The 57671-nt window shown below is 39.1% G+C and carries 58 protein-coding genes and 2 riboswitches (2 of these 60 cut by a window edge); of the genes, 47 read left to right on the forward strand and 11 right to left on the reverse strand.

Annotated features, from left to right (window positions below):
* A protein-coding gene (locus HDF25_RS18375) for an AraC family transcriptional regulator (protein WP_184627445.1) crosses the window boundary here: on the reverse strand, window positions 1-728 show its 5' portion. Its footprint begins 160 nt before the window's first position; the window shows 728 of its 888 coding nt (coding positions 1-728); it begins with the start codon at window positions 726-728; its stop codon lies beyond the left edge, outside the window.
* Between the two features lie 221 nt (window positions 729-949).
* On the opposite strand from HDF25_RS18375, the gene HDF25_RS18380 reads away from it, so the two are divergent.
* The 8 genes from HDF25_RS18380 to HDF25_RS18415 all read left to right on the forward strand — a co-directional run bounded on the left by HDF25_RS18380 (window position 950) and on the right by HDF25_RS18415 (window position 8968).
* Window positions 950-1282, forward strand: a complete 333-nt coding sequence (locus tag HDF25_RS18380; RefSeq protein ID WP_184627447.1) for an L-rhamnose mutarotase — start codon at window positions 950-952, stop codon at window positions 1280-1282.
* Between the two features lies 1 nt (window position 1283).
* Window positions 1284-2948, forward strand: a complete 1665-nt coding sequence (locus tag HDF25_RS18385) for a UxaA family hydrolase (RefSeq protein WP_184627449.1) — start codon at window positions 1284-1286, stop codon at window positions 2946-2948.
* An 8-nt stretch (window positions 2949-2956) separates the two neighbouring features.
* Window positions 2957-3721 carry an SDR family NAD(P)-dependent oxidoreductase gene (locus tag HDF25_RS18390; RefSeq protein WP_184627451.1) on the forward strand — a complete coding sequence of 255 codons (765 nt, stop codon included), beginning with the start codon at window positions 2957-2959 and terminating at the stop codon, window positions 3719-3721.
* Between the two features lie 111 nt (window positions 3722-3832).
* Window positions 3833-4690, forward strand: a complete 858-nt coding sequence (locus tag HDF25_RS18395) for a fumarylacetoacetate hydrolase family protein (RefSeq protein WP_184627453.1) — start codon at window positions 3833-3835, stop codon at window positions 4688-4690.
* An 18-nt stretch (window positions 4691-4708) separates the two neighbouring features.
* On the forward strand, window positions 4709-5494 hold the full coding sequence (locus HDF25_RS18400; protein ID WP_184627455.1) for an SDR family oxidoreductase: 786 nt from the start codon (window positions 4709-4711) through the stop codon (window positions 5492-5494).
* 27 nt (window positions 5495-5521) lie between these two features.
* Complete coding sequence (locus HDF25_RS18405) at window positions 5522-5887, forward strand: hypothetical protein (protein WP_184627457.1); 366 nt, start codon at window positions 5522-5524, stop codon at window positions 5885-5887.
* Window positions 5888-5986: 99 nt separating this feature from the next.
* Complete coding sequence (locus HDF25_RS18410; protein ID WP_184627459.1) at window positions 5987-8293, forward strand: TonB-dependent receptor; 2307 nt, start codon at window positions 5987-5989, stop codon at window positions 8291-8293.
* Between the two features lie 90 nt (window positions 8294-8383).
* The gene (locus HDF25_RS18415) at window positions 8384-8968 is read left to right on the forward strand and encodes a DUF4136 domain-containing protein (RefSeq protein WP_184627461.1); all 585 of its coding nucleotides are present in this window, start codon (window positions 8384-8386) and stop codon (window positions 8966-8968) included.
* Between the two features lie 16 nt (window positions 8969-8984).
* Here HDF25_RS18415 and HDF25_RS18420 read toward each other — a convergent pair whose 3' ends face one another.
* Window positions 8985-9356 carry a VOC family protein gene (locus HDF25_RS18420; RefSeq protein ID WP_184627463.1) on the reverse strand — a complete coding sequence of 124 codons (372 nt, stop codon included), beginning with the start codon at window positions 9354-9356 and terminating at the stop codon, window positions 8985-8987.
* Between the two features lie 369 nt (window positions 9357-9725).
* Between HDF25_RS18420 and HDF25_RS18425 the strand changes: the two genes are divergently transcribed.
* Window positions 9726-10919, forward strand: a complete 1194-nt coding sequence (locus tag HDF25_RS18425; RefSeq protein WP_184627466.1) for an inositol-3-phosphate synthase — start codon at window positions 9726-9728, stop codon at window positions 10917-10919.
* A gap of 66 nt (window positions 10920-10985) precedes the next feature.
* On the opposite strand, the gene HDF25_RS18430 is transcribed toward HDF25_RS18425, so the two are convergent.
* The 3 genes from HDF25_RS18430 to HDF25_RS18440 all read right to left on the reverse strand — a co-directional run bounded on the left by HDF25_RS18430 (window position 10986) and on the right by HDF25_RS18440 (window position 14356).
* The gene (locus HDF25_RS18430) at window positions 10986-12215 is read right to left on the reverse strand and encodes a peroxiredoxin family protein (protein ID WP_184627468.1); all 1230 of its coding nucleotides are present in this window, start codon (window positions 12213-12215) and stop codon (window positions 10986-10988) included.
* 97 nt (window positions 12216-12312) lie between these two features.
* A complete protein-coding gene (locus HDF25_RS18435) occupies window positions 12313-12831 on the reverse strand; it encodes a GNAT family N-acetyltransferase (protein ID WP_184627469.1) in 519 nt (172 codons plus the stop codon).
* Between the two features lie 34 nt (window positions 12832-12865).
* On the reverse strand, window positions 12866-14356 hold the full coding sequence (locus HDF25_RS18440; protein WP_260409406.1) for a glycoside hydrolase: 1491 nt from the start codon (window positions 14354-14356) through the stop codon (window positions 12866-12868).
* A 231-nt stretch (window positions 14357-14587) separates the two neighbouring features.
* Between HDF25_RS18440 and HDF25_RS18445 the strand changes: the two genes are divergently transcribed.
* From HDF25_RS18445 to HDF25_RS18490, 10 genes are all read left to right on the forward strand, one after another.
* Complete coding sequence (locus tag HDF25_RS18445) at window positions 14588-15019, forward strand: transcriptional regulator (protein WP_184627471.1); 432 nt, start codon at window positions 14588-14590, stop codon at window positions 15017-15019.
* A gap of 6 nt (window positions 15020-15025) precedes the next feature.
* Window positions 15026-15868: a VOC family protein gene (locus tag HDF25_RS18450; RefSeq protein WP_184627473.1), complete on the forward strand. Its 843-nt coding sequence runs from the start codon at window positions 15026-15028 to the stop codon at window positions 15866-15868.
* A gap of 45 nt (window positions 15869-15913) precedes the next feature.
* On the forward strand, window positions 15914-17392 hold the full coding sequence (locus HDF25_RS18455; protein ID WP_221450951.1) for a cobyric acid synthase: 1479 nt from the start codon (window positions 15914-15916) through the stop codon (window positions 17390-17392).
* A gap of 8 nt (window positions 17393-17400) precedes the next feature.
* Window positions 17401-18414 (forward strand): pyridoxal phosphate-dependent aminotransferase, encoded by a 1014-nt coding sequence (locus HDF25_RS18460; RefSeq protein WP_184627475.1) that lies wholly within the window; start codon window positions 17401-17403, stop codon window positions 18412-18414.
* The gene (gene cbiB, locus HDF25_RS18465) at window positions 18399-19334 is read left to right on the forward strand and encodes an adenosylcobinamide-phosphate synthase CbiB (RefSeq protein ID WP_184627477.1); all 936 of its coding nucleotides are present in this window, start codon (window positions 18399-18401) and stop codon (window positions 19332-19334) included. Before HDF25_RS18460 ends, cbiB begins: the two co-directional genes overlap by 16 nt.
* A gap of 9 nt (window positions 19335-19343) precedes the next feature.
* Window positions 19344-19883, forward strand: a complete 540-nt coding sequence (locus HDF25_RS18470) for an AAA family ATPase (RefSeq protein WP_184627479.1) — start codon at window positions 19344-19346, stop codon at window positions 19881-19883.
* A gap of 32 nt (window positions 19884-19915) precedes the next feature.
* Window positions 19916-20053, forward strand: a riboswitch (cobalamin riboswitch).
* A 26-nt stretch (window positions 20054-20079) separates the two neighbouring features.
* Window positions 20080-21249: an ABC transporter substrate-binding protein gene (locus HDF25_RS18475; RefSeq protein ID WP_221450952.1), complete on the forward strand. Its 1170-nt coding sequence runs from the start codon at window positions 20080-20082 to the stop codon at window positions 21247-21249.
* An 11-nt stretch (window positions 21250-21260) separates the two neighbouring features.
* Window positions 21261-22289: an iron ABC transporter permease gene (locus tag HDF25_RS18480; protein WP_260409407.1), complete on the forward strand. Its 1029-nt coding sequence runs from the start codon at window positions 21261-21263 to the stop codon at window positions 22287-22289.
* A complete protein-coding gene (locus HDF25_RS18485; protein WP_184627481.1) occupies window positions 22289-23296 on the forward strand; it encodes an ABC transporter ATP-binding protein in 1008 nt (335 codons plus the stop codon). Before HDF25_RS18480 ends, HDF25_RS18485 begins: the two co-directional genes overlap by 1 nt.
* 18 nt (window positions 23297-23314) lie before the next feature.
* Window positions 23315-25510, forward strand: coding sequence for a TonB-dependent receptor (locus tag HDF25_RS18490; protein WP_184627483.1), 2196 nt, complete (start codon window positions 23315-23317; stop codon window positions 25508-25510).
* Window positions 25511-25584: 74 nt separating this feature from the next.
* On the opposite strand, the gene HDF25_RS18495 is transcribed toward HDF25_RS18490, so the two are convergent.
* Entirely contained in the window at window positions 25585-28725 is a 3141-nt protein-coding gene (locus HDF25_RS18495) for a TIM-barrel domain-containing protein (RefSeq protein WP_184627485.1), read from the reverse strand.
* 220 nt (window positions 28726-28945) lie between these two features.
* On the opposite strand from HDF25_RS18495, the gene HDF25_RS18500 reads away from it, so the two are divergent.
* Genes HDF25_RS18500 through cobC form a run of 5 tightly spaced genes read left to right on the forward strand, consistent with a single transcriptional unit; the run spans window position 28946 to window position 32369 of the window.
* Window positions 28946-29539: a cob(I)yrinic acid a,c-diamide adenosyltransferase gene (locus tag HDF25_RS18500; protein WP_184627487.1), complete on the forward strand. Its 594-nt coding sequence runs from the start codon at window positions 28946-28948 to the stop codon at window positions 29537-29539.
* A gap of 3 nt (window positions 29540-29542) precedes the next feature.
* Window positions 29543-30046 carry a bifunctional adenosylcobinamide kinase/adenosylcobinamide-phosphate guanylyltransferase gene (locus HDF25_RS18505; RefSeq protein ID WP_184627489.1) on the forward strand — a complete coding sequence of 168 codons (504 nt, stop codon included), beginning with the start codon at window positions 29543-29545 and terminating at the stop codon, window positions 30044-30046.
* A gap of 6 nt (window positions 30047-30052) precedes the next feature.
* A complete protein-coding gene (cobT, locus tag HDF25_RS18510) occupies window positions 30053-31057 on the forward strand; it encodes a nicotinate-nucleotide--dimethylbenzimidazole phosphoribosyltransferase (RefSeq protein WP_184627491.1) in 1005 nt (334 codons plus the stop codon).
* Window positions 31057-31854 carry an adenosylcobinamide-GDP ribazoletransferase gene (locus tag HDF25_RS18515; protein ID WP_184627494.1) on the forward strand — a complete coding sequence of 266 codons (798 nt, stop codon included), beginning with the start codon at window positions 31057-31059 and terminating at the stop codon, window positions 31852-31854. The genes cobT and HDF25_RS18515 overlap by 1 nt, the downstream gene beginning before the upstream one ends.
* Window positions 31839-32369 carry an alpha-ribazole phosphatase gene (cobC, locus tag HDF25_RS18520; protein WP_184627496.1) on the forward strand — a complete coding sequence of 177 codons (531 nt, stop codon included), beginning with the start codon at window positions 31839-31841 and terminating at the stop codon, window positions 32367-32369. The genes HDF25_RS18515 and cobC overlap by 16 nt, the downstream gene beginning before the upstream one ends.
* Here cobC and HDF25_RS18525 read toward each other — a convergent pair.
* Entirely contained in the window at window positions 32344-33165 is an 822-nt protein-coding gene (locus HDF25_RS18525; protein WP_184627498.1) for an MOSC domain-containing protein, read from the reverse strand. The genes cobC and HDF25_RS18525 overlap by 26 nt on opposite strands.
* Window positions 33166-33957: 792 nt before the next feature.
* On the opposite strand from HDF25_RS18525, the gene HDF25_RS18530 reads away from it, so the two are divergent.
* Together HDF25_RS18530 and HDF25_RS18535 are read left to right on the forward strand one after the other, a co-directional pair.
* Window positions 33958-34218 carry a hypothetical protein gene (locus HDF25_RS18530; protein WP_184627500.1) on the forward strand — a complete coding sequence of 87 codons (261 nt, stop codon included), beginning with the start codon at window positions 33958-33960 and terminating at the stop codon, window positions 34216-34218.
* A gap of 167 nt (window positions 34219-34385) precedes the next feature.
* Entirely contained in the window at window positions 34386-35201 is an 816-nt protein-coding gene (locus HDF25_RS18535) for a hypothetical protein (RefSeq protein WP_184627502.1), read from the forward strand.
* On the opposite strand, the gene HDF25_RS18540 is transcribed toward HDF25_RS18535, so the two are convergent.
* Window positions 35188-36408 carry a dicarboxylate/amino acid:cation symporter gene (locus HDF25_RS18540; RefSeq protein WP_184627504.1) on the reverse strand — a complete coding sequence of 407 codons (1221 nt, stop codon included), beginning with the start codon at window positions 36406-36408 and terminating at the stop codon, window positions 35188-35190. The genes HDF25_RS18535 and HDF25_RS18540 overlap by 14 nt on opposite strands.
* 144 nt (window positions 36409-36552) lie before the next feature.
* On the opposite strand from HDF25_RS18540, the gene HDF25_RS18545 reads away from it, so the two are divergent.
* Both HDF25_RS18545 and HDF25_RS18550 read left to right on the forward strand, forming a co-directional pair.
* Window positions 36553-37974, forward strand: a complete 1422-nt coding sequence (locus HDF25_RS18545) for a glycoside hydrolase family 125 protein (protein ID WP_184627506.1) — start codon at window positions 36553-36555, stop codon at window positions 37972-37974.
* Between the two features lie 132 nt (window positions 37975-38106).
* On the forward strand, window positions 38107-38256 hold the full coding sequence (locus HDF25_RS18550) for a hypothetical protein (protein ID WP_184627508.1): 150 nt from the start codon (window positions 38107-38109) through the stop codon (window positions 38254-38256).
* A 62-nt stretch (window positions 38257-38318) separates the two neighbouring features.
* On the opposite strand, the gene HDF25_RS18555 is transcribed toward HDF25_RS18550, so the two are convergent.
* Entirely contained in the window at window positions 38319-39035 is a 717-nt protein-coding gene (locus tag HDF25_RS18555) for a DUF4397 domain-containing protein (protein WP_184627510.1), read from the reverse strand.
* Window positions 39036-39393: 358 nt separating this feature from the next.
* Here HDF25_RS18555 and HDF25_RS18560 point away from each other — a divergent pair, with 358 nt between their 5' ends.
* The 16 genes from HDF25_RS18560 to HDF25_RS18635 all read left to right on the forward strand — a co-directional run bounded on the left by HDF25_RS18560 (window position 39394) and on the right by HDF25_RS18635 (window position 54413).
* Entirely contained in the window at window positions 39394-39942 is a 549-nt protein-coding gene (locus HDF25_RS18560) for an RNA polymerase sigma factor (RefSeq protein WP_184627512.1), read from the forward strand.
* Window positions 39942-41237 carry a hypothetical protein gene (locus HDF25_RS18565; RefSeq protein ID WP_184627514.1) on the forward strand — a complete coding sequence of 432 codons (1296 nt, stop codon included), beginning with the start codon at window positions 39942-39944 and terminating at the stop codon, window positions 41235-41237. The genes HDF25_RS18560 and HDF25_RS18565 overlap by 1 nt, the downstream gene beginning before the upstream one ends.
* 287 nt (window positions 41238-41524) lie before the next feature.
* Window positions 41525-41863 carry a helix-turn-helix domain-containing protein gene (locus HDF25_RS18570; protein WP_184627516.1) on the forward strand — a complete coding sequence of 113 codons (339 nt, stop codon included), beginning with the start codon at window positions 41525-41527 and terminating at the stop codon, window positions 41861-41863.
* Between the two features lie 162 nt (window positions 41864-42025).
* Complete coding sequence (locus HDF25_RS18575) at window positions 42026-42637, forward strand: TetR/AcrR family transcriptional regulator (protein ID WP_184627518.1); 612 nt, start codon at window positions 42026-42028, stop codon at window positions 42635-42637.
* 274 nt (window positions 42638-42911) lie between these two features.
* A complete protein-coding gene (spt, locus tag HDF25_RS18580) occupies window positions 42912-44117 on the forward strand; it encodes a serine palmitoyltransferase (RefSeq protein ID WP_184627520.1) in 1206 nt (401 codons plus the stop codon).
* A complete protein-coding gene (locus HDF25_RS18585) occupies window positions 44114-44536 on the forward strand; it encodes a hypothetical protein (RefSeq protein WP_184627522.1) in 423 nt (140 codons plus the stop codon). Before spt ends, HDF25_RS18585 begins: the two co-directional genes overlap by 4 nt.
* Window positions 44533-45522, forward strand: coding sequence for an NAD-dependent epimerase/dehydratase family protein (locus HDF25_RS18590; protein WP_184627524.1), 990 nt, complete (start codon window positions 44533-44535; stop codon window positions 45520-45522). Before HDF25_RS18585 ends, HDF25_RS18590 begins: the two co-directional genes overlap by 4 nt.
* 28 nt (window positions 45523-45550) lie before the next feature.
* The gene (locus HDF25_RS18595) at window positions 45551-46003 is read left to right on the forward strand and encodes a phosphatidylglycerophosphatase A (protein WP_184627526.1); all 453 of its coding nucleotides are present in this window, start codon (window positions 45551-45553) and stop codon (window positions 46001-46003) included.
* Between the two features lies 1 nt (window position 46004).
* Complete coding sequence (locus HDF25_RS18600; RefSeq protein WP_184627529.1) at window positions 46005-46376, forward strand: GtrA family protein; 372 nt, start codon at window positions 46005-46007, stop codon at window positions 46374-46376.
* A 6-nt stretch (window positions 46377-46382) separates the two neighbouring features.
* Window positions 46383-48941, forward strand: a complete 2559-nt coding sequence (locus HDF25_RS18605) for a DUF5686 and carboxypeptidase-like regulatory domain-containing protein (protein WP_184627532.1) — start codon at window positions 46383-46385, stop codon at window positions 48939-48941.
* A gap of 20 nt (window positions 48942-48961) precedes the next feature.
* Window positions 48962-50287 (forward strand): DUF4833 domain-containing protein, encoded by a 1326-nt coding sequence (locus HDF25_RS18610; protein WP_184627535.1) that lies wholly within the window; start codon window positions 48962-48964, stop codon window positions 50285-50287.
* 12 nt (window positions 50288-50299) lie between these two features.
* Window positions 50300-50947: a sterol desaturase family protein gene (locus tag HDF25_RS18615; RefSeq protein ID WP_184627537.1), complete on the forward strand. Its 648-nt coding sequence runs from the start codon at window positions 50300-50302 to the stop codon at window positions 50945-50947.
* A complete protein-coding gene (locus tag HDF25_RS18620) occupies window positions 50922-51860 on the forward strand; it encodes a phosphatase PAP2 family protein (RefSeq protein ID WP_184627539.1) in 939 nt (312 codons plus the stop codon). The genes HDF25_RS18615 and HDF25_RS18620 overlap by 26 nt, the downstream gene beginning before the upstream one ends.
* Before the next feature lie 44 nt (window positions 51861-51904).
* Window positions 51905-53278: an exodeoxyribonuclease VII large subunit gene (gene xseA / locus HDF25_RS18625; RefSeq protein ID WP_184627542.1), complete on the forward strand. Its 1374-nt coding sequence runs from the start codon at window positions 51905-51907 to the stop codon at window positions 53276-53278.
* A complete protein-coding gene (gene xseB, locus HDF25_RS18630; RefSeq protein WP_184627544.1) occupies window positions 53256-53462 on the forward strand; it encodes an exodeoxyribonuclease VII small subunit in 207 nt (68 codons plus the stop codon). The genes xseA and xseB overlap by 23 nt, the downstream gene beginning before the upstream one ends.
* 36 nt (window positions 53463-53498) lie before the next feature.
* Entirely contained in the window at window positions 53499-54413 is a 915-nt protein-coding gene (locus HDF25_RS18635) for a tetratricopeptide repeat protein (protein ID WP_184627546.1), read from the forward strand.
* 3 nt (window positions 54414-54416) lie between these two features.
* On the opposite strand, the gene HDF25_RS18640 is transcribed toward HDF25_RS18635, so the two are convergent.
* Window positions 54417-54779: a response regulator transcription factor gene (locus tag HDF25_RS18640; protein ID WP_184627548.1), complete on the reverse strand. Its 363-nt coding sequence runs from the start codon at window positions 54777-54779 to the stop codon at window positions 54417-54419.
* 212 nt (window positions 54780-54991) lie between these two features.
* Here HDF25_RS18640 and HDF25_RS18645 point away from each other — a divergent pair, with 212 nt between their 5' ends.
* From HDF25_RS18645 to HDF25_RS18655, 3 genes are all read left to right on the forward strand, one after another.
* Window positions 54992-55171: a histone H1 gene (locus tag HDF25_RS18645; RefSeq protein WP_184627550.1), complete on the forward strand. Its 180-nt coding sequence runs from the start codon at window positions 54992-54994 to the stop codon at window positions 55169-55171.
* A gap of 56 nt (window positions 55172-55227) precedes the next feature.
* Window positions 55228-56232, forward strand: a complete 1005-nt coding sequence (gene mgrA, locus HDF25_RS18650; RefSeq protein WP_184627552.1) for an L-glyceraldehyde 3-phosphate reductase — start codon at window positions 55228-55230, stop codon at window positions 56230-56232.
* Window positions 56233-56296: 64 nt separating this feature from the next.
* A riboswitch (cobalamin riboswitch) is annotated at window positions 56297-56483 on the forward strand.
* A gap of 265 nt (window positions 56484-56748) precedes the next feature.
* On the forward strand, window positions 56749-57135 hold the full coding sequence (locus HDF25_RS18655) for an acyl-CoA thioesterase (protein ID WP_184627554.1): 387 nt from the start codon (window positions 56749-56751) through the stop codon (window positions 57133-57135).
* A gap of 59 nt (window positions 57136-57194) precedes the next feature.
* Here HDF25_RS18655 and HDF25_RS18660 read toward each other — a convergent pair whose 3' ends face one another.
* Window positions 57195-57671: the final stretch of a Gfo/Idh/MocA family oxidoreductase gene (locus HDF25_RS18660; protein ID WP_184627556.1), read on the reverse strand. It continues 537 nt past the right edge of the window; 477 of the gene's 1014 nt are visible here — the last part of the coding sequence; its start codon lies off the right edge, out of view; it ends in the stop codon at window positions 57195-57197.

Here is a 57671-nt window from a genome sequence, read left to right on the forward strand (position 1 = left end):
TTGCAGGCATGACCTATTCTTATTTCATTAATGAACTGAGAATAGGTCTTTCTTGTTCTTGATTTAAAATATCTGCAAAAATAATTGACGCTGACATGTGCGATGTCGGCTACTTCCTGTGTCTGTATCTTTCTTTTAAAGTTAGCCAGGGAGAATTCGTAAATTGCATGTATCCTGTCATTTTCAGACTCTTCGAAATTGTGTTTAAAACCAATAGAAGACAATAATCTTGTGTTATTACAATTTCCAATAGTGGTCAGTGCTTCCATAAGCAGGATTATCTTTTTTGAACCCTCTGTCTGTAGGAGCTGCTCGAGTATTTCGCCGATCTGGATTTTGATTTGTCCGCCAATCTGAAGTCCTCTGCGGGCTTTTTCCAATGTGTTTTTAATTAGTTTGTTTTCGGGTAAATTGAGAAATACATCTCCCCAGAAATTTTCATTGAAGTGAATAACCCGTACATCTGCACTGGTATGGACCTGTTCATCAAAATATATATCGTCAAACCTCCAGTAATGGGGTAGATTTGCTCCAATTAAAATAACATCTCCCGAGCGGAACCGCTTAATGCTGTCGCCAATAAACTGTGTACCATTGCCTTTTTTAAAATGAATCAGTTCTACTTCAGTATGATAATGCCATCTGTTATTGATATAAGGTACATTATCCTGTCTGGCATTAAAAGAATTGATTGGATTTGGGGAGGCTTTTAAAAGTTGTGGTTTCATCTGTTTATGTTTATTGTTTTTTCATTTGTCAGATGGATCCTTTAATGATTGTTTTAATCCTATCGGATTCATTTTTTTGTTACAAATGATGGCTGATAAAAGGTAAATATGCCAAAATCATTTAATCTTTCGTTCAAATGGTAAAATAAATAAAATCAAAAATACCTTCCTTTGGTTATACAATTTATAAGGTTGTGACTTTTACCCCGATGATAGAAAAAATGAAGAGATACTGTCTGACACTTGATTTAATCAATGACCCTGAGTTAATCAGGGAATATGAGCGTTTTCATAAAAAAATATGGCCGGAAATTTATGAAAGCATCAAAACTGCCGGCATTGAAGAAATGCAGATTTATCGCTTTTCCAACCGGCTGATGATGATTATGGAAGTTAATGAAACTTTCAGTTTTGAGCAGAAGGCTAAAATGGATGCTACTAATGAAAGGGTTCAGGAATGGGAAAAACTGATGTGGAAGTATCAGCAGGCGCTTCCGGGAGCTAAACCCGGCGAAAAATGGATGTTAATGACTCAAATCTTTGATCTTGAATAATATGGAGTCTACAGAAACAACTTACTTTATACAAATCCATCCGCTGGATAACGTATTGGTTGCCCTGGTAGACTTACCTGCAGGATTTACGGTAAGGTTTAACACAATGACTTTTAAAACTATCACCCCGATAGCCGCCAAGCACAAATTTACCATACATGATCTGTCTGAAGGGAACAGTATATTCATGTATGGTGTGCTGGTCGGTAAAGCCAGCGAGGCTATTCCCGCTGGGCATGTGATCACTGTTGATAATGTAAAACACGCAGCTCAGGGATATCAGTTAGGAGAAAGAAAGACTAATTGGTCAAGACCTGATGTCAGTGCTTTTAAAGACAGAACGTTTATGGGCTTTCACAGACAGGACGGCTCGGTAGGAACGGCCAATTACTGGATTGTCATCCCGCTTGTGTTTTGTGAGAACCGTAATGTCGAAGTTTTAAAAGAAGCACTTACAGATAAACTGGGTTTTAAAAAACCAGGGAGTTATGAAAACGAAGTAGATAGCTTAATCGCTTTATATCAGACTGGTAAAACAGTAGAAGAAATATTGCAGGCAGATTTACAGCATACAACTCTGGTACCACCATCTAACAGGTTGTTCCCAAATATAGACGGGATAAAGTTTCTGAACCATGATATGGGATGTGGAGGAACGAGAATGGATTCGGATGCACTTTGTGGTTTACTGGCAGGCTATATCACCCATCCGAATGTGGCAGGTGCGACAGTCCTTAGTTTAGGTTGTCAGCACGCACAAATCAGTATACTGGAAGCTGAAATTAAAAAGCGTGATGCCGGGTTTAGCAAACCTCTGGTTATTCTTGAACAGCAGAAATTAGGAACCGAAAGCAGGTTATTACAGGAAGCATTAAAGCAAACTTTTGCCGGTCTGATGGTTGCAAATCAACAGGAAAGAGCACCGGCACCTTTAGCTAAACTGTGTGTTGGTCTTGAATGTGGGGGCTCAGATGGATTCTCAGGAATCTCAGCAAACCCGGCTTTAGGTCACCTTTCAGATTTACTGGTCACGCTGGGTGGTAGTGTTGTTCTTGCCGAGTTCCCTGAATTATGTGGAGTTGAACAGGAATTAAGTGACCGTTGTATAGATGTAGATACGGCAAACCGTTTTATGGGATTGATGAGTACTTATAATGCGCTGGCAGAAGCTACAGGCTCAGGATTTTATGCTAATCCTTCACCTGGGAATATCAAAGACGGTTTGATTACTGATGCTATAAAATCTGCCGGTGCTGCAAAAAAAGGAGGGAACTCTCCCGTAACCGCCGTACTGGATTATCCTGAAAAGGTGTCAAAACCGGGGCTGAATTTGTTATGCACACCAGGTAGTGACGTGGAAAGTACAACAGCCGAGGTTGGTTCAGGAGCAAATATCGTGTTATTTACAACGGGCCTGGGAACACCAACGGGAAACCCGGTTGCACCTGTAATTAAACTGTCTACCAATACAGCTTTATTTAATAAAATGCCTGATATTATTGATATTAACTGCGGTACTATCATAGAAGGTACAGAGAGCATTGAGCAGGCAGGGGCCCGGATCCTGAATTATGTAATTGATGTAGCCAGCGGAATTATTAAACCAAAGGCAGTTGAGTCGGGGCATGATGATTTTATTCCCTGGAAAAGAGGCGTTTCATTATAATTTGATATATGTTTAGTTTAAAAGGAAAAACGGCCATTATTACCGGAGGCGGAAGTGGGATAGGAAAAGCTATCTCAGTTTTGTTTGCCAGACAAGGTGCAAAGGTCCATATTATAGAGCTCAATGAAGCAGCGGCTTTAGAAACAATCCACGAGATTGAGCAAAATCAAGGCCTGGCTTATCACCATAGTTGTGACGTCAGTAAACAAACTGAGGTACTAAATATATTTGATCAGATCGGATGTGCTGATATCCTGGTTAATAATGCTGGTATTGCACATATAGGAAAGGCTGATACAACCAGTGAAGAGGATTTTGACAGGGTTTTTGATGTCAATGTTAAAGGAGCATACAATATGCTATTCGCTGCTATTCCATTTTTGAAAAAGAGTAAAAGTCCTGTTATCCTGAATATGGCTTCAATTGCAGCAGTGGTTGGTATAACAGACAGGTTTGCCTATTCCATGAGTAAAGGAGCGATTTATGCGATGACGATGTCAGTAGCCCGGGATTACCTGACCGATGGTATCCGTTGTAACAGTATTTCTCCGGCAAGAGTTCATACTCCTTTTGTAGATGGGTTTATTTCAAAAAATTACGCTGGCCAGGAAGATGAAGTTTTTGATAAACTCTCTAAAAGTCAGCCTGTCGGACGGATGGGGAAACCCGAAGAAGTAGCTGCACTGGCTTTATATCTTTGTGCAGAGGAGTCCGGTTTTATTACTGGAAATGATTACCCTATTGATGGGGGATTTATAAAACTTAATAACTAAAATTAACTATGAATCCGACATGATTAAAATAATGATTAAGCACGTAGGGCAATGATTATTTTAATCATCAAAGGATCCATCTGACAAATAAAAAACAATAAACATAAACAGATGAAATTAATAAGATGGGGCGAAACCGGCCGGGAAAAGACAGGTGTAATTATCAATGATATTAAATATGATACTTCCGCTTTCGGCAGAGACTATAATGAAGATTTTTTTGAAAAAAACGGATTGGCAAGATTAGCAGAATTTGTGAAAGCAAATGCTGGTAAACTGGAGCGTATTCCTGATTCAGCACGTTTAGGGTCACCAATTGCACGACCATCTAAAATTATCTGTATAGGATTAAATTATGCAGATCATGCGAAAGAAACCAATGCACCGCTGCCTGTTGAACCTATCATTTTTATGAAATCGACTTCAGCACTGGCAGGCCCTAATGATACCATTATAACCCCGAAAAATTCTGTTAAAACTGATTGGGAAGTAGAACTTGCAGTAGTTATCGGTAAAAAAGCTTCTTATGTAGAGGAAGCCGAGGCATTGGACTATGTAGCTGGTTATGCTTTGCATAATGATGTTTCAGAGCGCGAATTCCAGATTGAAAGAAATGGTACCTGGGATAAAGGGAAAGGTTGTGATACTTTTGCTCCGATAGGTCCGTTTTTAGCTACTCCCGATGAATTGACTGATCTCAATAATTTACGTCTCTGGTTGAAAGTGAATGGTAAAACCATGCAGGATGGTAATACTTCTAACTTTATTTTCAGCGTTCCTTTTGTGATTTCCTATGTGAGCCAGTTTATGACTTTACTTCCGGGGGATGTGATTTCGACAGGTACCCCTGCTGGTGTCGGGCTGGGTTTCAACCCACCTGTATATCTTAAAGAAGGTGATGTTGTAGAATTGGGAATTGATGGACTTGGAACTTCCAGACAGGAAGTTAGGGCATATGGAAAAAAGTAATTTTTAAGAATATCAAAAATGGATCTGCAATTAAAAGATAAAGTTATCATTGTTACCGGTGGGGCAAAGGGGATAGGTGAAGGTATTGTCCGCCAACTGGCAAATGAGGGGGCTGTCCCCGTCATTGTAGGTAGAAAAGAAGCTGATAATCTAAAGCTGGTTAATGAAATCACTGGAAAAGGTCAGCAGGCATTTCAGGTGGTAGCTGAACTCACACAACCAGAAAGTGCTGAAGAGACTATCAGTGCCATTGTAAGTACTTTTGGCAGGATTGATGGTCTGGTCAATAATGCCGGAGTAAATGATGGTGTAGGTTTGGAAAATGGTAGTTATGAGGCTTTTGTAGAGAGTCTTCATAAAAATGTAATCCATTATTATCTGATGGCACAGCATGCGCTGCCTTATTTAAAGAAGACTAAAGGAGTTATTCTCAATATTGGTTCAAAAGTGGCAGACACAGGGCAGGGGGGGACATCTGCCTATGCAGCATCTAACGGAGCAAGAAATGCGCTGACAAGAGAATGGGCAGTAGAGTTGTTACCTTACGGTATCAGGGTGAATGCAGTAATCGTAGCTGAATGTTATACTCCACTGTATCAGACCTGGATCAATTCATTACCGGATTCTGAAAAGAAACTGGAAGCTATCACCGCAAAAATTCCATTGGAGCAACGTATGACAACAGCTGAAGAAATTGCAAATGCTGCTGTTTTCTTATTGTCACCCAGGTCAAGCCATACCACAGGACAACTGATCTATATTGATGGCGGGTATGTACATCTGGACAGGGCTATAAATTCTTAGACCGGCCGAAATTTATATATTTGCAGAATGTTCAGAAGCATTCTTGTACATATTCTTATACTAACTGCACTTACTGCTAATTTCAGCCAGTTTTTTGTATACGCAGGGTTTGAGCTGAACGAAAACTATATCGTTTCTAAACTCTGCGTTAACCGCGATAAACCGCAAATGCATTGTAATGGTAAATGTTACCTGATGCGTAAATTAAAACAGGCAGAACAAAAGGAGAAAAACAGGGAGCAAAACCAGCGGATGATCTATCAGCTGGGAGTTGTTACTGAAAAACTTTCCTTTAATCCATTTGTGGCTTGTTTAGTCAGGGAATACAAGCCAGAATTACCTTTCCGTTTGCCTGTTTATGCAGCTGATATCTTTCAGCCGCCCCAGGTATAATCCATACCAGATAACCGGTATTAGTCAATAACCGGAAAATACATCCGAATGATTTTTCTTTCGGGCAATATTTCTATGGATTAAATTTTACGTTTTATAATGAAGCTTTTCAGACTTATTCTGCTATTGGCTGGCTTTGCTTTTTTTGAGCAACAGGTTCAGGCACAAACTCAACCCTTAACGGGTATTATATATGATTCTCAAACCAAACAGGCACTGGCTGGTGTGAGTATCAAATCTTCAGCTAACAAATTACTGACCGTATCGGATAAAAACGGGCAGTTCAGAATTGAAAATACAAATGACGATCATTTTCTGAGGTTTATCCTGATTGGTTTTAAACCCCAGCTTGTCGATTACAGTAAAAAAGAAGGGATACTGAATATACAACTGGATGCAGACGAATCTAATTTGAATGAGGTTCGTGTTACAGGTTTTGCCGGTAACAGAACTAATAAGGAAACTGCAGGGGCTGTCGGGTTAATTACTAATAATGATATTAACCGCGGAAGCGGACTTTCTTTTGCTTCAGCCTTAAATTCAATTCCTGGTGTAAGAATGGATCAGAGTACATTGTCTGAAGCCAGGATTGCTATCCGCGGAAATGGTGTCAGATCTTCTTACGGATTAAGGAATATTAAGGTGTACCTGAATGATATTCCGGTTACTGAAGCTGACGGAACTACCCGGATTGAGGCTTTAGATGTAAATAGTATTGGAAGGGCAGAGGTTATTAAAGGGCCAGCTTCCAGTATTTACGGGGCCGGAACTGGTGGGGTAATCAATTTCCAGCTACAGCGTTCTCCTTATCAGGAACAAAGCCTGGAAGCTTCAGGATTGGCTGGAAGTTATGGTTTGCACCGGCTGGCTGCTACCTACAGAAACGGAGGTGATAAAATTAACAGTTACGTTTCTTATGGCTGGCAGGAATATAATGGCTACAGAGAACATAGTAAAGATATGAGACGGTTTCTTTCCGGAAATTTTCAACTCTTTCCGAGTAATAAACGTATCATCACGTTATTACTGAACAGGACGACGCAATATTCGCAGATTCCCGGATCACTGACTGCCGGTCAGGTAGCTGCTAATCCGTTACAGGCAAATGCCAGTAACCTGGATAAACAGGCTGGACGTTATCAAACCTGGACGAGAGTGGGGTTAGGGCAGCGGTACCAGATCAATGACCAATTGTCAAATAGCACCAGTGTGTTTACTTATTCTTATGATTTAAACCATCCTTTACCTTATGCTTATCTCCGGAATTACTATCAGAGTTATGGCGGAAGAACGAACTTTACCTATACCCCGGATTTCTCTGTACTTCCAACCAAATTTATTGTGGGTGCTGAGTTTAATGAAGGTTTGACTAAAGGTACACAGTATGTCAATAATAAAGGTACGGAGGGGGCACTCAATGGGAATATTGATTATCGTAATACACTATATTCTTTATTTTATCAATCGGAAACCCAGTTGGGATTGCAAACTTTGCTAACCCTTGGCGTGAGTTATAACAGTTTGAAGTATAATGTTTCCAATTATCTGCAGCCAACGCAAAGTGGGATAAAGGATTTCAAACCACAGGCTACGCCGCGTATTGCTATCAGTCATAATTTTTCTGAAGCCTTAAGTTTGCATGCCAGTTTGAGTACAGGCTTCTCTCCGCCCTCAAGCTCAGAAGTGAAAAATGTAGATGGTTCTATTAATCCGACCTTACAGGCGGAAAAGGCAATTAATTATGAAATTAATGCAAAGGGGAACTTGCTGAATTCGAGATTGAACTATGATTTAGCCTTGTTTAAAATGGATATGAAAGGAGAGTTGATCGGTCAGTCAGTTCAACAGGGAATTACTATTTATAATAATGCTGGCAGAACAACACATAATGGTGCTGAACTGGCTTTATCATGGCAGATCCTCAAGCCCGAAGACAATCAGGGTGTTGCAAGTCTGAGACCTTTTGTAGCCTTAACTTATTCAGATTTTAAATTTAAGGATTATCAGATCCTGAATGCCAAAAATGAAGTCACTGCTACTTACAATGGTAATGCCCTGACTGGTATTTCACCATGGGTGATCAGCGCTGGTCTGGATCTGGAAACCAGGTTAGGACTGTATGGCTATCTGAATTATTACTATAATGATAAAATGCCTTTAAATGATAAAAACTCAGATTATAATGCAGCTTATCAGGTGGTAAACGCTAAAGTGGGATATAAGAAAAGATTAAATAAAGCCTTTGAGTTAAACGTTTACGGGGGAATAGATAATCTTTTTAATGAAGCTTATAGTTCAATATTATCTTTAAATGCAGTCGGATATGGTGGTGCGCAGCCAGCTTATTTTAATCCTTCGCCTAAGAGAAATGGTTATGGAGGATTAGCACTGAAATACTTTTTTTAAAGCTTGTTAAACTATTTTGTCTACCTCTTGTCTATATTTTAAATCTGTAATTGATTGATAACGTGTGTTTAACTGTAAAATTTAAATGCCATGAAAAAACAAGTTCTAATGCTGTTTGTGATAGTCACTATGGCATCAGCATGCTCATCGTATAATTATTATTCTGTAGAGCACAAACCAGTAGACCGTACAAAGTATAAAACCTTTGCCTGGATACCTGAAGGGCAATCTAAATCTACCTCTATTTACGATAATGATGTGGCTACGGATAAAATTGTAGAGTCGGCCAGTCAGGAAATGGGAAACAAAGGGTTTATCTTACAGAGTGAAAACCCTGATTTGTTACTTCGTTATACTGCTGTTGTCAAAAAAGAGATTAAAGACTATACTGAACCAGTTTATTACAATGCTCCGGCAAGATTGCTTCCACGTGTAGGTTATTATCGTGGGAGAGGTGTTTACTACTATTCGTATTATAACCCTATGCCCATTTACGTAGGGGACCAGGAAAGGAGGATAAGAGTAAAAGCAAATAGTATTATTATTGATATTATAGACCGTAAAACTTCTAAAGTAATCTGGAGGGGATGGGCAGAAGGTGAAGTCAATAATCCTGAAAAGGCTGTGAATGAAATCCCACAGGTAATCGGGAATATCTTCAAAAAGCTGGCTTAAATAGAAAAGACATGGATTATACAGCGGTGATCCACCAGGTATTCCCAAAAGGATCCTGTATACCACCACATCTGCCATAATCCATGTCTGTAACCTCTGTTACAACAGAGGCGCCATGAAATACTGCACTTTGAAAAGTCTCATCTGCATCTTCTGCATAGATGAAGAAATTACCGACTGCTTTTCCATACCGGTCAGCGACACTTGAAAGCAGCACCATACTATGTCCGATTCTAATTTCTGCCGATAAGACCGTTTGATTATTGTCAGCGATGTTCAGCATTTTGGTTTCTGCTCCGAAAACTATTTTGGCGAATTCAATAAATTCTATAGCATTTTCAAGCATCAGGTAAGAAATGATAGTGTGTTGATCCTTGTACTTCTTCATAGATATACATATTTTATCAGTTCAGTTCAGGCCAGGAGGATACTGATAACAAATAAGCCGGCCGGTGGTTTTTTACCCTGATTTAATTTCCCTGAGCTTTATAAACGTTCAAGATACGGGGAAAAAAGATCATTTTAATAAGAAGGCGAATAAATGTAATTGAGCGGATCTTCAAGTTTTCCTAAAAACTGACTATGTGATTAAAGTTGTCAGAATGTAAAATTTGATCATCTTATCATAATTATCTCTATATTGTTGACAACTATACTAGAAATAATAATCGGATTTCTATTTTTGCGGAGATTTAGATGGATGAAATCTGCCTGTAAGCTCTCCGTCCGATAAATATAGAATAACCCATTTCAAACAATGCATAACCAAGGAAAGAAAATTAGAGTTGCAATTTTAGGCGTAGGTAATTGCGCCAGCTCGCTTGTACAAGGCGTGGAGTTTTACACTAAACATGCAGATAAAACATCAGGTTTGATGGCTAATGATATTGGTGGATATAAAGCAGCTGATATCGAGTTCGTATGTGGATTTGATGTTGACGAAAGAAAAATCGGCCAGTCTTTAAAAGATGCCATTTTTGCTAAACCTAACTGTACAATTGTACTAAATGCCGATGTCGAATCAGAAGCTCCAATATACAGATCACCAGTAATTGATGGTGTATCTCCACAAATGGCTGCTTACCCTGAAGCAAACAGATTTGTAATCAAAGACGAATTAAAGCATACAGATATCCTTATTGACAGTGCTGCCTATGATAAAAATCAGGTAGCTGCTTTACGTGGCGAAATCGTTGCCGAGTTACGCAAACATGAGGTAGAAGTATTAATCAACTATCTTCCTGTCGGCTCACAGTTAGCTACAGAGTTTTATGCGGAAATCTGTATCGAATTAGGTATCTCATTAGTGAATTGTATCCCTGTCTTTATTGCTTCGGATCCTGTCTGGGAGCAAAAATTCATCGATGCTGGTATTCCGATTATCGGAGATGATATGCGCAGCCAGTTTGGTGCGAGTATCGTTTCACAGATGCTTCAGGAGCTTGCTTTCGAAAGAGGACACCATGTAAAAGCACATATCCAGAGAAATGTTGGTGGAAATACTGATTTCCTTAACATGGAGGATAAAAATAGGTTGAAATCCAAAAAAATCTCAAAAGAGAATGTAATCCGTGCACAAAATGATATCAGAGGTATCTCGACAGCAGATAGCTTCCTTCATGCAGGACCTTCAGAATATATCTCTTATTACGGAGATAATAAAGTAGCAAACTTCCGTCTGGAACTGGAAGGCTTTATGGGAGCACCTGTAATATTTGATGCCCAGCTTTCTGTTCAGGATTCTCCGAATTCGGCAGGTGTTGTGATAGATGCTATCAGATATGTTTATGTAGCCCGTGAATTAGGTCTTGTAGGAGCATTGAGAGGACCTTCAGCTTCTACTCAGAAAACTCCACCTGAACAAATGATGTTCAGCGATGCAATCTATGAATGTCATGCGCTGGCAAAACGTGAATTGACTGCTTCTACCAGGAAACAATTGAAGAAATAGAAAACAATTACAAATAAAAAAGCTGCTCAGAATTAACTCTGAGCAGCTTTTTTTATGATTACTGATTTATTTAGCTAATAAAGCATTTATCTTTTTCTCAAATTCGGCTTTGTAACGCGTGTAGTAATCGCCTGTTCCCGGACCAAAAAAGTCACTGGTGATTTCAGTCACTTTCCCGGTTTTGTCCAGGATCAATGTGGTTGGAAATACTTTGATAGCTGTCAGCTGCGGTAAAGTTTTTTCTGTATGTAAAGAATCAGATACTGTCGTTGGGGTAATTAACAAGGGATACTTAACATCAAATCTTTTCTGAAACTTACGTAAGCTGTAGGTAGAGCGTTTAATATCTGTAGTATATTCATAAGCAAGTCCGATCACTTCTACGCCTCTTTGTTTGTTCTTCGCATAAAACTCACTCAGAAACGCTGTTTCGTCCATACAATTAGGACACCATGAACCCATTAGTTGTATAATCACAACTTTGTTTTTAAAACGGGGGTCAAGGATAGAAACCTTTTTCCCATCCAGGTCCGGGAAGCTGAAATTCAACCTGCCGTCTTCACCATCTTTAAGTTTCGTAAATTGTTCAGCAGGTAAGGTCGCCTTGTCATCTTTGATTGCTGTCCATTTTTGTGTGGAAACCGGTCCGCTATATACGTTACCTTCACTGATTTTTCCCTGGCTGATTTTTCCGGTGAAAACCAGGGCATGAATCCCGTCGAATGTAGATACTTGTAATGAATCTCCGGTTACGATTCCGGAAAGATAGCGGTAATCTCCCGAAGGGGTAAGTATTGACCCCGTTACTTTATTCCCTTTCTGATAAAACTGACCAATAGCTTCACCATGTGAGTCATTTTTCGCAAAATCAATTTTCCATTTTCCCGCAGCAGATTCAGTGGCATTACCCTTTACCGCTGGAAAACGATAAGCCTGCCTGGTTGTTGCTGTAAACGGCATAATCATATCCTTTCCACTGCCTTTCCTTATCCATGATCCTGACAAGCTATCTTTTGAAACTATTTTCAGCCTGAATGCTGATTCAAAGACAGGCATATCTATAAAAACAGAATCTTTAACAATAGTTACATCATTCACCAGCATCTTCTCTGGGTCATTTACAATATAGAATACTGTTTTCCCTTTTTGCTGCTGTACATCAAGGTTAAAAATAATCTTGTTTCCATCTGCTCTTGATAAAGCTGCACGCCAGGCACCCTGCTGAAGAGGAGCCTGTGCGAAAGCACCAGCAGATAAAAGAGCGGAAAGGCCTAAAGTCAGGGTCTTTTTATACATATGATTTGATCAATTTTGGATTTATTTCTAATATTTCTGCTAATATACCACATGCAATTAATTTCTACTAATCTTATAGAGTAATACTGCTGTCAAATTATAATTCCGGGGGTAAGAGCTCCCAGTGAAGCAGGTCTTCTCTGATACCCCTGTCAATAAAGCCAAGCCCCTGGATTACTTTGATAGAACCAGCATTTGACGCTTCACAGCGGGCTGTTATCCTTTTTAGTCCTGATTGCTTAAATGCCCAGCCAATCAGTCCTTGTGCGGCTTCTGTCGCGTAACCCTGACGCCTTGCGCTGCTGATGATCCCGTATCCAAGATCAACAGCACCTCTCCAGTCCGGCCGGCCTTTAAATCCCGCATCACCAATAACTGCATTGGTCTCTTTTTCAATAATCATCCAGGATTCAAAACCAGTAGGTTCAGTGACCAGGCGCAGATTGCTGATTATTCTGGGGAGTGTATCCAAGGTATCTTCATCCGGCCAGCCAGCTCCTAAAGCTATCCCCATATTGGTCAAAACAGTGTAATTATGATTCAGTACTTTTTCGCATATATCAATGGTAAAGGGGATTAAATAAAGTCTGCTGGTGGTTATCCTTTTTAACTGCATTGTTTGGGCGTATTTTAGCAGGTAAAATAGCAATTTATCTGCTAACCCCTGTAAAAGTTATCACACCCGATGCTGGTACCGTTATTTCAAAAGTTCCATTTGATTTGCTGTTTAATGGTGTACTGTTCTGCCATCTGGTATTATTTGCAGTGGTCTGATAAGCATTTAGTGTACCAGCAGTGAATCCGTCTAATTTTAGTTTACAGATTACTATCTGCTGACCAGGATTAATTGCAATCAGGCTGAATTTTCCACTTACAGGATCTTTATAGGCAGATATTTTTAAAGTAGAATTGTTCTTCAGGCCAGCATCAAAACGGATATAACCTGGACGGATTGCTCTTGAAAATTGTCCCATGATATCATAGGTTTTGGGGAATTCTAGGCTGCCATCGCTATTCGTGCCAATCAACGACTCATTATTTTTAATAGCCAGCATACCCAGCCAGTAAACAAATGCATTGACATTACATTCTGCAAGGAACTTGTGCATGCTTGTCGCTAGTTTTAATCCACCAACTATGGATCCGTCATAAGTACCACCATCGTCAGAAGTTTCTGTCAGCCAGACTGGTTTATTACCCGTGCTGAAAGACCAGGTTTTTGGATTCTGATTTAGTCCACGTTTACCTAATATGAGATCACCTATTTCTACATAACCATGTCCGGCAAGAATATCTACATTGCTTTTATCCATTCCTGCAAGAAACGAATTAGCTGTTCCCCATGCGGCATTTTCTGAAGAAATAATTTTTGTACCAGTCAAACCCGCTGAATTTAGGGCAGGGCGAAGATTGATTGTTACAAATTCACCCAGATGTTTGGAATCCCAGTAAGATGCATCCCAGTCAGAGAAGATATTCTCTGGTTCATTACTTGGCGAAACTGCGTAAAAATTAACTCCTTCCTGTTGATAGGCTTTCGTAAACCCTGCTATATAACGGGCAAAATCTGTTGAGCAGCAACTGAAATTTAGTCCATTGAAATTTTTGCCGCTTTCAGATCCGGGATTAGTTTTCATATACAAGGGAGGTGTCCAGGCACTGGCAAAGGTGATGGGCAACTGGTAACGTTCTTTTGCTTTCTTCAGGATCCATAACTGCCCGATCTGTTCTTTCTGATCATCAGTTAACTTTTTGTATTCAGCACCATTGATATCCATATCAATGTCCGAACCAGCTGGTTTAATGGTCACCTCACCGGTTTGCTTGTTAAACGGATAACTGCGGATGATTTTTCCACGGATAATAGTGAGCTGTAAACCTGTTTCTCCCCAGAGATAATTCATAATACTATCTCTTTTAGGAGATTCGAAAAACGGTGTAATACGTCCTCCAAATGCTCCAAAACCCTCAATTCTCTGATAAGTTTTGTTCCAGGTCAGGGTGATGTCGGCAGTGTCCTTAGCGACTTCTACGGCATCAGGTCTTGCTGAGCTGACTGCTTTGTTCAGGGCTGTGTTCTCCTTCTTACAGGACAAGGCCATTACGGCCGGCATGATAAAGATAAATGCTGATTTGTTCATGGTTAAATAATTGTTTTTCAAGTATCAGTTATTGCTATTAATTAAATATTAAGATAATGAGATTAATTAAGTCTGTCAAAAAAGTAAAAAAAACAACATGAGAACCAGTTTATCCGGTCAGTTGATCAGCTGAAATGCCGAAAGGCATATACGGCCACATAGTTTGTCGCAAACAGCCCCTTTTATTCTGGTTTTGTAATGCTAATTTTAGCTATAACCAAATACATTGAAATGGAAACTATCATATTGGATGAGGATATTCTGGTGTATTGCATAACGGCAACCTCTTTTCCTGACGGAGTACAGAAAGCGCATGAGATCTTACATGGTCTTCTTCCTTTTGATGTGCACCGAAAGTACTTTGGTCTTTCGTGGCCTGATCCTATGGGGAATATTATTTACAAAGCTGCGGCCGAAGAATTGCATCGGGGCGAGTTATCAAAACATCATCTGGAGACAAAAAAAATTGTTAAAGGCGAATACCTTTGTATAGATATACCAGATTTTATGGACAATATTCAGGCAATCGGTGCGGCATTTCAGCAATTGATACATGACAACAGAATTGCTTCTGACGGCTTTTGTATTGAATGGTATTTGCCCCAGGATCTTTGTCGTTGTATGGTGAAAATGCAGGAATCAGTCTTTAACCTTAAAATTTAAACGAAAATGAACAATTTCATATATCCTTGCCTTATAATTAAAGGCAAAACTGCTGAAGCAGCCGATTTTTATATCGATACTTTTGGAGATGGGAAGGTTGCCCAGACAGCACCTTATGTGATACAAATTGAACTGAGTGGACAAAAGCTGATGTTGTTGAATGATGGCCCGCCTTCTATACCTAATCCGGCTATTTCTTTTATGGTGATTAGTGAAACAGCAGAAGAAACGGAGCGGTACTGGAACAAACTGATAGCAGATGGACAAGTTTTAATGCCTTTAGACAGTTATGACTGGAGTGCGAAGTATGGTTGGGTACAAGACAAATTTAATATCTCCTGGCAATTGTTTACAGGCAGCAGCAATGAGAATCTGCAGAAATTTTCCCCTATGCTCCTATTTGTCGGGGCTAATGCGGGCAGGGCTGAAGAGGCGTTACATTTTTATACGAAGTTGTTTCCCGAATCGGCTATTCAGAGTGTTATGAAATATGCTGAAGGTGAGGGAGATCGTACGGATTTGATCAAACACGCCCGGTTCAGTATCGATGGTTTTGCAGCCATGGCTATGGACAGTTCGGCGGATCATCATTTTAGTTTTAACGATTCAATTTCTCTGGTGGTAGAGTGTGATAACCAGGATGAGATTGATAATTACTGGGATCAGCTCACGGCTGAAGGCGGACATGAAGTTGCCTGCGGCTGGCTGACCGACAAGTACGGGGTCAGCTGGCAGATTGTTCCTAAAATATGGGCCAAATTAATGAAAGACCCGGAGCGGGGTCAGCGGGCAATGGAGGCGCTTTGGAAAATGAAAAAGGTGATTATTGCTGATCTGGAGAATGCTTAAATGAACGATTGCTAAGGTCTGGGAAATTGTGTAAGCTTGCAATTCATGAAAATTCAAAGCAAGCTCAGACCGGTCATGTTTGTTGGTACCTCATCGGACGTAGGTAAAAGTGTAATTACTGCCGGATTCTGCCGGATCTTTAAACAGGACGGTTATCATCCGGCACCTTTTAAAGCACAGAATATGTCGCTGAATAGTTACGCTACGCCGCAGGGGCTGGAAATAGGCCGGGCTCAGGCTGTACAGGCCGAAGCAGCGGGTATTCCATGTCATACCGATATGAATCCGGTTCTGCTTAAGCCAACCAATGATCAGACTGCACAGGTTATCCTGAACGGAAAATCTATTGGTAATCAAAGTGCAAAGGAGTACTTTTTATCTGGTGACCGTACTGCGCTTTTTGTAGAAGTCAGACAAGCCTACGAGCGTCTGGCTTCCCGTTATTCGCCCATTGTTATGGAAGGCGCGGGGAGTATATCAGAACTTAATCTTAAAAAGCGGGATATTACCAATATGCGGATGGCCATAGCCGCCGGAGCAGCAACTTATCTGATTACAGATATTGACAGAGGAGGGATTTTTGCAAGTCTTTATGGAACAATGGCCTTATTAGAACCTGAAGAAAAAGCTTGTATCAAAGGAATTATTATTAATAAGTTCAGAGGGGATGCAGCTCTTTTTCAGGATGGGAAAGAGATGATTGAAGAATTATGTGGTGTTCCGGTCATTGGGATTGTCCCTTATTTCAAAGATATTTTTATAGAAGAAGAAGATGCCGTGTCGCTCAGACAAAAACGTAACCAGGCAGTAGCTGGTCAGGTGAATATAGCAGTGGTTTTACTCAGCAGGATGTCTAATTTTACTGATTTTGACCGCCTGGATAAAGACAGCAGGGTAAACCTGTATTATACGCATACTGTCAAAGGTATTGCTGATGCAGATATTGTTATTCTACCCGGAAGTAAGAATACGATTGAAGATCTTCAGGAACTCCGTAATAATGGTCTTGCAGATGCAATTATTCTTGCGCATCAGCAGGGTAAAACGGTTATTGGAATTTGTGGTGGATACCAGATGATGGGCCGGATGATTAAAGATCCGGGGCAAGTCGAATCTGATGCCGGGGAGGTAGCCGGATTGAATATTTTACCTGTAGAAACTGTATTGCTGAGCGAAAAAATGACCAGACAATGCGTCTTTACTTATAGAGATTTCACCGAAGAATGTATAGGTTATGAGATTCATATGGGCGAAACTAAGGTTTGCGGTGAGAATAAAGCTGTAGCTTTTCTGGACGGACAGCATCCGGATGGTTGTTTTTTGTCGGAAAAGTGTTGGGGTTCTTACTTGCATGGGATTTTAGACAATCAGGTGGTTATTAATGATTTGGTTGCTCCATATACAGATATACAGGTAGAATCGGTTGATTATCTGCAATTCCGAAGTGAACAATATGATAAATTAGCTGCATTATTGAGAGAAAACCTGGATATTGAACAGGTTTATCAGCAGATCAAAGAATAAATAATAATATGCTTCAGGGACACGGAGATGACGGCTATCTATACAAACAAGAATTAGCTGCCGATTTTAGTACGAATGTATGGTATGGCGGAGCACCAGATGGGTTAAAAGAGCATCTTTTCCAGCAATGGGAAAAGGTGCAGCGTTATCCTGAAGTTCTTGCAGAAAGTCTCAGGGAAAAAATAGCTGGATTTTATGGTTTTTCTACCGAGAATATCCTGGTGACTAATGGGAGTACGGAGAGTATTTATCTGGTTGCCCAGGCTTTTCAGCAAAGCCGGTCAACGATAACTATCCCTGCCTTTGCAGAATATGAAGATGCTTGCCGCATATTTCAACATCAGCTCAGTTTCCTGTCATGGGCAGAACTGGAAAATGAAACTTTGCCTGATACTGATTTATTGTTTATCTGTAATCCCAACAATCCTACCGGGGCAGTGTTTACGGCTCTGGAGTTAGCGATAACAAACAATCCGGAAATATTATTTATTGTGGATGAAGCATTTATTGAGTTTACTTTTTCTGTTACTTCGGTGATTGATTTGGTTAGTAAATATGATAACCTGATTGTTTTAAGGTCTATGACCAAGGCTTATGCTATCCCTGGACTAAGACTTGGATATATTGCAGCTGGTACTTCACTGATTGAGCGGTTAAGTTCTTATAAAATGCCCTGGTCTGTGAATACACTGGCTATTGCTGCCGGTCACTACATTTTTGACCATTATGAGAAATTACAGTTTCCCGCTGCGCAGGTACTGGCAGACAAAACAGATTTTGTCAATGCACTGGCTGATAGCCCACTCACAGTTTATCCAAGTCATACCCATTTTTTCCTGGCGAGAACAAATCGGTATACGGCTGCCGCATTAAAGCAGTTTTTACTAAAAGAATTTAATATATTGATCCGTGATGCGGGAAATTTCAGAGGACTTACAGAAAGCCATCTTCGTATTGCTACTTTAAACAAGAGTAAAAATCAATTACTGATTAATGCTTTAGCTGAATGGAAACATATATAATCATTATTATTCCTTTACTGGCAGGTTATCTGCTGGATCTGATATTTGGCGATCCCGAAGGTCTGCCACATCCGGTCAGACTTTTCGGGAGTCTGATTTCCTTTGCAGAAAAACAGCTCAATAAAGGCAAATTCAGATTTATTAAGGGGATGCTGATGGTATTGGTTTTATGTTCCGCTACATTTTTTTGTTTTTATTTTCTAATTCATTTCATGCTCAGTCATAGTGTTCCTGTTTATTTTCTTTTTGCTACAGCATTTGTGTATTATGCGCTGGCTAACAAAGGGTTGATAGCCGAAGGTAAGCAAGTGTTTGACGCGCTGAAATATCAGGGGCTGGAAGCAGGGAGGAAACGACTGTCAAGAATTGTCGGACGGGATACTTCCAATCTTGATTCACAGCAGATTCGTGTTGCAGTACTGGAAACCATGTCGGAAAATCTAAGTGATGGAGTGATTGCTCCATTGTTTTTCTACTTTATAGCTGGTATCCCGGGGATGCTGACTTATAAAATGATTAATACCATGGATTCTATGGTAGGGTATCGCAATGACCGTTATGAATATTTTGGCAAGTTTGCCGCCCGTCTGGATGATGTTGCCAACTTTATCCCTGCTAGAATTACTACAATACTGATGTTATTAGTGACCTTTAGCCTGCGTGGCTGGCGGTTTGTTCTTCAATATGGTCATCAGCATAAAAGTCCTAACGCAGGTTATCCTGAAGCAGCCCTGGCAGGAATCCTGGATGTACAGTTTGGAGGACCTAATGTGTATCATGGAATACTGGTGGATAAACCTATCATAGGCTCGAATAACAGAGAAATCAAACACGAAGAATTTCAAACGGTAAGTAGTATTAATCAGAGTGTATGTTTACTGATGGTATTATCAATGGCGATTTATTTTTTTCAGTTATAGCAGCTGTTCATGATTAGCTTACCCGGTAAATATATTATCAGCGGAGGTCCGGGGTCTGGAAAGTCGACTCTGATTACCGAACTGGAACAAATGGGCTATTTTTGTTCGGAGGAAGTATCCAGGAAGATGATTATACAGGAAACAGCGAAAGGCTCTTCATGTCTGCCCTGGTTGGATATTTCTTGTTTTTCAACTAAGGTTCTGGCTGATATGATCACTGCCTGGGAGCAGGTACCAGCAGACCTGGTCTCTTTTTTTGACAGGGGTATTCCTGATATTATGGCTTACCTGAAGGTCGCCGGACTGGAAGTAACACCAGCTTATTATGCAGCTTTAGCTGGACATCCTTATCAACAGCTGGTTTTTATTCTCCCTCCCTGGGAAGAAATTTATGTACATGACAGTGAACGCTGGCAGAGTTTTGAAGAAGCGGCCGGTATTCATTCGGCTATCCGGGAAACTTATATCTCTTGCGGATTTGAAATTGTTGATGTACCTAAACTATCAGCATCTCAGCGTGCTGCTTATGTACTGGATTTTATCAAATAATAAACAACATTCATCATTTTCATTTTTTTCTGTTAGGTTTGCATCAATAAGGCAACATTTTGTATGAAATGTTTTAATAGGGAATCTGGTGTGAATCCAGAACAGTCTCCGCTACTGTAAACCTCAGTTTTGAGGAAGTCAGAAAACCTGCCATATAACTAGTTATTAAATGCTTTCGGAAGAAAGGCTAAACTTTATGATGAGAAAACTAAATTATCGTTCTTTCAGCGGAATACTTCCCTGTCTGATATTATCCCTGTTGCTGATTACCTCTTGTAAACAGCAACCATCTGGTCAAAAACACACCTCTGCAAAAACCGGCAGTGCAGAAATTAAATATGCTAAAGGATTTAATATAGATTATTACGATACCTATAAACTGGTGAGTATCTATTCTGGCTCAGGCGCTCATGCTGATACTGTTCAGTATGTGCTTCTGAAAAAAGGAGTTAAAGCTCCTGAAGGTTATAAAAAAGCGCAGCTGATACAGATTCCTGTTAAAAGTTTAGTAGCCATGTCTTCTATGCATATTGCATTGGCGGAATTTGCAGGTTCTGCTGATGCGATTACTGGCCTGGGCAGTATGTTATATGTAAACTCTCCGGCGGTAAGAAAAAATATAGCCGCTGGTAAAGTGAAGGAAATCGGGATAGATGGTACCATGAACAACGAAATATTGATTAGCATGAAACCTGATCTGGTGATGGTCATGGGGAACCCCGATGCTAAATTCAACAAATATGAAACACTGACCGGAGCAGGAGTACCGGTAATGCTGAATTCGGAATGGCTGGAAACCACACCTCTTGGCAGGGCAGAATGGGTGAAGCTGATGGCTGCATTAATGGATAAAGAGACACTGGTCAATGCGAAATTTGAGGCAGTAGAAAAAGAATATAACCGTTTGGCCGAAATTGGTAGAAAAGCAGTTAGTTTTCCAACTGTAATTGTTAATATGCCTTATAAAGGGACCTGGTATGTGCCCGATGGGGATAACTATATGGTGAAGTTTCTTAAGGATGCAGGTGCCAGCTACAAATGGGCTGATGCACATGGAAAGGGGAGTATGCCGTTCAATTTTGAAGCTGTTGCTCCAATCGCATTAAAAGCTGATTTCTGGATAAATACAGGAACTATGCAATCTAAAAATGAGATCAAAGCTACGGATACCCGTTTTGCTGATTTCAGAGCTTTCAAAACCGGTCAGATTTATAATAACAACAAAAAAGTCAACGATATAGGTTCAAATGATTACTGGGAGTCGGGTGCTGTTAATCCTCAACTCATCCTGGGTGACCTGATCAAGATTCTTCATCCTGAACTTAAGTTGAATCATGAGCTTGTGTATTACAAGCAATTGAATTAATTCTCAAACCATTGAATAAGATTAAAATTTTAGTCCTGTTGTCACTGCTGGTGGCAGCGTTTTTACTGGATGTGGCTATGGGCTCTGTCCATATTCCGCTGAAGGATGTTATCAAAGTTTTATTTACACCTGATGGCGGAAACGATACCTGGGTATATATTATTGAAAAAATCCGGCTGCCAAAGGCTTTGACTGCAATAATTGTTGGCTGCGGGTTGTCGGTCTGTGGTCTGCAAATGCAGACTTTATTCAGGAATCCCTTAGCTGATTCTTCAGTTTTAGGTATCACAGCCGGGGCAAGTCTGGGCGTCGCATTAGTCATGCTCTCGGCCGGTAGTATAACCAGTCTTTATACGATTAAAGAACTGGGGATTTCGGGCAGCTGGTTGATTATACTGGCTTCCTCTCTGGGAGCGGCTCTGATTATGATCCTGATCGTGGGAATTTCTTCTTCTTTAAAAGACAATGTGATTGTTTTGATTGTAGGTGTAATGCTTGGTAATATTACATTTTCAGTGATCAGTATCTGGCAATATTTCAGCTCTCCGGAACTGATTAAAGATTATCTGATCTGGACTTTTGGTTCTCTTGGCGGGGTTACAGGTGGGCAGTTACTAATTCTTGCCATTGTGGTGTCTGCTGGTCTTTTAATTTCTTTTTTATCTTCCAAATTGCTGGATGCTTTGCTTTTGGGTGATAATTATGCACGTAGCATGGGGCTGACGGTAAAACGTGCAAGGATCCTGGTTATAGCCAGTACGAGTATTTTAGCAGGAGGAATCACTGCCTTCTGCGGACCGATAGGGTTTATCGGTATCGCTGTTCCACATCTGGCCAGGGCATTGTTCGGTACTTCAAATCATCGTATGCTGATACCTGTCTGCTGTCTGATTGGCACAGTATTGATGCTGGTCTGTGATATTGTAGCACAATTGCCAGGTAGTCAGACTGTACTTCCTATTAATGTGATTACCGCATTGGTGGGTTCTCCTGTCGTGATCTGGGTTATTGCAGGACCAAAAAAATTAAGGGGGTTCTGATGGCTGGTCAAAAAATATTATTACAGACCTCGGGTTTAACAGTTGGTTATCGTTCGGGTAGAAACCAATCAAAAGCTGTTGCCGGCCCGCTCGATTTAACTTTATATGCTGGTCAAATGATTTGTTTATTAGGCCCGAATGGTTGTGGCAAATCTACTTTGCTCAGAACTATTTCGGGGTTACAAGAACCAATTGAGGGAAGAATTGAACTGGAAGAGAAGAATCTCAGACAGATGAAACCTTCTCAGATCGCTCAGAAAATAAGCCTGGTGCTGACCGATAATGTGAGATCTGCTAATCTGGACGTCTACTCGCTGATTGCATTGGGGCGTTATCCTTATTCAGGCTGGTTAGGTATATTAACTGACCATGATAAACTAGTTATTGATCAGGCCATTAAAGCGACTGGTACAGGTGCTTTTTTAGGTAGGAAAATAGATAGCCTGAGTGATGGAGAATGTCAGAAAGTAATGCTGGCCAGGGCAATGGCTCAGGATACACCTCTGATCATACTGGACGAACCTACTGCTCACCTTGATCTGCCAAGTCGTATTCAACTGATGCGTTTATTACATCAGCTGGCTAAAGAAACGGATAAAGCTATTTTACTCTCTACACATGAACTGGACCTTGCTTTACAGGTAGCTGACCGGATCTGGCTGATGAGTAGTGGCGGACGTCTGGATGCGGGGCTGCCGGAAGAACTGGTCTTGAATGGGGCTTTTCAGCATGCTTTTAATAAAGATGAAATAGAATTTGATGCTGCGACGGGTACATTTAATATCCATTATGCGGGTAAACAGACGATTAGTGTGACGGGAGATAGTACTGCTGCTTTCTGGACAAGAAAAGCACTGATCAGAAATGGTTTCAGTATTTCAGCTGCTGCTGAAAAAAAACTGACGGTTTCTGGTGAGGACAATCATCCGGTCTGGGAGGTTGATGATAACGGGAAACGGGCTGTCTATACCACACTGCGTGAATTTCTTGATACAATTAAAATTTAAAAACTAGATATACTAAACATGAATAAAAAACTACCCTTATTGTCTTTTAAAAACTTGCTTTTTGGCACTGTTTTACTCAGTAGCCCAGCCTGGGCTCAGGAGAAAAAGGCAGATACTTTAAGGACTAATTCTCTTGACGAAGTTGTGGTGACTTCATTGAGAACAGAAACTAAAAGAAGTAATGTACCGCAAAGTATGACGGTAATTACGAAGGCCGCTATGGCATTGACTCCTTCACTGGAAGTAACAGACCTGCTGAAGAAAAATTCTTCGGTAAGTATTATCCAGTATCCGGGCCTGTCTTCTGGTATTGGTATCCGTGGTTTCAGACCTCAGACCAGTGGTTTAAATCAGCGTTCATTATTACTTGTTGACGGCCGTCCGGCTGGTACGGTAAGTATTGCTACAATTAATCCTGCTGATATTGAACGGATTGAAATACTGAAAGGTCCGGCTTCTGCTTTATACGGCTCATCGGCTATGGGTGGTGTAATTAATATTATTACTAAAAAATCGACTGGTGATATTCATGGAAATGTTTATGCGCAATATGGTTCTTACCAGACTACTCAGTTGGGAGCTGCTGCCGGAGGTAATATCACTAAACAACTGGATTTTGATTTAACGTTCCAGAATTTCGACAGGGCGGAGAATATGAAGCTGGGGAAAGGAAATGTATTCAGGAAATGGTTAAATGCAGGTACAGCAGTTGAAAACTATGCTGACGGGACTAGTGCTGTTGTGGATGATAAACGTTCGGATGGCTTAAGACGCGATTATACGAAACTGACTTACAATTCTGGAAGTCTGAGATTAGGTTACCAGATTGATCCTAACTGGAGACTGGATGTGAGAGGGGAGCGTTTTGCAGCTAAAAATGTAGAAGCACCAAGTGATATCTTCTTCGGGAACAGTCAGCCCAGTACTAAAGATATTGAACGTCATAATGAAGAAGCAACACTTACTGGTAATATAGATCAGCATCATTTGTCTTTAAAGGGTTATACTTCAAACGAAAATAACCTGAACTATACGCTGTTGACAGAGGCAGATGGTTTACTTGCACCTTATGGTTCTTATAAAAGTTCAACCAGCTGGAAAGGTATCCAGGCAAAAGATGCTTATACTTTAGGTAAACATACACTGATTTTTGGTTTAGATTATAGTAATGCATTGACTAAGTCACAAAGTTTCAATCCAGATGGTTCTGGTTCAGCACCGTATTCACCAAACTATAGCCTGTCATCGGCTGCTGCCTATATTCAGGGACAACTTAATTTCCTGGATAATAAACTAGTGATTAATCCGGGGGTACGTCTGGATCTGATTACTTATAATGTATTACAAACACCACTGTTAACTACTTATACGCCAGGTAAAAAAACGAATCCTTTCTTTAGTCCTAGTTTAGCAGCGCAATATGCTTTAAGTAAGTTATTTACGCTACATGCTAGTACGGGAAGAGCTTTTGTGACGCCAGATGCTTATAATGTTGCTGGTTATTCTCAGCGGGTAAGTAATGGTAAAGCAAGTGTGATCCAGGGAAATCCTAACCTGAAGAACGAAAATAGTATTTCGTGGGATGCTGGTTTGAGATTCAGCAAATCTGATTTGGGACTGACAGCAGATTTCACTTATTACAATACTTATGTAAAAGACCGGATCACTACGCAAACTACTGTACCAAATCCTCCTCAAAATACACCTGACGGAGTTCCAATTGGAACCAGCATGACTTATATTAATGCAAATAAGGCTAATATCAATGGTTTTGAAGCCGAGTTTGCCTGGGATTTCGGAACACTGGCAGCAAAAGATTATTCACTGAAACTTTTTGCTAATGCTACAAAATCATCTAAAGCTAAAGAAGTAACTATTGCAGCTAATGGCACGCAAACAAGTAAGGACATTTATAATGTTCCGAATTTTACTTCCAGTTATGGTTTTGAGTTCAATAACTTAAAAGGTCTCGATCTGCGTTTAAGTGGCAGGTATGTCGGAAAACGGAAGGATACAGATTTCAATGACCCTAAATATCCTGAAATCGTTTATCCTGAATTTATGGTTGCTGATTTCGGCGCCAGTTATACTTACATGAAGAGACATACTGTTACCTTCCTGGTAAACAATATTACGGATGAAAATTATTATGAAAAAAGAGGGTTTAACCTTGCAGGAAGAAACTTCGCTTTAAGATATAATATCAGTTTCTAAAACTGTTAATCTCTAAGGAAAAACCGCTTAGGCCTGCTGGGGCTTAAGCGGTTTTTTAGTAAATCTTACAATTTCTATTTCAAACTGATCAGCTGTGATACGGTTGTACTTAACCGTTCTGTTTTGATATGTACAATTCCAGCTTTATCATTCGGATCAAAATAGTATCCGGCTGCTGCCTTATCGAAACTTTCTTTGTTGACATAAGCTTTAAGTTGTTTACTATTAACGTAAACCTTTTTAGGTACTCTTGTCTGGTGAATATCTACTAAATATACCCTTGTAGTATTACGACCTTTAAAATCTCCTCTGGCAGCATTTATCTGAAGATTAATATCTTTTGTCGCATCTACTTCAATCAGCGTTTTGGCAAATGCTCCGTTACGATGTTCACGGGTTAATCCATCATCTTCGTATAAATCAAAAGATGATTTCTGGAAAGGGTAAATATCCAGGGTCAGGCTGTCTGTTTTCTTTTCTCCATCGTAATTCATCTGGGGATACATAGGTATAATTGCTCCTTCTTTTACAAACAGGGGAAGTTTCTCCAAACCAGCTTCGTAGTTATTCAGCCAGGTATTTCCAGAATAAATTTTACCACTCCAGTAATCTGTCCAGTTGCCTTTTGGCAGGTATATACTGTCTCTTTTGGCTTCGCTTTTATATACAGGTGCTACTAGCAGAGAAGTTCCGTTCATGAACTGATACTGTGTTTTTTTATCCCATGTAACCTGGTCATCAGGATATTCCAGTACCATTGCTCTTGAAGCTGGTATACCGGTTTCATGAGCTTCTTCACATAAAGTATACATGTAAGGAGTCATTCTCATCTTAAGCTGCAGATATTTTCTGTTGATAGCAGTATAGGGCTCGCCGAAGTTGTATGGCTGCTTGTCTTTTTTAGACCAGCCACTCATGACCATCAGTACAGGGGTAAAACACTTCCATTGAAGATCTCTTACATAAGTCGAGTCACTGCCGCCAAAGATACCATCAACATCTCCCGTAGCTGCATTCTGAGCCGACAGACCTGAGCCTATAACAGTTGGTATATGAAAACGTATATACTCCCAGTTTCCTTTCTGGTCTCCTGACCAGACTGTAGAATATCTCTGAGTTCCAGCCCATCCCATTACACTCCAGATAAAACCACGGGCATCACTGTTATTCTCGATGCCTTCATAGGCAGCTTTACAGCCATCTAAGGCATATTTATAACCAGGGCCAACCCAGGCCACATCGAGTTTGGCTAAACGGGAACCGTACTGTCCTACTTCCTTAGCGATTTTATCTACTCCGTTTTCAGTCCATAGACCAGTATAGAACCCTCGTTTATGTAATTCTGTGATTGTGGAATCCAGTTTGGTATAACCGCAACCATAACCATCATTTGGCAGGATCCAGCCACGCGGAAAATTATTGGCTACATATTTATCAGCAACCAGTTTAATAACATCAGGAGTAGTTCCTGTAGTACCGGTTCCTTTATAGTTTTTACTTTCGTTTCCTTTAGATCCACGATTATAACAGTTGGCATCGCCTAAACTCAATGCCCAGCGCGGCATTAAAAACGGACGTCCGGTAATCTGAGTATATCCGTTTAAAATCTGTTTTAATGAAGGACCATAAAAATAGAAACAATCGAAACGGTTTTCATTATGAGTGAATTGCAGATTCTCTTTAAATGAGTATTTACCTACATCAAAAGTATTTCTGAAAGCTCCATAACCTGCGGTAGACAGATAGAAAGGAGCGGGGTTAGCTCTTCCTCCATCATCCCATCCGTTACCTTTTTCAATGAGTATATCTTTGTCCCGGTGTGAGAAATAACCATTCTGCATCCCACAACCATAAAAGTATTCATCTGCCTGGCGTTTCATACTTTGTTTGGTATGTGCACCGAAAGACATAGGCTCAGACTCTTCCCAGATTACTTTGCTGTCTGTAACATCGTACATCGCAAAGCGTAAAGGGCTTTTGTAAACTCTTACAACACAGTCCGCAGTTTTAAGCTGGTAATAATTTCCCTTGTCAGCAGAGGCTATGGTTGGGTTTTTAACCGCATAACTAACGACGATATCATTGGCTGCAGGATTGGTGAATTCTCCATCAGGAGCCATCCAGATTCTGAAAATATCATTGCTGTAAAATATCACTTTAAAGGCAGAAAGTCCTGCTGAGATATTGAATTCGTTACCATTTGCTTTAAAACCAGTCAGGTTCCCTATACTGGTTTCCTTTGCATTAATTTTAACCAGGAGATTGTTGTTGGATGTTTTTTCGTCGGCTTCATATTTCAGGCGAAAATTCAGTGCGTGCATTGGCCGGTCTGTCAGATCGGTAGCCGGAAGTTTCACAGTAACCTCTTCACCTGGTGCTATGCCTTTTTTAGTGGCAGGTACCACAATCGAAATTTCTTTTTTGCCATCCAGGGTACAAAAGACACTGAAGGCCGATTTAATGGTCTCAGTCCCACTGTTTTTAACGGTTACCGCTAGTACATCGGATTTAGTAAAAGTGTTCTCTTCTTCGTTATGTGAGGTCAGGCGACCTATTGCCAGGTCTTTGCTATAAGCTTCATCAAGTTCTATGTCGTCAATCATCCAATACCAGCTGTAATAGCCTTTCCAATAAAATCGTAGATATACTTTTGGCTGGTTTGCGGCTGTTTTAGTGATATTAAGTTCCTGATTAATAGGGGTAAACATGTCTTTAGCTGCAGGGGCATTGTTCATGACATTATAATCCGTCCATTTTACTCCATCGGTACTGACACCGACAAATAAACCAGCTCCCGGGCCGGCAGACTCATTGTTGTACCTGAAGGTTTGCTGAAAACGAAGGATGACGGATGATTTACCGGAACAATCTATACTTTTAGTCTGCATCCAGGTGTCTGGATGCCAGTTCTTTTTAATCCAGCGGGGCTGATCTTCATCTACAAAATAACCTGCCTGGAACTGCAGGTGATATCCACGGCTTTTAGAAGCAATCGGGGGAGCTTGCTGCTGGTATTGGTAGGAACCCGGGTAAGGTTGATTAGTGACCAGCCACTCGATGTTTTGTGTGCTGTTGTCAACGTTTTTCCATCCTTCAGGTAATTTTCCAGATTTGAAGTTCTCTGACCAGAATATTTTTGGATCAGCTACGGGTTTCTGGCCAAAAGACTTTCCAATGAAAAGGGAAGTTATGGCGCATAAAATTAGTCGTTTCATTTGTGATTTTAGGTTCAGGATTGTATGCTATGAACCAAACTTAAACAATTGAACAGCTTTATGACCGCGCAAACGTTTGCTCAATTTAATTCTGTGTTTTTTTGATGTATTCAGCGTGTATTCAGGTATCATCAGATAAAATTGTTTGTAAATTTAAAGAGACCCTTAGTTTTTATTTGTTAAAATTGTGCTGCTTATAATTGGCTTAACTAAAATCTGAATGAAGATATATACTAAAAAAGGAGACAAGGGAACTACAGGGCTTTTTGGCGGGAAACGTGTTGATAAGGATGATGTGCGTGTAGAATGTGTGGGTACACTGGACGAAGTAAATTCAACAATAGGTATGCTCCGGGTAAAACTGGGGGAGAAACATGAATGGCAAAGTAATCTTCACAAAATTCAGAAAGATCTGATGGATATGATGTCTCATCTTGCACGTCCTTCGGATACAACTAAAATAAATACTAACCCTATGCCGGTTGATGGTCCTGTTTTTTGTGAGACATGGATTGATGAACTGGAAAATGCAATGACACATCCTTCTGATTATTTCATTCTGCCGGGTGGAAATGAGATTTCTGCACTTTGCCATATGGTCAGAACACAAATGCGAAGAGGGGAGAGAAGACTGGTGAGCTTAATCAAAACTGATGAAGTGGGTGAAACGATTCCAGCGTATATTAACCGTTTGTCTGATTTGTTTTTTACGCTTTCGCGCGCAGAGATGGATAAAGCAGGGGTAGCTGAGGAAAAATGGCAGTTGTTTCTTTATAAACGGTTTAAGGAAAGTAATCCACCAGTAAAACCTTAATTTATGTTGATTTTCGTAACAGGCGGGGTGCGAAGCGGCAAGAGCTCCTATGCACAAAAGCGGGCAAAGGAATTATGTGCTGATCCGGTTTATGTGGCTACGGCCAAAATATGGGATGAGGATTTTCATGAACGTGTCAAACGTCATCAGGAAGACAGGGGATCGGAATGGACTAATTTTGAAGCATACCGTGACCTGCATCTTTTACCACTGAAGGATCGTGTGGTGGTCATAGATTGTGTAACCTTATGGCTGACCAATTTTTTTCTGGATCATGACAATGATATTGATTTAGCACTGGCTGATTTTAAAAAAGAAATTAACCAGTTGATAGAAATTCCAGGTACTTTTATCGTCATTTCTAATGAACTGGGGATGGGACTGCATGCCGATACTCCTGTGGGACGTCAGTTTGCAGATCTGCAGGGCTGGGCAAATCAGTATGTCGCAGCAAAAGCCAATGAAGCAGTTTTTATGGTGTCAGGACTGCCCCTGAGTTTAAAATAAATAATTATGATTGCTGAAGAGCTCAAGAAATTAATAGATAATAAGACCAAACCTATAGGGGCTTTAGGGATGCTGGAAGCATTAGCTTCGCAAATTGGCAGTATATTGGGTACGACAACACCGCAATTGTTAAACCCGCACCTGGTTGTTTTTGCAGCGGATCATGGGATAGCGATGGAAGGTGTAAGCGCTTTTCCACAGGAGGTAACGAGGCAAATGGTGCTTAATTTTTTAAACGGTGGTGCCGCAATTAATGTTTTTTGCAGGCAACATGATATTCATCTTCAGGTTGTCGATGCAGGGGTGAATTATGATTTTGAGAGGAATTTGCCTTTGGGGGATGGAAAAATTGCTAAAGGAACAGCTTCTTTTTTGCAGGGGCCGGCTATGACTTCTGAACAGGCTGAGCAGTGTTTACTGAATGGAAAAGCTGTGGTTGATGTTATCGCTGCAAAAGGGTGTAACGTAATTGGTTTTGGAGAGATGGGTATTGGTAATACTTCAAGCGCAGCAGTTCTGATGAGCAAATTGTGCGGTCTGCCAATTGCTGATTGTATCGGAAGAGGAACAGGACTAAATGATGAGCAATTATTAAGAAAGCAAGCTATCCTGGAACAGGCAGTCGCTAATTATACAGGTACAGCTAATGTTTTTGAACTGATGGCCTATTTTGGTGGTTTCGAATTATTGGAAATGACTGGTGCAATGTTAGCTGCTGCTGAAAAGAATATGGTTGTATTAGTTGACGGTTTTATTGCAACTGCTGCCTTTCTTTGTGCCAGCCGGATTGATCCTGAAATTAAACATAAAGCTGTCTTTTGTCATGAATCAAATGAAAAGGGGCATCGTTTATTATTGGCTCAACTGGATGCAAAGCCGTTATTGGGTCTTGGCCTTCGTTTGGGAGAAGGAACTGGTTGTGCGTTAGCTTATCCTTTATTAAAAAGTGCTGTTAATTTTTTGAATGAAATGGCGAGTTTTGAAAGTGCTTCGATAACCAATAAATCCTGATGAATAAACAGCTGAGACTTTTTTTTACAGCATTATCGTTTTATTCGCGGCTACCAGCCCCAGCTTTTGTACATCAGGACAATGCGCATTATCTGCCAGATTCCATCCGGTATCTGCCAGTCATTGGCTGGATAACGGGATTAGTCACTGCCTGTGTTTTTATAGCTGCAAGATGGTTGTTTGGTGATCCTGTAGCAGTACTGCTCTCTATGGTAGCTTCTGTGCTGTTAACGGGAGCATTTCATGAGGATGGTTTTGCGGATGTCTGTGATGGATTTGGCGGTGGATGGGCAAAAGAAAAGATTCTGGATATTATGAAGGACAGCCGCCTGGGCACTTACGGAGTGGTAGGACTTATTTTATTGCTCGGTATTAAATTCGCTGCTTTGTTACAGTTGTTTACCGAGACATTTATTGATGCTGGTACACTTAAAGTGATTGGGTTATTTATAGTGGCTCATTCATTGAGCAGGTTTGCTGCTATAACGGTGGTTTTTAATCATAGTTATGCCCGGATTGAAGAGAGTAAAGCGAGTGGGGCGGTAGCTAAAGGAAAATCTTTAAATTTAATCCTGGCAGGTGTTTTTATGCTAATCCCATTGGTGATTATGGCTATTTACTTAGCGCAACCTTTGCTGTTTCTGACGATTGTACCGGTAGTACTTTTTAGTCTGTATCTTGGTGAATATTTTAAGAAATGGATAGGTGGATATACCGGTGATTGTCTGGGGGCAGTTCAGCAAATGACTGAGGTTATTATCTATTTGGCTTATATTCTGATATGGAAATTTATCTGATCCGACATACGACTCCAGTGATTGAAAAGGGATTGATTTATGGGAGGACGGATGTTCCACTGGCAACTGATTTTGTGGCGGAAAGCCAGGGAATTCTGAAACAGCTTCCTGATGGATTAGATGGAGTCTATTCCAGTCCTTCATCAAGATGTACCAGGCTTGCAGCTGCAATTAAGCCTGTTTATAAGGAAGACCCAGGACTATATGAACTGAACTTTGGCAACTGGGAAGGGAAAACCTGGGATACGATTGACCGGACTGAATGTGATCGCTGGATGGAAGATTTTGTTAATCTTTCGCCACCAGAGGGGGAGACCACGCTGGAAATGCAGCAGCGTGTTTTTTTATTCTGGAACAGGCTTTTACAGGAGCCTTATCAAAAGGTGGCTGTTGTTACGCATGGTGGGGTTATCCGCATCATTCTGGCACATTATAAAGGGATAAGTTTAAAAGATTCATTTACGCTTAAGATAGGCATGGCTGAAGTTTTTAACTTGTCGGTTTCCACTCGCTGACCCTGATCTGGTCACCAACCCGTATTATACCTGAACCTTTATGAATCAGGTTTTGCCCGAACATGATTTTTTTATTTATAGTACGGTATCCAGCCAGTGTTTTTAAGGGTTCTGGCCCTTTTGTTGCCGTTTGCTGATCTACAGTAATCAATACACATCTGGAACAGGGTTTTACAGCACTGAATTGTGTCTCACCAATAAAAAACTTATTAAAAGTATCTTCTATATGGGGATCTCCTCCTGTGAAAACAAAATTAGGACGGAACCGGTCCATAGGGACTGCTTGTTGTAGTTTTTCATTTAGACCATCAAGGGAAGCCTGACTGATGATCAGGCAGGGGTATCCGTCAGCAAAGCTCACCACTTCGTTATCCTGTGCGTAGCGGGGGTCTACTAATCTTCTGTCTGTCTCGGGCATTTGTACCAGTCTTGCATTTGTCTGCAGTAGCTCCGAAAACCAGAGGCTTATTTTTTGATTTACTTCAACACCTGTACAATCAGTACCCCATACACTAACATCAATTTCTTTTCCTGTGTTTTCGTCAAAACTGAACGATATCGTCAGGTTGGTTTTTTTTCTGTGAGTAATCGTGAGTCTGGAGTCGCCAAGATCTACCTGAAGAAGTGCAAGCTCGGGGTATTTTCTTTGACTGATAAATGTTCCTTCTTCATCGATTAACATCCATCTTCTGTCGTATTGCAGTCCTTTTTCTTCTATCAGGGATTCTTTCAGACTGATACCTGCCAGGGATTTAACAGGGTAAATATAAAGTTCGGACAAGTGAAGATTATGCATGGCTAAAGGTAAAAAATAAATTAATAAGCAGGCGTGGCAAAGCCTTTTTTTGAAATATTCTGGCTACCAGAATCAGCAGAAGATATTGAAAAAACAGTTGACATTTTTATGAGACCTATGACCCTGTAATATAGGGAGGATTGAGTGTAAATTTGAGTACCATCCAGATCAGTTTTTAAATAGTTATTGTATTGTTTTTTAGTGGATTGATTATACTCTGGTCTTAAATTATTAGTTCCGGAATTACCTTAGGATCTGGATGGTTTTTATGAAAATGTGGGAGAAGCCGAAAACCCAGGACAGAGTAGGTTTAACTAAAGTTTTTTAATGCTTTTTGATTTATAAAAGTATAATTATTATGGCAAGATGCTGGTATGCTTTTGGTGGAACTGGTGATCCGACTTTAGCTGGAAATTATAGATTGCTGCACCAAACGCCTGGTTGTTTGGATGGTACTCAAATATGCGCTATCTATGCAATGGGTTGTGGAACTGTTCCAGTATCACCTTTGAGTACTAATATAGTAAAATACATTCATGATGGTCTATCCAATCTAGTGGCTGAGCCCCAGCTCCCCATTTTTTCTAAGCTTTTTGTTTATTTGAGAAATCCATAATAAGATTAAGTTCTGCAGGAGTTGTTATTAATAATTCCTGCAGAACTTAACACTGGAGTTACCTGAAAATTTGGATGGTTTTTGTAAAGATGTGGGAGAAGCCGAAAACCCAGAATAGAGTAGGATTGAATTAAAGTTTTTTGATATTTTTTGATCTATAAAGATATCCTGATATTATGGCAAAATGCTGGTATGCCAACGTAGGTGGAGCGTTTGATGATATAACAGTGGCTAAGAGTTATCACGTAATTACTGGTAAACCTGGTTGTGTTAGTGGTGCTTCTGTATGTGCTATTTATGCTGGTGATTGTGGTCCTTCTCCAGTATCACCCTTAAGTTCTAATATACTAACTTATATTGCGGACGCACTGGGTGAATTAGTCGCTCAGCCACAATTACCTGTCGGATCTAAATATTTTGTTTATATGAAGGACTGAAACTGACTTTATATAAGCAAAAGCATCAGAGATGTAAAGAGTGATTTTTTAACAGGAATCTTCGATTTTGATACTATATGTACAATTAGCACTCTATTTATCTATATTTTGCTAAATTTGGATTGCGCCTGATGGATACACCGGACAGGTTTGCAAATTAATATTACATGGGATTATTCGATATTTTCAAAAAGACTGAAACAACAAAGGAAGACGGTACTGAGAAAGTTTCTGAAACAGAGTCTGTTGCTGGATCGGGAAAACAAAAATTACCTCAGGAGTTTCTTGGAGATTTAGAAAAAACAGAGATGCTGGCTGTATTGCTGGCTGTACCAATGGAGCAAAGAGATGTAGATTGGGTGGATCGTTTTTTAACTGACCTGCCTATGGCGAGTCTGCGCTGCGGAACGCCACAGGTTATTGCCGGACCGGATGGATTTCCTTATTTTCAACTATTTGTTCCCAAACCGGGTGAAGAATATCAGTCTTTTGTAATTGAGAGAATGATGGGTGATTTTATTCTGGAAAGAGGATATGGTATTGTGATCAATCCGGGAGAAGGACAGCCTGACTGGGTGCTGTCTTATGGTGATATTTTAAACTATCATTTGAATGGTGGGTTTTTTACAGCCGAAGATAGTCAGTTCAGTATCAGTAGTACTACAGAAGAAGAGATTGTTGAGGAAGGGGAAGAGATTATGGTAGGCCAGCCTGCTGAAACCGTATTGCCTTCGGAAACCAGAAAATTACTTAAAGACTTTTTTGAACTGAATGGTATTGAAGGACCTAAAGTTTTATTGATGGCTCGTAAAATCGGAGAAGAGCTAAAGCAGGATCTGGCTTTTAATATTACTCCTGAACGTTTTGAAAGTGAAGTTCACTACAGAAATATGATGCAGACTGTAACCTGGTACCTGCCGAGACATTATTCGGTAATAGGATTACATGACGATAATATTGAAAATGGTTTTATGCCCTTGTAGCCAGCCAGTTTTTACCTTCCGTAAAACGGGTAACTAACATCGCTGCTACAGTATCGCCGGTAGAATTTAATAAGGTGGCCATCGGATCAACTAATGTTCCGATGATCATCGCCGGCGGTAATGCCTCTGGAGGGAAACCATAAGCAGAAATAAACAGTAGTTCACCTACGTAACCTCCATTGGGTATTCCTCCTTCAACTATACTGACCAGTATGGTCATTCCCAAAGCAATCATTATAGTCTCTATATTGTCAAAGCTTTTGCCAAACAAAGCGAATACAACTGCCATTTTTATAATTGAAGAAATACTGGATCCATCTTTATGTAATGTGGCACCCAACGGGATGGTTACATTGGCTATATAATCGGGTATGCCGATTTTTTTTGCGGCATCTAAATTGGCAGGTATATTCGCAATACTGCTGCAGGTACCAATTGCGGTTGCTGAAGGAATAATATTATTGTTCCAGTATTTTTTGATCCCCTTTACTCCACCTGCTATGAATGCATAGAGTGTGAATATAACCACAAAATAAAATGCACCTGTTCCGTAGTATAATCCTAATGACCTGGCATAAGTACCGAAAAGCTGAGGACCAAAAACACCAACCTGATAAGCAAAATAAGCACCTAATCCAAGAGGTGCCATCTTCATGATCACAGTAAATACATTTTTGAAAACCTCATTACCCGAATTCAGAAAACTGGAAAAAGCCAACCCATCTTTACCCGAACGTAGTGTAGCGAATCCGGTTAATACGGAGAATATGATCATGGCCAGCATACTTTTTCTGGATAGTAATTCGAAAAATTCACTGGTAGTGAGTAATTGTGTAAGCTGATCTCCCAATGGTTTCTTAACTATGTTTTCTGTTAAGGGGGTATTAGTCATGTGTTCATGAACAGGAAATATTCTCACAGCCAGGATAGTTAAGGAGGCGGAAATTAATACTGTTGACAAAAATACCAGCACCATGACAGCCATCATTTTATTGAGCTTATTTGTTTCTTTAAGATTCCCAATTGCAGAAGCAACAGAGAAAAAAACAAGAGGAATAACTGCTGTGAACAATAAATTAAGAAAAATTTCACCGATTGGTTTAAGTATCTTGACCCGTTCACCAAAAATGAATCCGGCTAGACTTCCAGCGACGATACCAGCTATGAGCCAGATAATTCCCTTGTAATTTTTGTAAAAACTGTTCATATAGCTAATATAGTTTTTAATAGAGATAAAATATGGAATGACTGAAATTGGTATGCTTTTAGTAAGGTGAAAATGACACTGGACAGGATAACCAGCTAGGTAAACTCTAAAAATTTATATAATATTGAAGGATTATTTTAATTGATGAAAAGAAGATCTTTTGTGCAGAAGGCAGGCCTTTTAACAGCTGCGATGGTTTCAGGGAAAATGTTGTCATTTGCTGCTGAGCCTGAATTCCCGTTAGTAAGAAAACCAATTGAATTACGTCGTTTTACAAGTAGGGCAGTAGAAGGTGCGATTACTGAATTTACTGAAAAAGTCAAAAATAAAGAACTGGCCTGGTTATTCAATAATTGTTTTCCAAACGCCTTGGATAATCTGGTTACCTACAGTGAAACGACGGATGGAAGGCCAGATACTTATCTGAGTGCTGGTGATATAGATGCGATGTGGTTAAGGGATAGCAGTGTCCATATGTGGTCCTTTCTGCCTTTTTTAAGAAGAGACAAAGGACTGAGAAACCTGGTGGGTGGAGTGATCAGCAGGCAAGTGAAATATATTATCAAAGATCCTTACGCCAGTTCTTTCTATAATGACCCGGCTAAAATTGGGGCAATGAAAGACGATCTGACTATGATGTTACCTGGCGTTCATGAACGTAAATGGGAAATTGATTCACTCTGTTACCCTATCCGTTTGGCTTACAGGTACTGGCAGCAAACTAAAGACACCAGTTTTTTTGATGCGAAATGGCAGGATGCGATGAAGGCAATTTTAAAAACTTTTAAAGAACAGCAGCGAAAAGAAAATACTGGTCCCTATCATTTTCAGCGGACTACCTTATGGGCAACAGACAGTTTACCAATGGAAGGTTTTGGCTATCCGGTAAAACCTGTAGGTTTGATCTGCTCTGCCTTCAGACCGAGTGAAGATGCAACTGTTTTCTCTTTTTTGATTCCTTCAAATTTCTTCGCTGTAGTGAGCCTGCGTCAGGCTGCTGAGCTTTTCAGAATAATTAAGGCAGATGAACAGGTAGCAAAGGACATGGAAGCTATGGCATTGGAAATACGCCTGGCCTTGCAGAAATACGCAATTGTTGAACATGAAGTTTATGGAAAGGTATATGCCTATGAAGTTAACGGAATGGGAAGCTATAATCTGATGGATGATGCAAATGTTCCCAGCTTATTGGCTTTGCCTTATCTGGGCGCTTTATCTATGACGGATCCTGTTTATCTGAATACAAGAAAAATGCTACTTTCTGAAGGTAATCCTTTTTATTATAAAGGGAAACTTGCTGAAGGTATAGGAAGTCCGCGGATTACCAAACACATGATCTGGCCAATGAGTATCATCGCAAGAGGACTCACTAGCACGGACGATGAAGAAATCAGGAATTGTTTGAAAATGCTGCAGACTTGTCATGGAGATACAGGGCTTTTACATGAATCTTTTGATCCGGATAATCCTAAACAATTTACAGGTTCTGCTTATTCAAGGGCAAATAGCTTGTTTGCAGAGTTTTTATGGAAAACATATCAGGAACGTCCATACCTGTTAGCCTGATCAAATTGTCATTGAAATGAAATTATGAAGAATGCTTAACATTAACTTAACATTAGGTTGGCATCTTTGTATATGTTCTTACCGATACTTGCAGGCACCTTTTATTTATTTACAGCAATAGCTGCTTTTAAAATGGAAACCCCATTAAAGGGATTGTTATTTATTCTTGCTGTTGCAGGGATAAGTGCTATACTTTATTTGTTTGTTTTGTTTCCTGGCATTTCAGGAGTAGCAGTAGCGTTAATGCTGGGTGCATTTATTTTACGTCAGGGTAGCAGATAAAAAAACCACCTGGCTTTTGGGCACAGATGGTTTAATCTTTAATTGTATGTCTTAGACTGAAATTACCATTTGTGCTGGCTTGCAGACAGGCTTACTTGTTTTGCTGTAACTGTTGTATTCACTAATCCTTTGGCATAGATTGTATAGAAATTTCCGGCAGTGATGTCAATATTACTTAAAGTAGCCACAACTGATTTGGTTGCTGTGTTAACCAGGGTAGCTGTATACTTTGTTGGTTTCACATTCTTAAAGGCAGAGAATGCCTGGTAAGCTCTGTTTGTGAAAACTGTAGTATCAGCATCCAGTGTCAGGTCATATGCTGGTGAATCAGAAGAAAGGTTGACAAAACGTATTTTACTTTGTCCCGTTGCGGGTGCAGTAAAATCATCTTTTAAGACTAAGAAAGAGGTAGAATCGCCTTTAGTTACTACATAAAGAGACTGATATTGTCCTTTAATCAGGTTGAAGTTTGCACTATAAAAGCTTTTTGCTGTATTAGGCTTTGTCAGCGCTCCGTTAGTTGTGCCGGGAAATACGCGCACATACTCTAATGTTTTTCCAAAAGTTAATGGTGCAGTATTATTAACTCTTCTGTTGTTCAGAAAGAAATCAACTGAATCTTTTAGGGGCGAAGCATTGGTGATTGACAGGGCAGAAACTTCTTCCGGCTGATATACGTCGTTTTTACAAGAAGTAAAGGCAAGTGCGGTGCCAAATATTGCAATAAGCACTGCAGATTTCTTAATGCTTTTCGAAAATAAAGTAGGATTAGATTTCATGTTAAATTTGTTTTTAATAAAAGTTATTAATTGTTTTTGAAGGTAAAACGGGACTGAAGAGCATAACGCTACAGTCGTTTTTAATAAATCGATTAAAAATGGTTGTATAGGGACGGTGGACTGTTTTGATCAGGATTGTCCAAAATAAAGAGGGATTTGTAAAGAATCATAAATGCATCTGTTAAAATTTCTAAATTTAAATTGATTTGCTGTAGCGTTAATTGGATTAGCTGCGTTTATGCTGGTAATCCGGTTCTGTTAAAAATAGAGATGGTTGCAGCCTGCGTTTTCGCAGGGTATAAAATAGGTATATTGACATATAAGATAGGTTTAACAAAGCGTGGATAATAAAAATACAATGTTCCAGGAGATCATTGCGGGATTGAGTACCCGTGATGATCGTATACAAGAACGTATTTATGTCCACTACTGGGGTTATCTGATGGGGATATCTACCCGGTACTTTAAAGATCGGAATGCTGCAAAGGAAGTGGTAAATGATAGTTTTATGAAGGCATTTAAGACAATGTATGACTTTCGGCACGATCATAATCTTATAGATTTTCAGAAAACCTTTAAGGCCTGGCTGGCAAAAATTACCGTACGTACCGCTTTGGATAAAATCAGAGCGAATAAGTCGGCACTGACCTATATTGAAGAGTATGAAGATGGTGGAACAGGATATGTTGAGGTGGAAGAGAAATTGTTTGCTGAAGATATACTGAGACTTTTGCATGAGCTCCCGGATTTGCACCGTACTGTTTTTAATCTTTATGAGATTGAAGGTTTTAGTCATGATGAGATTGCTTCGATGTTAACGATACCAGTTAGCTCAAGCCGTACTTATCTGACCAGGGCTAAGCAAAAATTGAGAGAACTGTATAAAAAAAGTATTGAAATTAACTGATGGAAGATCCTAAAAAAGAGTTGATAAAGGGAATTGCAGATCTTTTCGAAGATTATGAGGAGACCTATGTGCCGGGAGAATGGGAGTCATTTTCAAAGGTTAGAAAAAAGAAATATCCTTTTTTTGCTCAATGGATAAAAATTGCTGCGGTATTCCTTTTGTTATTATCTGTATTGCCTTTTATGTTCAGTAAGTTTTTTCATCAGGAAAAAGCCAAAACAGTTACTGTAATGAAGAAGGGTACAGAGAATCATGTAACGCAAAAGAAACCGGTAGAAGATGAAAAACCTGTTGATGTAATAGCTGCAAATAAGGACTATCATATTAAAGAGGGGCAGGCTAGTAAAAATCAATATGATCGTGGATCAGAGGCGGTGGATGCTTTTGCTGGAATTGACAGGATGACGGCGGTGGTTCAGCCGGAAATTATTCGTAAAGACCAGAATTCTGCTGTAAGACAATTCAGTAAAGAGAGATTGTTTAATGATGATGTAGCTGAAGTGGCAAGAGGGCAAGTCGTAGCAGCAGAAAGTAAGATTCAGACAGTACCATCACGTTTAAGAAAAGATACGGTTATTCCTGGTAAACGTAATCAGTTGAGTACGGCTGAATTCCTGCTGGCAGAATCGAAGACTCCGGTCAACAGTACCATAAAAAAGAATGAGCATTTATCGAAATGGGATTTTGGTGTACAGGTAATGCCGGCAGCTACCAGTTCAAATTTGAATCTTGGTGCGGGACTGACTACGGCTTATCGTTTATCTGATAAGTTTTCATTAAGCTCCGGTATTTCTTTCCTGCAAATGGAAGCTGGTGGAACAATACCTTCAAGAGGTGGTGATGTAGCGGCTGTAAGTACATTATCCGAGAAGAAATTAACTGCTGTGGATGCAAATATTAAAGCGATAGATATTCCAATTGCTCTTGTCTTTAAACTAAATAAACATTTTTATACTAGTGCAGGTGTATCTTATTTTAACGTAATCAGTGAGAAAAGAAGTAATACTTTCGAGCAGACTGCTCAGGTTGATAAGCAGGGGGTTGATCCGCAAACTGGTTATGCATCTACTTACAAAACATTGTTTGTTGAAAAGGTTGATGAGCCAACGTCAGAGAAAAATCTAAAAGGTAATAGTTACCTGGGTTTCTTTAATTTCTCTGTCGGACGTCAGCAAACTCTTTTTAATAAATATAATATTCGTATCGAGCCATTCATTAAAATACCGGTTGGAAAACTTTCTTCTCAGGATTTACAATTGATGAATAGCGGGATAAAATTTCAACTGTCGTTTTAATCTGAGCCTGATATTTATATTATTTGGCCTGATATTTGCCAATAGGGGGATTTGACAGTGTTTTTAGAAATATGCTGGCAGTTTTTTAATCTAAATTTAATCTGTAAGCTAGTGTTTTCAAGTAGAATACGAAAAATATCCTCCTTTTTTCTGACAGATATATTTATTTGTCATTATCTGTAAATAGCTATAATGTTTTAGCTTAAATTATCGTTTAGTAATGTAAAATTTGCGTTAAATAATTTCTAATTTTATTACTAACAAACTAACCAATTAAATATTTTACAATGAAAACACTGGGACAGAAATTCAAAATTCTCCGTCAAAAAAGAGGTTTAAATCAAAAGACAATGGCTGAATTGTTAGAGGTATCTATTCCGGCTTATTCTAAGCTGGAAACGGGGATTACCGATCCAAACTTCAGCAGGATTCATCAGATTGCTCAGGTTCACGGTTTAGATATCAGGCAATTACTTAATACAGGTGAGGATGATAAAAGTGAGCTTGGGGAAGAAAACGAGCGTCTGAAACAAAAAGTGGTTGAACTGGAAGCAAGTGTAATCCGTTTACAAAGCAAATTGATCGATCTTTATGATAAGGAAGATCAGCGGAACAGGACAACTTAGTCAAAATAATGCGCTGTAATTATTAATTTTCCCCTATTTATTATTCTAACATCATTATCATTTCAATGTCGGATTTGGTAGGGGAAGGTTGTGAAATGAAATATTTATAATACTTTTGGACCGTAATTGAATTTCGGTCTAATTATTTATTATTAGTTTTGAATGGAAAAGGATGAGATTGTAATTGGGGAGATATTATCTGGTGCAAAGAAGCTGTTTGGTAAACATGGTTTGAAAAAAACAACTATGGAAGAGATTGCTACTGCTGCCGGTAAAGGAAAGAGTACGCTCTATTATTATTTTCCAAGTAAGATTGAAATCTTTGAAGCGGTTGTTGAAGATGAAATGAAGAATGTAGTGAAGCGGATCCGTGAAGCTGTAAACATATCATTGACGGCAAAAGAAAAGCTGAAAGCGTATTTGCAGGCCCAGATTACTTCCATTATAGGGTTTCATAGTTTTAGAGAAGTACTGTTTGATGATATAGTTGACAGTATGAGAATGTTGATTTGCATTAAATCAAGATACGAGCAAATTCAGATAGATATGATTACTGAGATTCTCCTGGGAGGCGTTCAATCAGGTGAATTTAAAGAAATGACACTGGAGCGAATGAATAAGATATCTTTTGTCATGGTAACGGTTTTCCGTGGCCTTCATTTTCCCTTGTCTATTGAGCTTTCTGAGCAGCGGACACATGAGTATTTTGACGAAATGATAGATATGCTGATTACGGGGATTGGTAAGGATGTCACAAAGAAACGAATTGAGTAGTGATTGATTTTTCTGATATTTTTTATTTAAAAAGGAAATGTAAGAAAAATTTTAACAATAAAAATAGATACCAAATGTTGAATTATTTATTTGACAATAATATTATAGACTAAAATACGGTTATGGTCTAAGAATAATTTACTTTTGTCTATCTTAAAATTAACATATTTTTAATATATTAGATCATGTTTCATTGCGGTATTTTTTGTATTGGACTGTCTATGAATGAAATAAACTATGAATCTAGCTGAAGTAAACATTATACAATTCAGGCATGCGTAAAAAATTGGGCGATAGGATTGCAGCATTTAAAGATGCAAATGCAATTAAGGAAAAGGGATTATATCCTTATTTCAGATCGATAGAGTCGGCACAGGACACTGAGGTCATTATTGAGGGAAAGAAAACTTTGATGTTTGGGTCAAATTCCTATTTAGGATTGACTAATCATCCAAAGATTAAAGAAGCTGCTAAAAACGCTGTTGATAAATACGGAACAGGTTGTGCCGGGTCAAGATTTCTGAATGGAACATTAGATATACATCTGGAACTGGAAAGAAGACTTGCGGCTTATGTCGGTAAAGAAGCTGCTGTATTGTTCAGTACAGGTTTTCAAGTCAATCTAGGCGTGATTTCGTGTTTACTGGAAAGGAATGATTATCTTATTCTTGATGAGTATGATCATGCATCTATTATAGATGGAAGCCGTCTTTCGTTTTCACGTACGATTAAATATGCGCATAACGATATGGATGATCTGCGTAAGAAATTAAGCAGATTACCAGAAGACTCAGCCAAACTGATTGTGGCGGATGGTATTTTTAGTATGGAAGGTGATATTGTTAAACTTCCTGAGATTGTGCAGCTGGCTGAAGAATTCGGAGCAAATATTATGATGGATGACGCCCACAGTCTGGGGGTTATTGGTTTTAATGGTTCTGGAGTTGCCTCTCACTTTAACCTGACAGATCAGGTAGATTTGATTATGGGTACTTTTAGTAAGTCGCTGGCTTCACTCGGTGGATTTATTGCCGGAACAGAAGAGACTATAGAATACATTAAGCACAGAGCGCGCTCACTAATGTTTAGTGCCAGTATGCCTCCTTCAGCTGTTGCGAGTGTTATTGCTGCACTTGATATAATCGAATCAGAACCAGAACGTATTGATAAACTTTGGGATAATACCAACTATGCAAAAAAACTACTTTTAGATGCAGGATTTGATATAGGGCATACAGATAGTCCAATCATACCTGTTTATATCAGAGATAACGATAAAACTTTCCTGATCACCAATATCTTGCACAGGAATGGGATATTTGTTAACCCTGTTGTTTCACCGGCTGTACCTTCAGACTCATCTTTAATCAGATTCTCACTGATGGCTACACATACTTTTGCTCAGATTGAGGAAGCGGTGGATAAACTTTACGCTGCTTTTAAAGAAGTACAACTAACTCCTGTTAAGGTTAGTATATGAAACATGTCGTTGCCGCTCATGGCAAAAAGGAATTAGGAACATTTATTGACTTCTCTCACAAGTTGTACAAAAATGATCCTAATTATAATCCTGAGTTATTTATAGCTCAGGAAGATATGCTAAGCCTTGGTAAGCATCCTTTCCATGAGTACTCTGCGTTTCAGCTTTTTCTGGCCTATAACGGCAGAAGGGTTACAGGTAGAACTGCAGCGATCAGGAATTTGAAGGGCCGGGAATTGATAACAATGACAGGCCCTGTTAATTTTTCAACCAGAGTCAAAAGAGGGTGTTTGTTCACCTTTGGGATTTTAAGGATCATGGCTTTAGGAATTATTGATGGTTATCTGATTAATAATGCGATTGAACAAATTAAGGGTATAGCGTACAGGGAGTACCGAATTTTTGAAAAAGCAATATGAAAAAGCGAGTGTTGATAACCGGTGCAAGTGGTTTCGTAGGATATCATTTGATTGCTGCAGCCATAAATTCTGGTCTGGAGGTTTTTGCGGCGGTTAGACCAAGCAGCAATATCAAGCATCTTCAGGAATTCAATATTCAGTATACCTATCTTGAATTCAGCGATGTTAATCTGCTGAAAAAGGAATTAGAAGAAAAGCAATACACTTATATTATACATGCTTCCGGTATTACCAGAGCAAAAACAGAGGAAGAATATAATACTGTTAACGCAGGATATAGTAAGAACCTTGCTCAGGCTGCCGTAGCAGCCGATATCAATCTGGAGAAATTCATTTTTGTAAGTAGTTTGGCTGCTTTAGGCCCATTAAAGGATTTGTCAGGTGTGATTCAGGATAATTCTCCTGCTCATCCAGTGACCAGTTATGGGGCCAGTAAACTACTTGCTGAGCAGTATTTAGCGGAAATTAAAGATTTACCCCTTATTGTCATTCGTCCGACTGCTGTATACGGACCACGGGAAAAAGATATATTTATTCTGCTGCAAACAATAAATAAAGGGCTTGAACCTCATATAGGTAATTTTAAACAACAGATCAGTTTTATTTATGTAAAAGACCTGGCAGATATTATTATTGAGGCTTTGTTTTCTAATGTAACAAACAAACAGTATAATGTGTCTGATGGGGGTATTTACGATAGATACGCACTGGCCGAAGGAGTGAAAAAAGCGTTGCATAAACGAACCTGGAAGTTTCATTTACCAGTTTCAGCAGTCGCTGCGTTAGCTTCATTCATGGAACGGATTTATAAAAATTCTGCGGAGGCACCAACACTTAATAAAGAAAAGATGAACGAGCTGACTGCTGTGAACTGGGCATGCAGTATTGAAAGATTAAAAAATGAACTCGGATTTCATCCCGGTTATAATCTGGAAAGCGGGTTAGTAGAAACGGTAAACTGGTATAAAGACAATAAATGGCTATAACTAGCAGGATTCTTAAGTATAATTAAAAATGTTATTTCACAAGATTACATCAACAAGCCTGGGAATTGGGTACATCGGTAAAGGAGCAGGAACTGCTGCTGCTGCTGTGACCTGCCTGGTATGGTATTTTGTACATCCGGATGCATTTAACTTTATCCCTGCACTGATAGTCACTGGTCTTCTGACTGTACTGGGTATCTGGTCGGGAAATGTTGTGGAAGCCATCTGGGGAAAAGATCATAACAGGGTTGTAATAGATGAAGTGGTTGGTATGTGTATCACTTTGTTATGGATTCCGGTTACGCCGGTGAATATATTAATTGGGTTAATCCTTTTTAGATTTTTTGATATTTTAAAACCGCTTTTTATCAGACGCCTGGAGAATTTGCCAGGGGGATGGGGAGTGATGTTTGACGATATACTTGCGGGTATATATGCAAATATCGTATTGCAGATAATTTTAAGATTTATAATACATTAAGATGGCGACTTTCGTAAAAGCTCAGGTCGCTTCATTGTCGGCTTCAATTATTGACTTTCTTACCACATTAGTCTGTACGCAGGTGTTTCATGTTTGGTATGTGCTTGGAAGTGTGATAGGTACCACGGCAGGAGGGATCACCAACTTTATGATGGGACGTAACTGGGTATTTGGTGTGAAAGAAAAGAATATCAATCATCAGATCTTTAAATATATTATAGTTTGGGTAGGAAATTTGCTGTTGACAACAGCAGGCGTTTATCTGGTTACCCATTATTTACATGTTAATTACATTTTATCAAAAATCTTAGTCTCTTGTACAGTTGGAATAGGTTATAACTTTCTGATGCAAAAGAAATTTGTATTTATATAATTTTTTATGAAAACTCGCATTCAAACAATCATATTCATCTGTGCTTTAGCACTGCCGTTTTTTGCAGTTAAAGCTTCGGCTCAACAAACCGTTATTACCGGTGTGGTTACAGATGCCGCTGATAAAGACCCTATTCCTTATGTTACTGTTCTTTTTAAAGGAACAAATATCATTACCAAAACTGATGCGGACGGAAAGTATACAATTTCCACTAGCGAGGCTCATAACCAGTTGCAATTCAGTTATGTTGGATATAAGACGAATTACAGTACGGTAAAACCAGGAGAGACACAGGTCATTAATGTGAGATTGCAGGCCGAATCACAGAACCTGACTGAGGTTGTAATCAGTTCAAACAAACGTCCTGCTTACCGGAATAAGAATAATCCGGCAGTAGAGCTGATCAGGAAAGTTATAGAAAATAAAGGTAAAAACCAGAGTAAAAGCTACGATCATGTGGAGTACCAGCAATATGAGCAGATGTTTTTCTCACTCAGTAACTTGTCAGATAAGTTTAAAAATAAACGGATTTTCAGAAATTACCAGTTTCTTTTTGAACACCAGGATTCTACTAAAATAGGTGGTAAACTCACTTTACCAGTATTTATGGAAGAAAAGGTTTCTAAAAATTACCTGCAGAAATCTCCGGCTAAGAAGAAAGTTATTGTACTTGGTGACAAACATGTTAATTATGATAGTAAGTTCATAGACACGGAAGGACTAAGTAAATATTTTGAAAGAATGTATGCTGATATCAATATATATGACAGTAACATCTCGTTGATGAGTAATCAGTTTCTGAGTCCTATTGCTGATGCATCTCCGACATTTTATAAGTTTTTTATTACTGATACGATCAAAACACATAGTCCAAAGCTGATTGAATTATCTTTTATTCCCAGGAATAATACTGACCTGTTATTTGAAGGCAAGATGTATATTACAATGGACGGTAACTATGCTGTTCAGGACGCTTTTCTTACCGTAAATAAAAATATCAATTTAAATTTTGTAAGGGCACTTGAGGCTAAACTTGATTTTGATAAAAATGAGGATGGCAGGTATCATTTATCAAAAACCAACCTTATCGTGGATTTTGGTATTAATAAAAGTAAAGGTGGTGGTTTTACTGGCCAGCGCACTGTTGTCGTTAGTGATTATAAGATTAATAAGCCACAGGCAGATTCAGTTTATGCAGGGCCATCAATGGTTTTATCACCACAGGCCGCTTTGCGTTCAGATCAGTTCTGGGCAGAGAACAGACAGGATTCTACCGCTGGTGCGAAAATCAAAATTTATAAAAATATAGATACTTTACAGACCATTCCTTCTTTTAAAAGAACGATGGATCTGATTACGCTTTTCTTTGCAGGGTATAAGGATTTTGGACCATTTGAAGTTGGACCGGTGAATACTTTTTACAGTTTTAATAATGTAGAGGGATTCCGTTTGCGTCTGGGCGGTCGTACTACACCAGCTCTGAGCAAAAGGTATTATTTTGAAACTTATGCTGCGTATGGTTTTAAGGATGAAAAATGGAAGTATTTCTTAAGTGCAACTTACTCACTGAATAACAAATCTATTTATGCATTCCCTCAGAACTATATCAGAGGAAGTTTCCAGAGAGATACAAAAATACCGGGTCAGGAGCTTCAGTTTGTTCAGGAGGATAACTTCCTGCTGTCCTTCAAAAGAGGAACTAATGACATGCTTTTGTATAATGATTTTTATAAGATTGATTATGTCAAAGAATTCGAGAATCACTTTTCTTACACAGTAACTTTACGTAAATGGACGCAAAGTCCAGGTGGAACGCTGGTTTTTAACAATACTGAAAATAATACACTCAACAGTGTGGGTCTGATCAATACTTCTGAGATTAGTGTTAATCTGCGTTATGCTCCGCATGAGAAATTTTATCAGGGTAAGATTTACAGGGTTCCGATCTTTGATAAGTATCCGATTTTTAACTTAAGATACACAGCAGGATTAAAAGGTGTACTTTCCGGTCAGTATAACTACCAGAACCTGATGGGAAGTATTGACAAAAGATTTTATCTTTCTCAACTGGGTTATACTGATGTAACGATTGAAGGAGGGTATATTTTTGGAAAAGTTCCTTTCCCTTTACTTGATATACACAGAGCGAATCAGACCTATGCCTATCAACTAAATTCTTATAACTTAATGAACTTCCTGGAGTTTGTGAGTGATCATTATGCGAGTATCAATATTGATCATAATTTTAATGGATTCTTTTTTAATAAGATACCATTGATCAAGAAATTGAAGTTAAGAGAATCCGTATCTTTCAAAGCTTTATATGGCGGACTGAGAGATCAGAATAACCCGAATATGGATCCTTCACTATTACAATTCCCCAAAAATGCAGATGGGGTGCCGACTACTTATACTTTAGGTCGTCAGCCGTATATGGAAGGAAGTGTCGGGATTGGTAATATTTTTAAACTATTGCGTGTAGACCTTGTTAAACGCTTTACATACCTGGATAACCCGGTAGTGTCGCCATGGGGAATCAGAGCAAGGGTTAAATTTGATTTTTAATAAAGAATAAAGAAGTACTTATGCAAGCATTATCATTTCGTGATCGTTTACAGCAAACGATTTATAAGATCATTAATCCTTTTGTAAAGGGATTGATCCGAATGGGTTTGACGCCCAACGCTGTAACAACAATAGGTCTGATACTAAATATCGGGGTAGCGGTTATTTTTGTTTTTGGTGCAGAGGGCAGTAACAGAGGAGATCTTTCCTTTGTTGGCTGGGGTGGAGCACTTGTTCTTTTTGCCGGATTATTTGATATGCTTGATGGTCAGGTTGCGCGTTTGGGAAATATGAGTTCAAAATTCGGAGCGCTTTATGATTCAGTTCTGGATCGCTACAGTGAACTGATTATGTTCCTGGGAATTTGTTATTACCTGGTTTCCCATCATTACTTTTTAAGTTCATTGTTCGCATTTATTGCACTGATAGGTTCTATGATGGTAAGTTATACCCGCGCAAGAGCAGAGGGGTTAGGAATTGAATGTAAAGGAGGGCTGATGCAACGTCCTGAACGTGTAGTTACTATTGGAATTTGTGCCATGGCCAGTGGTATTGCCGGACATTATATTGGTGGAGATTATAAAATTTATGTTCCAGGTATTTCATTCCATATTTTTGAAACGATCTCGATCTTTACTATTCCGATTACTGTCATGGCTTTTATGACTAACATAACCGCTATAAACAGATTAAGAGATGCAAAAAAAGCACTGGATGTAAAGGACCTTAAAGAAAAAGAACAAGAGGTAGCATCGACTGCTAAAAATCAACCCTTGACTACTATTGTGACCGGATTGTTTTTATTGACTGCCATCTTCAGTTTTGGCCCGGCTGCAACAGTCTTTTCACAAACACGTGATCAGAGTAACCCTTCGCCGCTTAAATTTCCAGTTCCGAAAGGGATAACTAACCAATTGTTTTATGTTCAGCGAGACCCGAATACCAATACAATTATTTGTGAATTAAATACAAATGGTAAAGGTCAGGTAGATAAGGATAACCCTGTACATGTTTACTGGATCCGTTATTCGGAGGATGAGTCAAGAAAAGAACTGGGGTATATCCAACGTAAATTTGCTTATGGTATAGAATCCAAAGCATTAGCGAATGATCAGTTTGAATTACGTTTTGTTTCTCATAAGAAATTGCCGTTATATCTTACAAGATCTGATGAAGATAATAAATATCATGTTTATGTGACAGTTAATAATAAGAAAATTCAGGTAGAACGCATATTTTTGCGAATAGAAGGTGGATCGTTCTGGTTACCTAACGTAAAGTATGTGGAGATCAAAGGAATGAATACTTCTACAAATGCATCAATTACAGAAAGAATTAAGATTTAATAAAGCACGCTCATGAAGAAGAATTTTATATCCAACTCTCCCGAATCTATCCGAATGTTTAAAAGTGGGTTACTGGAGAAATTATCAAAAGTTGATTTTTACGTACCACTTATAGTTTTTATTCCTATTATTGGCTTTTTAATCTGGAAGGCATTTGCAGATATACAAATGAATTTCCTGGAATTTACGGCCTGGTTATTTATAGGTTTATTTATCTGGACCATTACGGAATATATCATGCATCGCTATATTTTTCATTTTTATCCAAGTTCAAAAATTGGTAAAAGAATACATTTCATCTTTCATGGTGTTCATCATGATTATCCAAACGATGCTAAAAGGCTAGTAATGCCACCATCTGCGAGTATCCCAATGGCATTGGCATTATACCTCGTATTCTTGTATATCCTGCCGGCAGGAACTATTTTTGCTTTCTATGCTGGATTTTTGATTGGTTATTTGTTTTATGATATGGTGCATTATGCATTACATCATGCAAATTTTAAAAACCCATTCTGGAAAAAATTGAAGCAGCATCATATGTTACATCATTATTCGGATTCAACCAAAGGATATGGAGTAAGTTCCGCTATCTGGGATAAAGTTTTAGGATCAGATTTTATAAAAAAAGTAAATGACAGACCAGATACGGCTGAATAGACCATTTTTTTCGCTTCGTGATATCCTGTCAACTACTGCGGTATCTCTGGCTTATTTATTGATTTCTTATTTTTTAATCGGATTTAAAAGCCAGCAGATTATTCTGGTGGCTTTGTTCAATCTTTTTTATTACGCTTCGGTGATAAGCAGAAAATTTATCCTGGGTTTCTCGATCTTTATCGTGTACTGGATTATTTTCGATTATATGAAGGCATTTCCCAATTATGTTTTCAATAAAGTGCATATTGAAGAGTTGTATAATCTGGAGAAGCATATTTTTGGTATTTCTTCTCAGGGAACTGTTCTGACGCCTAATGAATACTGGAGATTACATGGCAGTACAGCAATGGACGTTATTGGTGGCATATTTTACCTGATGTGGATTCCTGTTCCTATTGCTTTTGCAGTTTATCTGTTTTTTGTAAACAGGGAACAGTTTCTTAAGTTTTTGTTCACTTTTGTATTGGTGAACCTGATAGGTTTTGTGATCTATTATCTTTATCCGGCTGCTCCACCCTGGTATGTGCAATACCACCGGTTTGTATTCGAGGCTCATACTATGGGTAATACAGCTGGGCTGGTTAAATTTGACCGGTTTTTTAATGCACCGATATTTAAATCCATTTATAGCAACGGATCTAATGTGTTCGCAGCTATGCCTTCTTTACATTCTTCTTATCCGGTTATCGTTTTATATTACGGACTGAAAAATAAATTGGGACTGGTAAATGTCTTCTTTGGTGTAGTAATGCTGGGAATATGGTTTACGGCAGTTTATACAAGTCATCATTATGTACTGGATGTTTTATCTGGTATTATTTGTGCAATTGTTGGAATTGGCCTTTTCAACTGGCTGCTTAAGCATACTGCATTAAATGGACTTGTGGAAAAAATGTACGCGGTAGTCCGTTAGTGTTCCAAAATGTCTAATTTTACGGGTATAAATAATAATCAGCTTTGGCAGTCATACCCTCAATTAAATTATCCGAATTAACTGGTCAGATCCATGATGTGATCAATGGGGTATTTGGGGCAAAGACATTCTGGGTAATTGCAGATATAACCAATTATACTTATAAACCTCAAAGTAATTTTCATTATTTTGAATTGGTTGAAAAAGATAAATCCTCGGCTAAAATCCTGGCGAAAATTGGTGGGAGAGCCTGGGGAAATGCCTCAGTAAATATTTCTAATTTCGAGAAAGCTACAGGGCAGCAGTTCAAGAATGATATTAATGTTCTGGTTCAGGTTGCTGTACAGTATAGCCCATCGTTTGGATTACAGCTTAATCTGCTTGATATCGATACGAGTTTTACTTTGGGGCGTTTTGAGCAGCAACGTAAAGAGACACTGGACCGACTGGTAAGAGATAATCCTTCATTTATCAGACTGGAGAATGGACAATATCTGACCAGAAATAGTGAACTGTCTTTAAATAGGGTATTACAACGTATTGCCGTAATTTCTTCTAATACTTCGGCTGGTTATCATGATTTTAAACACACACTTGAAAATAATACTTTTGGTTATCATTTTGAGATAGACGATTATTTTGCCTTAGTTCAGGGAGAAGGAAATGCCAAACAGTTTTTAGCAAAGCTGATACAGGTATTTGGTTCAGGTAAAGAATATGATGCGCTGGTAATTATAAGGGGAGGGGGAGCCCAGACTGATTTTCTGATTTTTGATAATTATGAACTCAACCGTGCAATTGCTAAGTTTCCAATACCGGTGATTACAGGGATCGGGCATCAGAAAAATGAGACCATTGCAGATTTGATGGCACATACTTCTACCAAAACCCCGACCAAGGCTGCAGAAATGCTTATTGCTCATAACAGAAATTTTGAAGAATCTGTTTTATCACTACAGCAGCATTTAGTAATCAGAACTTTTCAGATGATGACCCAGCATAAAGAGCAGCTGACACGTTTAAACCAGCTAATTATCAACTCATCAAAAAACATGTTGCATGAGAAACATAGGGATATCGTGAATCTTTCGGGTTTGATATTGACCAATCCAAAGATTATAATATCGAATAAGAATAAAGACCTGAATAATCTGCTGGCTAATTTCAAATCCTTTAACAGGATGTATTTTATAAATCACACCAGATACATCAGCCATTTTGAATCTGTGGTCAGAATGATGAGTCCACAGAATATTTTAAATAAAGGCTTCGCAATTATTAAGGTAAACGGTTCTATTGTGAGCAATGCAGAAAGCATTATTCCCGGAACTTCGTTAACTGTGAGCCTGGCTTCGGCAGAAATCAATACAAAAGTTTTATCTAAATCACCCCGTAATGGAAAAGAATTTGAATTATGAGGCCGCTTATCATGAGCTTACTCAGATTGCCCAGGAAATAGAGACTGAAGCTGTTTCGGTAGATATTCTTGCTGAAAAAGTAAAACGGGCCTCAGAGCTGATCGCTTTTTGTCAGACTAAACTAAGGTCCACAGAGACTGAAGTAAACAAAATTATAAAGCAGATGGAAAATCAACCGTTATAACTACCTTCGTTTACCATTTAATTAAAATAATCAGCCATGTTAGTTTATAGTCCGGAAGAAGAAGAAGTATTTTTTGATCAGATTGATCAGGTTTATACACTGACTGAGTCTCAGAATTTAGAGGAAGCGGAGGCGCTTTTATTGAAAATCGATTCGTCAATACCTCATCCTAAAGAAAATTGTAGTGTTGGCAGCATATTGCTGGATAGCATTTTCTCTTTTTATGAGCAAACAGGGAAGGTTGAGAAGGCACTGCCACATTTTTTGAAAGAAACTGAATATCTTCAGGAGAAAATGAAAACAGGAATAGTAAAAAGTTCGGGCCATTTCATTACGACAGGTAGTATTTATTATGTGTTGGGAGATCTTGACAAGGCGAGAGTATATTTTAAAATTGCTCATAGTTTAGGCAAAAACAGTATTTTCCATGATTTTAATGCTGATTTTTTACATATGGCTGTAGTTTCAGATACTGAGTTCGAAGAATTTAAAAGGAACTTTGTCCTGGCCGAAAATTTGCCTCAGGAAGAACTGACTGATGAACAACAGGACCAGATGGAAGAATATTGTGACCAGGGAAATCTTGAAATGGATGCAGAAAATTTTGAGAAGGCTGCCGAATGGTTTCAGAAGGCATTAGATGTGTTGCCTGAACCTAAGGAAGACTGGGAAGCTGCTGGTTGGGTTTCGGCCTCTTGTGGGGATGCTTATTTCAATGCAGGTAAGTATAAAGAAGCACTGGAGCAGCTGTTGTTAGCTCATGAGATTTATAGTAGTGAAGAAGATGTAAATCCATTTGTATTACTGAGACTGGGGGAAACATATTTTGAGCTGGGTGATCATGAAAATGCAAAGAAAAACTTATTAACTGCTTATCAGATGGAAGGTGCCGATCTTTTTGAAGATGATAAGAAATATCTTAATTATCTTAAAACACAGCATAAATTATAAGCGCTAAGCGGTAATGAGCTGTTGTTCTATGATGGATAACAGGAAAGAGATATTGAAAGGTTTAGGTACAACTTCATCTGCACATATCTCTTTCACTACTTCTATTTTTGGGTGAGTTGACAAGACGATAACTGGTATATGACTGGATTCTTCTGCGGATTTAATGGATTGACAAAGAGCTGTTCCTTCTTCGGTTGGATTAATAATATCGAGGAGGATAGCATCTGGCCTGAAAATTTTGATACGCTCAAACATTTCCGTTTCCTGAGAGATTAAATCAGTGAGATATCCTTCGTCTGTCAATACTATATCAATGAGCTCAAGAATTTCTCTGTTTTTCTCTAGTACCAATATCTTTTTATTCATTCGCTGCATTTTTATAGGTAGTGAGTAAAGATAAAGACAAAAATCAAGTCATGTGAAATCATTACGTCATATTTTAGGAGACGCCATCTTAACTGAAGACCTGTCATCGCTTATCAGTGTTCAGCCTGGTTGAATATTTATTGTAATTAATTGATGATTTCAGCATTTATTTCGTAAAAGTTATATATTTGATATGTATAAAAAATTAAACCATGGAAAAATTTTCAAAACTAAAGGAATTACTTACTGCTGCTGAAGTTGATGCAGAGAAATTTTATTCTGCAGGTAATAGTGCAGCTGGAACAAGAGTGCGTAAAGCGATGCAGGATTTAAAAGGTCTTGCTCAGGATATTCGTACTGAAGTAACCGAGAAAAAAAATACTGCTAAATAATTTAAGCACAACCTTACCTCAAGAGGGATTTCAAAAACCCTCTTTTTCACTTTTTTATGCCTTATACTGCGAATCCTGAACGTTATACTAAAATGCAATACCGCCGTTGTGGTAAAAGCGGCTTAAAATTACCTGCCATATCTCTGGGTTTATGGCATAATTTTGGTTATGTTGATCAACTGGAGAATTCCAGGAATATCTTAAAACTGGCTTTTGACAGTGGTATCACACATTTTGATCTGGCAAATAACTATGGTCCCCCTCCGGGTTCGGCAGAAGAGAATTTCGGTACACTCTTAAAGCAGGATTTTATGGCTTACAGAGATGAGATGATCATTTCTTCGAAAGCTGGTTACACGATGTGGGACGGACCCTATGGTGACTGGGGATCCAAAAAATATTTAGTTTCCAGTTTGGATCAGAGTTTAAAACGAATGGGCCTGAACTATGTTGATATATTTTATCATCATCGGCCAGACCCTGAAACTCCTTTAATCGAAACAATGACTACACTTGATCTGATGGTACGTCAGGGGAAAGCATTGTATGTAGGCATTTCTAATTACCCGGCTCCTGAAGCAGCTGAAGCTATGGCTATATTGAAACAATTAGGTACGCCCTGTCTGATTCATCAGCCAAAATATTCGATGTTTGAAAGATGGATTGAAAATGGTTTGCTGGATTTACTGGGTGAGGAAGGAGTAGGCTGTATACCTTTTTCTCCATTGGCCCAAGGTTTATTGACGAATAAATACCTTCACGGGATTCCAGGGGATTCCAGGATAGCAAAAGCACATGGTGCATTAAAGGAAGACCAGATTACACAGGAGCGTCTTCATCAGTTACAGGAATTAAATACCTTAGCAGCTAAACGTGGTCAAAGCCTGGCACAGATGGCTTTATCGTGGATTTTACGGGATCAAAGAGTAACATCCGTATTAGTTGGGGCAAGCAGACCGGAACAACTTGCTGATTCTATAAAATGTCTTGATCATTTGTCTTTTGGTGAAGATGAATTGAATATGATCGAACATATTTTGTCAAATTCAGATAAAAACTGATTTCCTTAATCAATTCGATCTAATTTCAATTATATTTGGGTTGATTAAGTTCTTTACTATTTTTTCTTTATCAACAGGAAAAGGTTCTGCTTAACGCAGATTAATAGGGAATCGTGTGTGAATCACGAACTGTCGCGCAACTGTAAGTAACTCAACAGTTTTTACCGATAATATATCCACTGTCTTACGGGATGGGAAGGATGGTGAAAATGTTACAAGTCAGGAGACCTGCCTCAACCGAATTGACAATGCTTTCGCGAATTGAAGCTTTTGATCAGGTATGATGCTTTTTTAATGCAGTGAAAACAATTGATATTGTTCTAGCCTGCTGGTGCATACATATTTAATCTTTCTTCTCTTATAAAACATTGTGAACATCTAGCTTAAAAGAGCTGTCCGCCGGATAGGATAGAAGCTGCAAAAGAATTGCGTTTATCCGTAAAAGAACCAGTAAGTTTGCAGGCTTGAACAGGAGGTTGTAATCTAAACCGTCTGTTTTATATAAACACACACACAATGACAATAGAAGAGAAGATCCAAGCATCAGAGACCCGAATTTTTAAAGCCGTATTCCCTAATACCACAAATCATTATGATACCCTGTTTGGCGGAACTGCCATGCACATGATGGATGAAGTTGCGTTTATTACTGCAACAAGATTCAGTCGCCAGAGAATGGTTACTGTAAGCAGTGACAGGATAGATTTTAAAATGCCTATTCCAGCTGGTACAATCGTTGAACTGGTAGGTACAGTGAGTCATATTGGTACGACCAGTATGAAAGTGAAAGTTGAAATTTATGTGGAACAAATGTACTCTGAGGATCGTGAGAAAGCAGTTACAGGAGAATTTTCATTTGTAGCTATAGACGACCATAAGAAGCCAACAGCAATTCTTAAATAATTGATCAGAGTTTAATCAAAGAAAAAGGACCTCATCTTAATGAAGCCCTTTTTCTTTGATTAACTCTCCAATATGGTGATTTGCTGGATTATTTCTTCCTTTTTTACAGAATAAGGCTTATTCTCTCTTATAGTTTGGTAAACTGCATCAAATAAATGTATATAGGAAGATTTTCCTGGTGGAATGAGTTCTTTAGTGATTGTACCATCGGCATTCATACAACTCAGGATTCCTTCTTTACCAGGCTCTTCAATACCAAACAATGGATCATCAGGATTCATATTTTTTAGCAGCTGTGCTTCCTGAATATCAGATCGCCGTTTTTGATAAGACCCTTTAGTCCCGTTAATAATGAAGGCAGGTTGTTGTTCCACGACAAGCATGCTCATGGTAATGAATACCTGCAAGTCTTCCGGATATTTCAAGTGGATGTAGGCATAATCATCAACTTGTGTACCGGGCCTGTAATAGCCCAGAGTTTTAGTCCATTCCAGTGGCTCTCCAAATAAGGCAAATACCATATCCAGTAAATGAGG

The organism is Pedobacter cryoconitis, from assembly GCF_014207135.1.
GTDB classification, from domain to species: Bacteria; Bacteroidota; Bacteroidia; order Sphingobacteriales; family Sphingobacteriaceae; genus Pedobacter; species Pedobacter cryoconitis_D.

Bases quoted from the DNA above. Each gene is read 5' to 3' on its own strand.
- HDF25_RS18380 (WP_184627447.1), top strand. From the start codon at position 950: ATGAAGAGATACTGTCTGACACTTGATTTAATCAATGACCCTGAGTTA.
- HDF25_RS18385 (WP_184627449.1), top strand. From the start codon at position 1,284: ATGGAGTCTACAGAAACAACTTACTTTATACAAATCCATCCGCTGGAT.
- HDF25_RS18390 (WP_184627451.1), top strand. From the start codon at position 2,957: ATGTTTAGTTTAAAAGGAAAAACGGCCATTATTACCGGAGGCGGAAGT.
- HDF25_RS18395 (WP_184627453.1), top strand. From the start codon at position 3,833: ATGAAATTAATAAGATGGGGCGAAACCGGCCGGGAAAAGACAGGTGTA.
- HDF25_RS18400 (WP_184627455.1), top strand. From the start codon at position 4,709: ATGGATCTGCAATTAAAAGATAAAGTTATCATTGTTACCGGTGGGGCA.
- HDF25_RS18405 (WP_184627457.1), top strand. From the start codon at position 5,522: ATGTTCAGAAGCATTCTTGTACATATTCTTATACTAACTGCACTTACT.
- HDF25_RS18410 (WP_184627459.1), top strand. From the start codon at position 5,987: ATGAAGCTTTTCAGACTTATTCTGCTATTGGCTGGCTTTGCTTTTTTT.
- HDF25_RS18415 (WP_184627461.1), top strand. From the start codon at position 8,384: ATGAAAAAACAAGTTCTAATGCTGTTTGTGATAGTCACTATGGCATCA.
- HDF25_RS18420 (WP_184627463.1), bottom strand. From the start codon at position 9,356: ATGAAGAAGTACAAGGATCAACACACTATCATTTCTTACCTGATGCTT.
- HDF25_RS18425 (WP_184627466.1), top strand. From the start codon at position 9,726: ATGCATAACCAAGGAAAGAAAATTAGAGTTGCAATTTTAGGCGTAGGT.
- HDF25_RS18430 (WP_184627468.1), bottom strand. From the start codon at position 12,215: ATGTATAAAAAGACCCTGACTTTAGGCCTTTCCGCTCTTTTATCTGCT.
- HDF25_RS18435 (WP_184627469.1), bottom strand. From the start codon at position 12,831: ATGCAGTTAAAAAGGATAACCACCAGCAGACTTTATTTAATCCCCTTT.
- HDF25_RS18440 (WP_260409406.1), bottom strand. From the start codon at position 14,356: ATGAACAAATCAGCATTTATCTTTATCATGCCGGCCGTAATGGCCTTG.
- HDF25_RS18445 (WP_184627471.1), top strand. From the start codon at position 14,588: ATGGAAACTATCATATTGGATGAGGATATTCTGGTGTATTGCATAACG.
- HDF25_RS18450 (WP_184627473.1), top strand. From the start codon at position 15,026: ATGAACAATTTCATATATCCTTGCCTTATAATTAAAGGCAAAACTGCT.
- HDF25_RS18455 (WP_221450951.1), top strand. From the start codon at position 15,914: ATGAAAATTCAAAGCAAGCTCAGACCGGTCATGTTTGTTGGTACCTCA.
- HDF25_RS18460 (WP_184627475.1), top strand. From the start codon at position 17,401: ATGCTTCAGGGACACGGAGATGACGGCTATCTATACAAACAAGAATTA.
- cbiB (WP_184627477.1), top strand. From the start codon at position 18,399: ATGGAAACATATATAATCATTATTATTCCTTTACTGGCAGGTTATCTG.
- HDF25_RS18470 (WP_184627479.1), top strand. From the start codon at position 19,344: ATGATTAGCTTACCCGGTAAATATATTATCAGCGGAGGTCCGGGGTCT.
- HDF25_RS18475 (WP_221450952.1), top strand. From the start codon at position 20,080: ATGATGAGAAAACTAAATTATCGTTCTTTCAGCGGAATACTTCCCTGT.
- HDF25_RS18485 (WP_184627481.1), top strand. From the start codon at position 22,289: ATGGCTGGTCAAAAAATATTATTACAGACCTCGGGTTTAACAGTTGGT.
- HDF25_RS18490 (WP_184627483.1), top strand. From the start codon at position 23,315: ATGAATAAAAAACTACCCTTATTGTCTTTTAAAAACTTGCTTTTTGGC.
- HDF25_RS18495 (WP_184627485.1), bottom strand. From the start codon at position 28,725: ATGAAACGACTAATTTTATGCGCCATAACTTCCCTTTTCATTGGAAAG.
- HDF25_RS18500 (WP_184627487.1), top strand. From the start codon at position 28,946: ATGAAGATATATACTAAAAAAGGAGACAAGGGAACTACAGGGCTTTTT.
- HDF25_RS18505 (WP_184627489.1), top strand. From the start codon at position 29,543: ATGTTGATTTTCGTAACAGGCGGGGTGCGAAGCGGCAAGAGCTCCTAT.
- cobT (WP_184627491.1), top strand. From the start codon at position 30,053: ATGATTGCTGAAGAGCTCAAGAAATTAATAGATAATAAGACCAAACCT.
- HDF25_RS18515 (WP_184627494.1), top strand. From the start codon at position 31,057: ATGAATAAACAGCTGAGACTTTTTTTTACAGCATTATCGTTTTATTCG.
- cobC (WP_184627496.1), top strand. From the start codon at position 31,839: ATGGAAATTTATCTGATCCGACATACGACTCCAGTGATTGAAAAGGGA.
- HDF25_RS18525 (WP_184627498.1), bottom strand. From the start codon at position 33,165: ATGCATAATCTTCACTTGTCCGAACTTTATATTTACCCTGTTAAATCC.
- HDF25_RS18530 (WP_184627500.1), top strand. From the start codon at position 33,958: ATGGCAAAATGCTGGTATGCCAACGTAGGTGGAGCGTTTGATGATATA.
- HDF25_RS18535 (WP_184627502.1), top strand. From the start codon at position 34,386: ATGGGATTATTCGATATTTTCAAAAAGACTGAAACAACAAAGGAAGAC.
- HDF25_RS18540 (WP_184627504.1), bottom strand. From the start codon at position 36,408: ATGAACAGTTTTTACAAAAATTACAAGGGAATTATCTGGCTCATAGCT.
- HDF25_RS18545 (WP_184627506.1), top strand. From the start codon at position 36,553: ATGAAAAGAAGATCTTTTGTGCAGAAGGCAGGCCTTTTAACAGCTGCG.
- HDF25_RS18550 (WP_184627508.1), top strand. From the start codon at position 38,107: ATGGAAACCCCATTAAAGGGATTGTTATTTATTCTTGCTGTTGCAGGG.
- HDF25_RS18555 (WP_184627510.1), bottom strand. From the start codon at position 39,035: ATGAAATCTAATCCTACTTTATTTTCGAAAAGCATTAAGAAATCTGCA.
- HDF25_RS18560 (WP_184627512.1), top strand. From the start codon at position 39,394: ATGTTCCAGGAGATCATTGCGGGATTGAGTACCCGTGATGATCGTATA.
- HDF25_RS18565 (WP_184627514.1), top strand. From the start codon at position 39,942: ATGGAAGATCCTAAAAAAGAGTTGATAAAGGGAATTGCAGATCTTTTC.
- HDF25_RS18570 (WP_184627516.1), top strand. From the start codon at position 41,525: ATGAAAACACTGGGACAGAAATTCAAAATTCTCCGTCAAAAAAGAGGT.
- HDF25_RS18575 (WP_184627518.1), top strand. From the start codon at position 42,026: ATGGAAAAGGATGAGATTGTAATTGGGGAGATATTATCTGGTGCAAAG.
- spt (WP_184627520.1), top strand. From the start codon at position 42,912: ATGCGTAAAAAATTGGGCGATAGGATTGCAGCATTTAAAGATGCAAAT.
- HDF25_RS18585 (WP_184627522.1), top strand. From the start codon at position 44,114: ATGAAACATGTCGTTGCCGCTCATGGCAAAAAGGAATTAGGAACATTT.
- HDF25_RS18590 (WP_184627524.1), top strand. From the start codon at position 44,533: ATGAAAAAGCGAGTGTTGATAACCGGTGCAAGTGGTTTCGTAGGATAT.
- HDF25_RS18595 (WP_184627526.1), top strand. From the start codon at position 45,551: ATGTTATTTCACAAGATTACATCAACAAGCCTGGGAATTGGGTACATC.
- HDF25_RS18600 (WP_184627529.1), top strand. From the start codon at position 46,005: ATGGCGACTTTCGTAAAAGCTCAGGTCGCTTCATTGTCGGCTTCAATT.
- HDF25_RS18605 (WP_184627532.1), top strand. From the start codon at position 46,383: ATGAAAACTCGCATTCAAACAATCATATTCATCTGTGCTTTAGCACTG.
- HDF25_RS18610 (WP_184627535.1), top strand. From the start codon at position 48,962: ATGCAAGCATTATCATTTCGTGATCGTTTACAGCAAACGATTTATAAG.
- HDF25_RS18615 (WP_184627537.1), top strand. From the start codon at position 50,300: ATGAAGAAGAATTTTATATCCAACTCTCCCGAATCTATCCGAATGTTT.
- HDF25_RS18620 (WP_184627539.1), top strand. From the start codon at position 50,922: ATGACAGACCAGATACGGCTGAATAGACCATTTTTTTCGCTTCGTGAT.
- xseB (WP_184627544.1), top strand. From the start codon at position 53,256: ATGGAAAAGAATTTGAATTATGAGGCCGCTTATCATGAGCTTACTCAG.
- HDF25_RS18635 (WP_184627546.1), top strand. From the start codon at position 53,499: ATGTTAGTTTATAGTCCGGAAGAAGAAGAAGTATTTTTTGATCAGATT.
- HDF25_RS18640 (WP_184627548.1), bottom strand. From the start codon at position 54,779: ATGAATAAAAAGATATTGGTACTAGAGAAAAACAGAGAAATTCTTGAG.
- HDF25_RS18645 (WP_184627550.1), top strand. From the start codon at position 54,992: ATGGAAAAATTTTCAAAACTAAAGGAATTACTTACTGCTGCTGAAGTT.
- mgrA (WP_184627552.1), top strand. From the start codon at position 55,228: ATGCCTTATACTGCGAATCCTGAACGTTATACTAAAATGCAATACCGC.
- HDF25_RS18655 (WP_184627554.1), top strand. From the start codon at position 56,749: ATGACAATAGAAGAGAAGATCCAAGCATCAGAGACCCGAATTTTTAAA.